This is a genomic window from Roseateles sp., from assembly GCF_036486225.1.
In the GTDB taxonomy this organism is placed as follows: Bacteria; Pseudomonadota; Gammaproteobacteria; order Burkholderiales; family Burkholderiaceae_C; genus Roseateles.
The window spans coordinates 1-57671 of the sequence record NZ_DASVNZ010000012.1; the positions used below are offsets into that span (position 1 = coordinate 1).

Below are 57671 nucleotides of genomic sequence, written 5' to 3' on the forward strand. Positions count from 1 at the left end.
GTGCGGCGGGCTGGGCCTGGACCGCGAGGGCGGCGAGCGCCAGGGCGAGGGTGGTGAGGGAGGTCTTCATGGCGGTCTCCAGGGAGGGAAATCGGTATCGGTATCGGTATCGGAAGCGGAGCGATCAGGGCATGACCCGCATCGCGAGCACGTCGCCCGAGGCGTGCACCAGCAGCTCGGCGCGCACCGGCGCGGCCGCGTCGGCGGGGTCGTAAGGCAGGCCCAGCAAGGCCAGGCGCTCGCGCGGGACTTCCGCGGGAACCAGCCAGGCGTTGCCGGTCCCGGCCTTCTCGAAGGCGGCCCAGCGGTCGGCGGACACGAGCACGATGAAGCCGCTGCCGGGATTGCCCATGACGGTGGCGCCCGATTCGCCCGGCGGCGCGGAGCCCAGCAGCCAGACGCAGGCGACCAGCACGGAGGCGCACAGCGCCGGGCCGGCGAGTGCCCATCTCCAGCGGCCGGCCTTGGCGGCCTTCTGGCGGGCGGCGAACTGCCGGCGCATCGCGACCAGCACGGCGTCGTCGCGTTCGAACGGCGGCGTGCGCTGGCGCAGGTCCTGGGCCACGGCCCACAACCAGTCGGCCAGGCGCGCGCTGCGGGGCGGGGAGGTGTCGGTGGTCTTCATCATGCGGACTTCGATGAGCGTTCGATGGCATCCGGCGCATCCGGCGCGGCGGACGACGGGGGCCGGGACTCGTCCTGCAACGCCGCCAGCAGGCGGGCCCGGCCCCGGTGAAGCCGGGTGCGCAGGGTGTTGAGCTCCACGCCGGCGATGCGGGCGGCCTCGGCGTAGGCCCGCTCCTGCAGATCGACGAGCACGATGGCCTCGCGGAAGGTCCAGGGCAGGGTCTGCAGGGCGGCCCACACGCGGGCCTGGTCTTGGGCGCGGACCAATTGCTGTTCAGGCGCGTCGGCCGGGTCGTGCCGGAGGTCTTCGGCGTCCTCGTCGTGGGCGACTGGGAGGTCCCGCCAGCGCGCCAGCAGGTGATGTCGCGCCATGCCGGCGAGGTAGGCGCCGAGCGGCCCTCTGCCCGCGTCCCAGCCTTCGGGCCGGCCGGCGAATTGCACGAAGGCTTCCTGCATCGCGTCCGCCGCCCAGTCGGACTGGCCGCACAGTGCCAGCGCGTAGCGGAAGACACCGGGCGATTCGCTGCGGTACAGCGGTTCCAGCGCGCTCGCGTCGCCCTGGCGCAACCGGCGCACCAGCGCTTCGCTGGCGGCGACTTGGGTGGTCGGCGGGTCACGCTCGCTCCCCGCCGAGGGGTCGGCGGCGGAGTCGGGGCGGGCGCGACCGGCCAGGCGGGTCCAGAAGCTCATTGGCGTTCGGCGTGCGTTGCGTGGTGAGGATGTTGAACGTATTGCGCCAGCGGCCCGGAAAGTTCCCGGCTCGCACACAAGAATTCCGCCGACCGACCCACGGCGAGGGCGCGGCTTCCGGCCGGCCCCCTTGTTTCAGGGGAATGACACCTCCACGCCACACGGGGCGACCCTCGCCCGGGGAGCGAGAACAGTGCACCGTGCGATGTTCGCAAATCGTTTTCGATGGGGCCATTTCACGCAAGTGAGCGCCGGCCAACCGTTCCATCTTGGTGCATTCGCCAAGTGAAAACCCCAAGTGCGTGCACAGGGGCCGGGTCCTAGCATCCACCCCACTCGACGCGACACCCGTCCCGCGCTGGCGACAAGCCGGCACCAAGGGGGTTGCCTACGGGGGCTGAGGAGACAAAACAGATCAGACCAATTCGAACGAACAACAGTGACACTGTCACAATTCGCGGGCACCTGGATCAGGTGCCCGTTTTGTTTTCGTGGCCTGGTTTTGCGCGCATCCTGCGATCGTTCTCGGCCCGTGTCCGCGGCCCTGAAGCCGCCCTTGCGAGTCGTTGCAGATGATCGAGTTGTTGACCGCGGCCGTGGCGTCGCTCCTGGCCGGATTCGTCGATGCCGTCGTGGGCGGCGGCGGGCTGATCCTGGTGCCCGCGCTGTTCAGTCTCTACCCGGGCGCCGCGCCCGCCACCCTCTTCGGCACCAACAAGGGCGCCGCCATCTGGGGGACGGCCTGGGCCACCCATCAATTCTCCAAGCGCGTGTCGCTGCCCTGGCTGGCGCTGATGCCGGCCGCCGCCGCCGCGCTGATCGGCAGCTTCGCCGGCGCCTGGGCCGTCACGCTGGTGGATCCGAGCGGCCTGCGCAAGGCGCTGCCGGCGATCCTGCTGGGCGTGCTGCTGTACACGCTGGCGAAGAAGGACCTCGGCCGGCACCATGCCCCGCGCCACGAAGCCGCGATGCAGACGCTGATCGCCAGCGTGATCGGGCTGACGATCGGCTTCTACGACGGCTTCTTCGGGCCGGGCACGGGCAGCTTCTTCGTGTTCCTGTTCGTGCGGCTGCTGGGGTTCGACTTCCTGCACGCCTCCGCCACGGCCAAGCTGATGAACACCGCCACCAACTTCGCGGCGCTGGTGCTGTTCGCCTACAAGGGCCATGTCTGGTGGCACGTCGCGGCCGTGATGGCCGTGGCCAACGTCGTCGGCAGCCTGATCGGCACGCGCATGGCGCTGGCCAAGGGCGCCGGCTTCGTGCGCGGCATGTTCGTCGTCGTGGTGTCGCTGCTCATCCTCAAGACCGGTTACGACGCCTTCCTGCGCTGACCCGCCGGGCGTCGCGGGTCGCCCCGCGGGCACGCCAGACGCCCTCCGAACAACACCACCATCGCTTTCCGCCAAAGGCGGGATGCCGGCGGCCCATCGCCCGGGCTACCATCTGTCCAAACAACCGCTGACCACCATGCCTGTCGATCCTCAACTCCGCGCGCTGGATATCGAGATCCCCACCCAGCCGGACGTGCTGGTCAAGCTCTCGCTGCTGATGGCGGACGAGGACATCGACCTGCAGGCCGTCTCCGGTCTGGTGGAGACCGACATGGCGCTCGCCGCCGCGGTGCTCAAGGCGGTGAACTCGTCGCTGTACGGGCTGCGCGGCCGGGTGCAGACGGTGCACCAGGCGCTGACCTACCTCGGCATGCGCGAGGTCGCCGCGATCACTTTCGAGATGGGCCTGCGCGCAGCCTTCCCGCCGGCTGTCGAGCTCGAACCCGTGTGGACCCGCGCCGCCAAGCGCGGCCTGCTGATGGGCCGCATGGGCCAGATGCTGGGCGTCGACCCGTGGGCGGCGCACTCGGCGGGCCTGTTCGAGGAATGCGGCAAGGCGGTGCTCTACCGCCATGCGCCGGGGCACTACCCGGCGATGCTGCGCGCGACCGCCAGCGACAAGGAACTGGTGCAACTGGAGCACACCGCCTTCGGCGTCAGCCATGACGCGCTGGGCGCGGCGCTGTGCGAGAGCTGGGGCCTGGCGCCGGCTGCCGTTGCCAGCGTGCGGTATCACGTGCAGCTTCAACACGAGCTGCTGATGCCCGAGGCGATGCAGCGCCGCGGTGTCGGCGCGATCTCGCTGGTCGCGTGGACGCTGATGAACAAGCCGGAAGCGCTCGACGAGACGGTGATGGAGATCGCGCCGCAGGCGCAGCTCGACGAGACGCTGATGCTGCGCGCCGCGCGCCGTGTCGAGGAGCAGCTGCAACAGGCCGAGTCCCGCGGCCGTTGAGGCCTGACGGCCCGGCGCGTCACCGACGCGCCCGGCGGCTCACGACGCGATGCAGAGCCGATCGCGCCCCATGCGTTTGGCGAGGTAGAGCGCCTCGTCCGCCGCCTGCAGCAAGGCCTGCGGACCCAGGTAGGGATGACCCGGCTGGGAGGCCGCGAGGCCGGCGCTGATCGTCACGATCCCGTCCTCCGACGCGCCGTCCGGCAGCGCGCCATGTGGCACCGCGAGGGCGCGCCATCCTTCGCGCAGCGCTTCCATCAGCCCTTGCGCGGACTCGATGTCGAAGCCGGGCAGCAGCACCGCGAACTCCTCGCCGCCCAGGCGGGCGACGAGGTCGGTGTCGCGCTGGAAGTGCTCGGCGAGCAGCCGCGCGAGCCGACGCAGCACTTCGTCGCCGGCATTGCGTCCGTGGCGCTCGTTGAACGGCTTCAGGTGGTCGACATCGAGGATCGCCAGCGCCAGCCGTCCCTGATCGCGCTGGGCGCGCTTGAACTCACGCCGCAGGGCGGCATCGAACTCCCTCCGATTGGCGATGCCCGTCAACGCGTCGTGGCGTTCCATCGAGGCCAGTTCACGCCGCTTCATCTCGAGGGAGCGCTCCGCCTGCTGCAGCGCCTGGTGCTGGCGCGCGATCTCCTCGCGCAGCTCGCGACCGCGGGACTGCTCGCGATGGAGCTCATCGCCCAGCGACGTCCGGACATGGTCGAGCGCCTGTTCGAGCTGCAGCAACTCGCGTGGACGCGGTTCGCCGGGTTCGAGCCAGGTCAGGGTCTGCGGCGGCAGCGTCGGATCGAAACGGCTCGCCTGCGCGGACAGGTGGCTCAACTGCCGCAGCAGCCAGCGGTCCAGCATGAGCGCGGCGACCAGGCCCAGCACCGTTGCCAAGGTGAGATGAATCAGCGCGGAGCGCAGCAAGGGGTCGCGCCTCAGCGTGTCGCCGACGGTCGAGGCCGAGGCCTGCAGGCGCAACTCACCGCTGCCGGCCAGCGAGAACTCGGCGCTTTGACCAGGTTCCCCATCGTCGTCGGAGAGGGCTCTGAACTGCTCGCCGTCGCGCGTGCGCAGCTCGACGCGGCGCAGGTTGTGACGCGTCAGGATGTGGTGCAGCAGACCGTGCAGCGCTTCCGGCCGCTCCAGCCGCTGCTGGAGGCTGTAGGCCAGCGGGCCCGCATAGAGCAGCGGGATGGCGCTCAGTTCCGCGTCGGTCTCGGCGGCGCGACGCTGCGTGGTCTCGCGCAACTGCCAGCCGCTGGACAACGCCACCAGCAGCAGTCCGAACACGAACAGCGCCAGCAGCGGGCGGGCGCCCACCGAGATGCGGATGGCCTTGTGGGTCATGCGTGGATGCCGAGGTTGCGACGGAAGTCGCGCTATACACCGTCAAGTCATCGTCGGGCCATTGTGCCGAGCCGTGTTCGCTGGTTTCCCCGGGGAAACTCCAAGCAGGGACGGGTCACAGAATGGCCCCCCACACCTCAGGGGGAGGCGATGAAACGAACTGGCGTGGCCGCGTGGCTGCTGCTCGGCGCGAGCGCTGCCTGGGCCGATCCGGGCTACTACCTCGTGCGGCCGTACAGCGAGGCCGGTCAGGCGACGCTGGACCTGCGCTACTGGCATGTCGATCCGCCGGACGAGCCCGCGACGCTGTGGCCCGAGATCGGCCTGCGCTACGGCGTGAACTCGCGATGGAGCACCGAGCTGCTGCTCAGCTGGATCGGACCGACGCTGCACGAGCAGACCTTGAGCTCGATCAACTGGGTCAACCAGATCCTGTTCACGCAGGGCGACACGCCCTATGACCTCGGCCTGCATCTGCAGCTCATCCGCAATCGGGGGCAGGGGAACGCCATGGAGGTCGGTCCGATCTTCCAGACCGAATGGGGAATGACGCAGCTCAATCTCAACGTGTTCTTCACCCATGACGCGGGGTCGCGGCGCCAGAACCAGACGAAGCTCCAATGGCAGGCGCTGCACCGCTGGCAGCCGGGCTGGCGCCTCGGCGTGCAGGGCTTCGCCGAGCCGAAGTCGTGGCGGGCCGGACCGGTCGCGAGGATCGAACTCGGCGGGCGTGCTGAACTGACGGCGGCCTACCTCTGGGGGAACACCTACCGCAGCCGTGGGGACATGCTGACCGCCTCCCTCCAGGTCGGGTTCTGAAACCTAGAATCCGACCGCCCTGTCCACCTTCCCTCTGAAGGCAGGCGGGGCAGCGTTCTCAGGGCGGGGTGGAAGTCCCCACCGGCGGTATCCGCGGCGCGGTCGACAGACCGACGACCGCGGGAGCCCGCGAGCGCCCGGCACCGCCCTTGTGGTGCCGGGGTCAGCAGACCTGGTGAGAGGCCGGGGCCGACGGTCACAGTCCGGATGAAAGAGATCGCGTCCATCGTCGGCCACGCGGGCCGGCGCAAGCGTTCGCGCCTGCGCCGCCGGGCGGCCGCGCTGTGCGTGCGCGCCCTGATTCATCGTCTCAACCGAAGGGTTCACATGAATCAGACCAACCTCCACTCTCCCTCCTCCGCCGCTCCCCGCGTGGCCATCGTGTCCGCGAGCTGGCATGCCGACCTGGTCGGCCGATGTCGCGAGGCCGCCATCCGGGAACTCGAAGCCGGCGGGCCCGTCCGCGTCGACACCTTCGAGGTCCCCGGTGCGTTCGAGATCCCGCTCCATGCGATGAAGCTCGCGCGCAGCGGGCAGTTCGATGCGGTGCTCGCCTGCGCGCTCGTCGTCGACGGCGGGATCTACCGCCACGACTTCGTGGCGCACGCAGTGATCGACGGCCTCATGCGGGTGCAGCTCGATACCGGCGTGCCGGTGTTCTCGGCGGTGCTCACGCCGCTGGCGTTCCACGAGCACGCGACGCATCACGGGTTCTTCCACGAGCACCTGGTGACCAAGGGCACCGAGCTCGCCAGCGCCTGCCGGGCGACGCTCGCGGCCTTGCGAAAACTGGATGCGCTGAGCGCTTGAGCGCGCGAGCGAGCGCCTGCGTGAGGGCGCTCTCATGCCATCGCCAGGCGCGGCCCTGCACAGGAGAGGAGGCCTCGCGTCCGCGAACCTCCCACCCTGTTCCGGGCCCAGTGACAGTTGTGGCGCGCGCTACAAGCGCGTGGCTGCAGCGGACAGCCGGAGCGAGGTCACGAACCTCCGCGGCTGGCCGGTCACCGGATCGATGAAGGCGATCTCGCGCGCGAGCAGCTGAAGCGGACACGTGAAGTCCACGACGTCCTCGACAGGCTGCAGCACCGGATAGATGCGGTCGCCCTCGATGGGCAGACCCAGCGCGCACAGCTGTGCCCGCAACTGATGCTTCACGCCGCTGTGCGGACGCAGTTCGTAGCGGGCGCGATCAGCACCCAGACGCTCGATCAGCGCGATGCGCGTGCGCGCATTCGGCACGGCCGTCTGGTCGGCGACGGTGCGCATCTGCATGAAGTCGACGGGGTGCTCTTCCAACCGGCTCTCATAGTCCAGCGGCAGTCGAGCGCCGACGTCGTCACGCCACGGCGCGATGGCCTCATAGACCTTCTCGACATCACGATCGCGGAAAAGGCGTTGGTACGCATCCCGCGTGGCCGGCTGCACCGAGAACAAGGTCAGTCCCGCCGTCTCGCGATCGAGGCGATGCACCGGACTCAGGTCCGCCAGGCCGGTCTCCCGGCGCAGGCGCGTGAGCAGCGTCTGCTGCACGTAACGACCCTTGGGCGTGACCGGCAGGAAATGCGGCTTGTCGGCGATGAGCAGGTGATCGTCGAGGTGCAGGATGCGGGCCTCGAAGGGCACCTGCGGCTCGTCGTCCAGCCAGCGCCAGTAGTAGACGCGGCGCTGCGCGCGATACGGCGCATCGGGCGCCAGCGGCTTGCCCACGTCGTCGAGCACGTCGCCGCGTGCCATCCGCGCGGCCCAGTCCTCGCGCGCGACCAGCGGCAGGCGCTCAGCCAGGAAATCCAGCACCAGCGCCCAAGGCCCCGGCGCACAGGCGAGCGCACTCGCGGCGACGCCGTCGCGCAACGTCAGAGCGAGTTTGGTCGGACGTGCCATGGGGGCGTGGACGCTTCAGCGAGCCGCGTCGCTCATTCGATCTGCGCCGGACCCCGCGCGCGCTCGTCGAGGAAGCGGTTCAAGCGCTGCAGGTCGTCGGCGTCTATCGGTGCGCCGTTGCGCCAGGTCTTGATCCAGGCCTCGCGCTGCGGATCGGCGGCGAGCTGCCGCACCGCCTGGTCCATCGCTTCGATGGCGCGGCGGCCCTCCGGCGTGCGGCTGCAGCCGGCCGTGGCGATGGAGGTGCTGCGGCCTTCGGCCAGCGGCAGCTTCGCGAGCTCAGGCGCGCCCGGATGCGCGGCGTTGTACTCGTCCACGGTGACCGGGTACTCGAGCGTGTAGTCCATGCGCCTGGCGCGAAGCATCGGCAGCAACTGGGCGCCGCGGCCGGCGACGATCGAACGCGGCGCGCGCTCCGGATTGGCGGCGAGCAGCTTGTCGATGCGCGGCCCGTAGCTGCGGTCGCGCGGCAGCAGGCCGGTGAGGTCGTTGCGACGCAGAAGATCGGCGAGCTGCAGGGGTTGCCCGTTGGCCTCGAAGCGCGCGAGATCATCGCGCCGCACGATCACGTGGATCTGTCTCGACATCATCGCGGGGTGCAGCGAGGTGAAGTAGAGCCACTGCAGCCGCTCGGGCGTGCGCACGTGCAGCACGGAGCACAGCGTCTCGCCCTGTCGCACCTGGGCTTCGAAGCGGGGCAGGCTGAGTTCGACGAACTCGTGCCGGAACTGCGGCATGCGCTCGATGAGCAGGCGCAGGAAGCCGTCGACCTCGCCCTGGCCGAGATCATCGACGCGCTGCGGAGGCTTGCCGTCGCGATAGACGAAATGGGGCGGCATGTCCTGCACCATCCAGCGCAGGAGCGGTGGGGACGGCGGTGGCGAGGGCTGCGCCGCGGCGGGCGCGATGAGCCCGAGCGTCCCGAGCACGACGAGGATCCCGGCCATGAACACCGTGACCGCCAAGGCCAGGCAGCCCGCGGCGGCGCGGACGCAGCGGCGGGCGGACGTCGGATGACGGTCGGAGGTCAGTCGCCCTCGACCCATTCCACCTTGGCGCCGAGGCGGGTGATGTTCTCGGCGAACTGCGGATGGGCGCGGCGGACCGGCGTCGCGTTGCGGATCACGGACTTGCCGGGGATGCTGGCCGCGACCATCAGCAGCGCGATCGCGACGCGGATGATGTACGGACTCTCGACCTCGGCGGGGCTGAGCGTCTTGCCGCCGAAGGTCACCATGCGGTGCGGATCGGACAGGAAGGCGTGCGCGCCGAACTTGGACAGCTCGGTGGTCCAGCCCATCGCACCGTCGTAGACCTTGTTCCAGAACATCACGCTGCCTTCGGCCTTGACGCCGAGCGCGACGAAGATGGGCAGCAGGTCGACGGGCAGGTAGGGCCACGGCGCCGCTTCGACCTTCTGCAGGATGTTGCGGGTGAAAGGTTCCTTGACCTTGAGCTTGCCGTCGACGACGGAGCGCGACCAGCCGTCCTCGTGGATGATCTGCACGCCGAACTTGGCGAAAGTGCGGTCGATCAGCGGGAACTGCTCGGGCTGGGAGTTCTTGACCCGGACGTCGCCGCCGGTGATGGCGCCGAGCGCGAGGAAGGTGACGATCTCGTGGAAGTCCTCGGCGAAGGTGAATTCACCGCCGCCCAGGGTCGCGACGCCGTGGATGGTCAGGCGCGAGGTGCCCAGGCCTTCGAGCTTCGCCCCGAGCATCTGCATGAACTGGCAGAACTCCTGCACGTGCGGCTCGCTGGCGGCGTTCATCAGCGTCGATGTGCCGTGGGCGAGCGCGGCGCAGAGGACGAAGTTCTCGGTCGTGGTGACGGAGGCGTAGTCGGTCCAGTGGTCGTTGGCGCGGAGCTGGCCCTCGACCTTGACCACCAGGCCGTCGGCGGCGCGGTCGACGCTCGCGCCGAAGCGCTGGAAGACCTCGACGTGCGGATCGATCTCGCGGGCGCCCAGGGTGCAGCCCTTGACGTCGTCCTCGATGCGGGCGGCGCCGAAGCGCGCCATCAGGCCGGGGACCAGCATGATGGAGGAGCGCATCTCCTCGGGCAGGTGATCCTTGGCCGGGTCGAAGTGGGTGTCCAGGTGGTGCAGGTCCAGCACGCCGCTCTTGAAGTCCACGGACACGCTGCTGCCGAGCTTGCGGAAGACCTCGAGGATCTTCTTGACGTCGGTGATCTCGGGCACGCCGTGCAGCCGGACCGGCTCGCGCGTCAGCAGGGTCGCGCAGAGGATGGGCAGGACGGCGTTCTTGTTGGCCGAGGGAACGATGCGGCCCTTCAGGGGCGAGCCGCCGTGGACGATGAGGTTGGACATGGCCTGGCGCGGGCGCGCGGGTGGAATTCGGTGGACGAGCGCGAATTATCGGGGGTCGCGGAATGCCCCGGCGCTCGAACGGGACACGGGATTGCATCTTGCAACCTGACCCCGGGGCGACGCCAGCGAAGGTGTGCTCCGGCGACGGAGGAAATCCTCCGGGCGCGCCGCGTCAGGTCGTCGCCCCGAGGCGACGGATGTAGGGAAGTCATGGGCGTCGGACGAGGAGCGCCCTCGCCACAATCCCGCCCCATGATCCCGCCCGTCGATCCGTCCCCCTCCGCGGCCGTGCCCACGGTGCCGGAGGCGTCCGTGCCTTTGCCTTCCCCGGCGTCCCCGGTGTCCGCGGCGTCTCCTGCATCCTCGCCGGTCCGTCGGCTGCTCGCGAAGCGCCGCGCCGCGTCGGAGGCCGCCGAGGACCCGCGCGACTGGATCACCCCCGAGGACCTCAACGTCGCCCCGGCGTTGCTCGGCCTGCCGCTGGCCTCGCCCTGGCAGCGCGCGAAGGCGATGGCCGTCGACGTGACGCTGGTGACGGTGCTCTCTAACTTCGGCAACACGCCGCTGCTCGGCGGCTGCTGCTGGGTCGCGTGGCGTTGGTACAAGCTGCAGCGCGCCTCTCGCGGCGAGGTGCAGAAGGAGTCCGGCTGGCTCGGCTGGGCGCCGGCGTTGTGCCTGGTCGCGTTCGGGCTCTACACGAGCACGATGGAGCACATCGACGAGCCGACGAAACAGTCCCGGCGTGAGGCCGTCGCCGCCGCATCGGTCGACAAGGCCGGCAAGGCAGGCAAGGGCGAACGCCAGGACGACGACGCCGACACGACCGACACCACTGACGTGAACGAGGACGTCAGGGATCTCGTGAAGCACGCGATCGCGACCGCCACGGCCGCGGCGTCGGCCGCCTCCGGATCGGCCTCCGGCCAACTGGAGCAGGCGGTGATCCAACAGGTCGAGAAGGACAGCGAGCTCCAGCGCAAGGCCGACCGCGTGCGCATCAAGGCCCTGCAGGAGGAAGTCCGCACGCTGAAGGACGAGGCCAAGCGCTCGCCGCTCGAGAAGCTTCGCCACTGGTGGGAGGTCGTGGGCCTGAACCTGGTCTGGGCCTTCGTCTATTTCGTGGCCTTCCCGCTGATCTGGCCGGGCCAGACGCCGGGCAAGAAGCTGATGGGCCTGCGCATCGTCGAGCTGACCGGCAAGCCGCTCAAGCCGATGCTCTGCGTGCGGCGCTACGGCGGCTACGCGGCCGGCGCGACGACCGGCGGCATGGGCTTCCTGCAGATCCTGTGGGACGCCAACCGCCAGGGCCTGCACGACAAGGCCGCGCACACCGCCGTCATCGATACGCGCAATCCTCGCCGCCTGCGGCTGAGCGAAGACCTGAGCGGTTGAGCGGCTGAGCTCAGCCCTTGGGATCGAGCCGCTTCGCCCGCGCGAGGCGCCAGGCCTCGGCGGGATCGTCGCCGTAGACCTCGTCGGCCGTCGTCGCCGTCTCGTGGCGATGCGTGTCGATCGCGATCCGCTTGTCGAAGACGAAGCATTCGCCGCGCCAATCCGCGTCGGCATCGGGCATCTGCTCGAAGTAGTTGAGGATGCCGCCGTCGAGCTGCCGCACCGTCAGCCCGCGGTCGATCATCCAGCCGGAGAGCTTCTCGCAGCGGATGCCGCCGGTGCAGTACATCGCGACCGTCTTGCCCTCGCGCTGCCAGGCTTCGGCGTGGGCGTCGATGTAGGCCGGGAAATCGCGGAAGTGCCGCACGCCCGGATCGATCGCGCCGTCGAAGTGGCCGAGCTCGAATTCGAAGTGGTTGCGGTTGTCGAGGAGGACGACGTCCTCGCGCCGGATCAACTCGCGCCACTCACGCGGCGAGACATGCGTGTCGCGCGTGTCGGCAAGACCTGTCACGCCCTCCAGCCCGAAGGCGACCAGCTCCGGCTTCTCATGCACCTTCAGCAGCGTGAACGGGCGGGTCGTGCAGAAGCTGCGCTTGAAATGCAGGTCGGCGAAGGGCGGCTCGGCGCGCAAGGCGGCTTCGTAGGCCTCGAGGGCCTGCGGCAGTCCGCCGATCGCGCCGGTGATGCCCTCGGGGGCGAGGAGCAGGTTGCCGCCGATGGCGCGCCCCAGCGATTCGTTGACCTCCCGCAGCCGCTGCGCGAGCGCCGCCGTCTCGTCCAGCCGGACGAACTTGTAGAACGAGCTGTGCTCGTGGGAGGACTCGTGCGGTGACGCGGGGGAGGACATCGGAGGGACCACTGAAGACGGACGCCGTCAGGCAACAGGCGGAGAACGCGATGGTACCGAGGTCCTTCGCTGGCCCGGGAGCAACCCGGGTGCGGGACTCGTACTTGCCCGCCTAGAATCCGCCACTCTTTTTTCGCCCCTCCGGGGGCCCACCGCCGTGTCCGATCGCCTTGCCGTCCTGCCCCAGTACCTGATGCCCAAAGGGGCCATGACGCGTCTGGCCGGTCGCCTGGCGGGCGCTGAACTGGGCGGCTTCACGACCTGGACGATCAAGCGCTTCATCGCCAAGTACGGCGTGAACATGGCCGAGGCGGCCGAATCCGATCCCACCGCCTACTCGACCTTCAACGACTTCTTCACCCGGGCGCTGAAGCCCGGTGCCCGTCCGCTGGCCGACGCGCCGCTGATCTGCCCGGTCGACGGCGCCATCAGCCAGTTCGGACCGATACGCGCGGACCAGATCTTCCAGGCCAAGGGCCACCAGTACTCGACCACCGCGCTGCTCGGCGGCGACCAGCAGCTGGGCGCGCAGTTCCGCGACGGCCACTTCGCGACGATCTACCTGAGCCCGCGCGACTACCACCGCATCCACATGCCTTGCGCCGGCCGCCTCGTCCGCATGGTGCATGTGCCGGGCGACCTGTTCTCGGTGAATCCGACGACCGCGCGCGGCGTGCCGGGCCTGTTCGCCCGCAACGAGCGCGTGGTCTGCCTCTTCGAAGGCGAGCACGGCCCGTGGGTGCTGGTGCTGGTGGGCGCGACCATCGTCGGGTCGATGGCCACGGTCTGGCACGGCGTCGTCAATCCGCCGCGTCCGGGACGTCTGCGCACCTGGCACTACGAGAACGAACACTTCGCCTACAAGCAGGGCGAAGAGATGGGCCGCTTCCTGCTCGGCTCCACCGTCGTGCTGCTGTTCCCGAAGGACCTGCCGATGCAGTTCAACGCGCAGTGGCAGCCCGGCGGCGCGGTGCGCCTCGGCCAATCGATGGCCAGCCTGGGCTGATCGCAACGGGCCCGGCCGCGCGCATCACCTGTCCCTCCGATGGGGGCCCGCCTTTGCGGGACAATCGCCGTTTTGCGAAACGACGGCGACGAGTTCCCATGACCCTGCGTGTCCTGACCGGCATCACGACCACCGGCACCCTGCACCTCGGCAACTATGTCGGCGCGGTGCGCCGCGCCATCGCGGCCAGCCGCGAGCCGGGCGCCGAGAGCTTCTTCTTCATGGCCGACTACCACGCGCTGATCAAGTGCGACGAGCCGGCCCGGATCGAGGCCTCGCGCCTGCAGATCGCCGCGACCTGGCTGGCCGCCGGCCTGGACACGAGCCGGGTCGTCTTCTACCGCCAGAGCGACATCCCCGAGATCCCCGAGCTGACCTGGCTGCTGACCTGCGTCACGTCCAAGGGCCAGATGAACCGCGCGCACGCCTACAAGGCCTCGGTCGACGCCAACGTCGCCGCGGGCGAGGACCCGGACGCCGGCATCACGATGGGCCTGTACAGCTATCCGATCCTGATGGCCGCGGACATCCTGATGTTCAACGCGCATCGCGTGCCGGTCGGCAAGGACCAGGTCCAGCACATCGAGATGGCGCGGGACGTCGCGCAGCGCTTCAACCACACCTTCAAGACGGAGCTCTTCACGCTGCCCGACGCCAGCGTGGACGAGGAGATGGAGCTGCTGCCAGGCCTGGACGGCCGCAAGATGTCCAAGAGCTACGACAACTCGATCCCGCTGTTCGAAGGCGGCGAGAAGGCGTTGCGCGAGGCGATCTCGAAGATCGTCACCGATTCGCGTCTGCCCGGCGAACCCAAGGAGACCGAGGGCTCGCACCTGGTCCAGATCTACGACGCGTTCGCGACGCCGGAGCAGCGCAAGGCGTTCCGCGCGGCACTTCAGGCCGGCCTGGCCTGGGGCGAGGCCAAGGACCAGCTGTTCGCCCTGATCAATGCGGAGATCGGCCCGATGCGCGCGAAGTACGAGGCGCTGATGGCCAATCCCGAGAAGATCGAGGAGATCCTGATGGAAGGCGCCGCCAAGGCGCGCGCGATCGCGGGTCCGCTGCTGGCGCAGGCGCGCGAGGCCGTCGGCCTGCGTCGCTTCAAGGCCCTGGCCGCGCCGGTCGCCCAGGCGGCCAAGGCGAAGTCGACGGTGCCGGCGTTCAAGCAGTACCGCGAAGCCGACGGACTCTTCTACTTCAAGCTGCTCGCGGCCGACGGCACCCTGCTGCTGCAGAGCACCGGCCTGTCGCAGGGCAAGGAAGCCGGTCAGTGGGTCGCCAAGCTCAAGCGCGAAGGCGCAGCGGCGTTGGGCGATGCGCCGGTGTCCAAGGAAACCGGCGACGACGTGCTGCTGCCGGCGCTGGAAGCACTCGTGGCCGCCGAGTTGGAAGCGGCGGCGGCCAAGGGCTGATCGAAGCACCGAGCGCGTCGGCGAGAGCCGGGGCACCCCCGGGCTCATACGCTCGCAGGCTCCGCTAAATCGCCCGGGGGTGCCCCGGCTCCCGCCGACCGGTGAGGTCGTGGTGGTCGTGTCGAAAGGAAACCCTGGTTTAGGGTGCCAAGTCGATCACGTTCATCGAAGAAACCCGCTCGTTGCGCGACGTGAGGCGTCGTAGTCTCCACTGTTGATTCCGTCACGATTCAACACCACAACAAGGAGACCACCGATGTCCACGACGACCCGCCTGCCTGCCGACTCCCTGGCGCTGCAACGCCTCTATGCCTGGGAGCTCGACACGCCGGACCGGGTCACGCTGCGCCAGCCCATGGGCGGCGGCGTGGTCAAGGACTTCACCTGGAAAGAGGTCGCCGATCAGGCCCGCCGCATGGCGGCCCACCTGAAGACGTTGGGCCTCGAACAGGGCTGGGAACCCGGCGCCCGCGTCGCCATCCTCTCGAAGAACTGCGCCTGGTGGCTGATGAGCGACCTCGCCATCTGGATGGCCGGCTACGTCAGCGTGCCGCTGTATCCGACGCTCGCGCCGGACACCATCCACCAGATCCTCAGCCACAGCGAGGCCAAGCTGCTGTTCGTCGGCAAGCTCGACGGCTGGGAAGGGATGCGTCCCGGCGTGCCGCTCGGCCTGACCTGCATCTCCTATCCCGTCTCGCCCGACGACGTCCAGGACACCTACGACCACTGGGACGCGATCTGCGCGGAGACCCAGCCGCTCAAGGGCAAGCCGGTCCGCGCGGCCGACGACCTCGCCACCATCATCTACACCTCCGGCACGACGGGCGCGCCCAAGGGCGTGATGCATTCGTTCGGCAACTTCGCCTGGGCCATCGCCACCGGCCTGAAGCGCATCCCGCTGAGCGAACGCGACCGCATGCTGTCCTACCTGCCGCTGGCGCACGTCGTCGAACGCGCGCTGGTCGAGCACGGCTGGCTCCATACCGGCATGACGGTGTACTTCGCCGAGAGCCTGGACACCTTCGCCGCCGACCTGCAACGCGCGCGGCCGACGGTGTTCTTCTCCGTGCCGCGGCTGTGGACCAAGTTCCAGCAGGGCGTGCAGGCCAAGCTGCCGCAGCCCAAGCTCGATCTGCTGTTCAAGCTGCCCCTCATCGGCAACCTGGTGCGCAAGAAGATCCTCAAGGCACTGGGCCTGAACGAGTGCACCTTCGCCGCCGGCGGCGCCGCGCCGATGCCGGTCGCGCTGCTGAAGTGGTACCGCGCGCTGGGCCTGCCGATCAACGAGGGCTACGGCATGACCGAGAACCTCGCGCTGTCGCACATCACCGTGCCGGGACGCGACCAGATCGGCAGCGTCGGACCCGCCTACGACGGCGTGCAGACGCGGCTGGATCCGATCACCGGGGAGCTGCAGATGAAGAGCCAGGCGCTGATGCTGGGCTACTACAAGCAGCCCGAGCTGACCGCCGAGACGCTCACCGCCGACGGCTGGCTGAAGACCGGTGACAAGGCGGAGATCTCCGACAAGGGCGCCCTCGCCGGCTGCGTGCGCATCACCGGCCGGGTGAAGGACCTGTTCAAGACGAGCAAGGGCAAGTACGTGTCGCCGGCGCCGATCGAGGACCGCCTGTCGACCAATCCCGCCATCGAGGCCTGCGCGGTCACCGGCGCGAATTTCGCGCAGCCGGTGGGCATCGCGATGCTGTCGCCCGAGGCCGCCGCGCGCGACCGCGCCGGGCTGGAGAAAGAGCTGACCGAGCACCTGGAGAAGGTCAACGCGCGGCTGGATCCGCATGAGCAGCTCGACTGCCTGATCGTCACGGCGACGCCCTGGACCGTCGACAACGGCCTGATCACGCCGACCTTCAAGGTGCGCCGCAACCGCGTCGACGAGGTCTACGGCCCGCGTCTGGAAAACTGGATCGTCCAGCGCCGGAAAGTCATCTGGGCGGACTGACACGGCCGCCCCGCGGCTGACGCATGATGGGAGGGATGAAACGCGGATCCCTCAAGCGCTGGGCCGCCCTGCTCAAGGGCGAGCTGCTCACCGTCTTCTACGCGGCACGCGACCCGGAGGCGCCCTGGCTGGCGCGCTTCGTGGCGATCGCGGTCGCCGCCTACGCGCTCAGCCCGATCGACCTGATCCCGGATTTCATCCCGGTGCTGGGCCTGCTCGACGACCTCATCCTCGTGCCGCTGGGCTTCTGGCTGGTGCTCAGGCTGATGCCGCCGCAGGTGATCGCGCGGGCCCGCCTGCGCGCCGCCGAGCAACGCGGCCGGCTGCCGCGCAACCTCAAGGTCGGCGCGGCCATCGTCGTGCTGTGGGTGCTGCTGATGGCGCTGCTCGTCGTGTGGCTGATGGGCCGCGGCGGCGCGCCCGCAGGCGCTGTCTGAACGGGCGACCCAGTCCGCGCCTCAGTCCGCGCATCAGCCAGCAGCTCAGTCCGGACCAAGGCCCTTCTTCGCCAGCGTCTCGGCCACCCATTCGATGAACACGCGCATGCGCGCCGACACGTAGCGGTTGGGCGAATAGACCAGGTGGACCGGCACGGCGTTGTGATGCCACTCGGGGAAGAGCGGGACCAGCTCCCCGTTGTCGAGGTGTTCCTGGACCGCGTACTTCGCCAGCTGCACGATGCCCAGGCCGGCGAGCCCTGCCGCCACATAGGCGTTGCTGTCGTTGACGTCGAGCCGGCGGCGGCCTTCGACCTCGATGCGCTCATCGCCGCGGTGGAAGACGAACGGGAACACGCGTCCGGTGCGCGAGGAGAAGTAGCCCACGGCCTGATGCGGCTCCAGGTCGAGCTCCTGCGGCGTGGTCGGCGTGCCGTGCTTCGCCAGGTAGGCCGGCGAGGCGCAGGTGCAGAACTGGATCTGCCCGACGCGGCGCGCGACGAGGCCGGCGTCCTGCACTGGGCCGACGCGCAGCACGAAGTCGACGTTGTCCACCAGCAGGTCGATCGCGCGGTCGCTGACGCCCAACGCGATCTGGATGTCGGGATAGCGCTCGTGGAAGTCGCCCAGCGCGGGGATGAGCACCCGCGAGCCGGTCAGCGTCGTCACGTCGACGCGCAGCCGGCCGCGCGGCTTGCTCTGGTCGTGGAGCATCCCCTGGTCGATGGCCTCGAGTTCGCTCAGGAGGGCCATGGTGCGCTCGTAATAGGCGGCGCCGTCCTGCGTGACGGTCACCTTGCGGGTGGTGCGCGTCAGCAGTTGGACCCGCAGCCGCGCTTCCAGCGCCTGCACCAGCCGCGTCAGGCTGGCCTTGGGAAGATCCATCGAGTCGGCTGCCTTGGTGAAGCTGCCGGTTTCCACCACCCGGGCGAACGCCCGCATTTGCACGATCCGGTCCATCCGATGCCCTTGATCAGGCGGCCCGGAAGGGGGACTGCTGGGGGCCGCGGGGCGATTCTCCGGGATTCCGCACGGTCGTGCGCGTTGCGCGCCGGATTCCCGGTTCAGGCGCCGGGACAGGGCGCCCCGGGCGAATGACGGATGCACGCCGGTTGAACGCCGTATGAATATGTCGCCGCCGTCATCTCGAATATCGGAGGGATATCGGACGGCGTTTGACGGTTCAATACTTAGTCCAGGCTTAAGCAAAAGAAAACCCCCTCGGCGAGCAGTGGCTCATCCGAGGGGGTATAGGCGGTCGGTGACAGACAGGAGGGAGGAGTGCGGAGAACCGCCACCGACCAGGGCCGGAGCCCTTGACCTAAAAAGTGCTCTCTACCAATCTATTGTTCGAGTTCTCTCTCAGGGGGTTTCTTGCAGGCGGGTATCAGGAAACAGGAAACAGGAAACAGGGGCTCAGCGGCCGGCGACGGAAGTGGCCGGGGCGCTGCCGCCGAACTTTTTCACCAGGGTGGCGTAGTACGGCGAGCTGCGCAGCTGGGCGTACTTGGCTTGGGCGGCATCGCGGCGGGCGTTGTCGTAGCCGTAGGTTTCCGACTGCTCGACGGCGGCCAAGCCGGACTCACGGTAGATCTCCAGGTCGGCCAGCACTTCGGCGCGGCTCACGGCGCTCGGGGTGTTGACCGGCTGGGTGTGCGGGTTGTCGTTGGCCATCGCGCTGCCGGCCACCAGGGCGGCGGAAGCGAAGAGGACGGAAGCCAGGATGTTCTTGGAGGTCATGATCTTTCCTTTCAGATTCGGTCCCAGGGCAACAGCGAAGGGGCACGGGGTGGATGATTCGGCCCGTCGATTGCGCCAGGGATTCAATTCGGTGTCGTTTGAAATCTGTCGGTTGCCCGGAGGTTTCAATCCGTCGCCTGGTGGAGATTCCTGGAAGCGGTTTCGATGTGTCGATGGGATGAACTATGAACGATAAGGGTTGACCCTTAAATCCATTCCTTCGCAACACTCCGTTGAAAAGATCGGAACAATCACTGCGCGCATATCGCGCGGCCCGCGCCGGGGGCGGGCATGATGGCGGCCTTTCGAGAGACTTTCGGGAGACGTCTTCGATGCTTGGCACTCACGACCTCGGCCTCTTCATCGCCTCCGGCCTGCTGCTCAACATGACGCCGGGACCGGATTCGCTGCTGATCATGGCGCGCAGCGCCACGCAAGGTTTCCGTGTCGGCTCGGCCGCGGCGCTGGGAATCGGCGCCGGCACCTGCGTCCACATCCTGGCCGCGGCGCTGGGGCTATCGGCGCTGCTGTCCGCCTCCACGGCGGCCTTCACCGTGGTGAAGCTGCTCGGCGCGGCCTACCTGATCTACCTGGGCGCGGGCATGCTGTTCAAGCGGCGCGCCGCCGCAGACCGGACTGACCACGCCGATGGCCGTGCCGATGATCCGGCGAAGGACGGACGCCGGGAGTCCGTCCCGAGCGCGCCTCCCGCGGCCCCGCTGCGCAAGATCTTCGCGCAGGGGTTCCTGACCAACGTGCTCAACCCCAAGGTCGGGCTGTTCTTCCTGGCCTTCGTCCCGCAGTTCATCTCGGCGGACGCGCCGAGCAAGGCGGCGGCCTTCCTGTTCCTCGGCGCCGTCTTCAACGTGAACGGGATGCTGTGGTGCCATCTGCTCGCCTGGTCGGGCGCCGTGGCGGGCGCGCGTACGCGTGGACAAGGGTGGGCTCGCGCGCTCGGGCGATGGTTCAACCGTGGCATCGGCGCGCTGTTTCTGGCTTTCGGCGTGCGATTGGCGATGGCGGAGATGGCCTGAGCGCTCATGCGGTGCGCGTGGCGTTCGGTTTGGCCGAACCGCGCCTGCGGGTTTTCCATCGCGGGAGTAGGCTTCCGCCATGACTGCCAAGACCCCCCCCATTGCCGGCGGCTCGACGCCGGCGTCCGGCGTCCCCGGGCACTACACCGCGCATGAGAAGCGTGACCGCATCTTTGCCATCGTCGGCGCGTCGTCCGGCAACCTGGTCGAATGGTTCGACTTCTACGTCTACGCGTTCACCTCGATCTACTTCGCGCACGCGTTCTTCCCGAAGGGCGATCCGACGGTCCAGCTGCTGAACACGGCGGGCGTGTTCGCGGCGGGCTTCCTGATGCGGCCGATCGGCGGCTGGCTGTTCGGCCGGATCGCCGACCGCAAAGGCCGCAAGACGGCCATGATGATCTCGGTGCTGATGATGTGCGGCGGCTCGCTGGCCATCGCCTGCATGCCGACCTACGACACCATCGGCGTCCTGGCGCCGGCGCTGCTGCTCGCGGCGCGGCTGTTCCAGGGCCTGTCGGTCGGCGGCGAATACGGTACCAGCGCCACCTACATGAGCGAGGTCGCGCTGCGCGGCCAGCGCGGGTTCTATGCCTCGTTCCAGTACGTGACCCTGATCGGCGGTCAGTTGCTGGCGGTGCTGGTCGTGGCGATCCTGGAGCAGACGCTGACCGACGCGCAGATGCACGACTGGGGCTGGCGCATCCCGTTCGCAGCCGGTGCTGCGACGGCGGTGATCGCTTTCTACCTGCGCCGCTCGCTGGCCGAGACCGCGAAGGCGGAGCAGCTCGACCGCAAGGAATCAGGCTCGATGCGCGAGCTGTTCAGCAAGCACACGCGGTCCTTCCTGATCGTGCTGGGCTTCACCGCGGGCGGGTCGCTGGCGTTCTACACCTACACGACCTACATGCAGAAGTACCTGGTGCTGAGCGTGGGCATGGACAAGAAGGTGGCGAGCACGGTGATGACGGCGGCGTTGTTCGTCTACATGTGCATGCAGCCGCTGTTCGGCGCCTTGTCGGACCGCATCGGACGGCGCACGTCGATGCTGTGGTTCGGCATCCTGGGCGCGCTGTGCACCTGGCCGATCCTGTCGGCGCTCAAGGGCGTGCAGAGCCCGTACGCGGCCTTCGGCCTGATCATCCTGGCGATGGCGATCGTGTCGCTGTACACCTCGATCGGCGGGCTGATCAAGGCGGAGATGTTCCCGCCGGAGATCCGCGCGCTGGGCGTGGGCCTGTCGTATGCGATCGGCAACGCGATCTTCGGCGGCTCGGCGGAGTTCGTCGCGCTGAGCCTCAAGGCCGCGAACATCGAGAGCGCGTTCTACGTCTACGTCTCGGTGATGTGCCTCTTCGCGTTCCTCGTCTGCTTCCTGATCCCCGACCTGCGCAAGCATGGGCATCTGAACGAGGTGCATTGACGCTCTTCCGATTTGACGGATCGCCCTTTCAAACCAGCAGGCATCGCGTTTACACTGATCACCGACGGTCAAGCGCAGCGCTTGTAGAGGTCTCCGCAAGGAGGCAGCCCTGAACGGGTGGGATCCTCGAAGCTGGGGGCTGTCACCAACTCTCGAATGCCGCACCCAGGTGCGGCATTCGGCTTTTCAGCGATCCGAAGTCGGAGAGGAACGTCATCCCAAATCCCAGCCAGTTCCGGTCGTGCCGATAGACATGGCGCCGCAACAGGTGGAGGTAGCTCGGATCGGTGATGCCGAACCGATTCGGATTGACGGCATAGAAGGTGCTGCTCGCAACAGCATCTGCGATCTGCAGCCCTGCCAATTGGCTGTGCTGCACGGCGCGTAGACGATCGATATCGATGGCAGGCCAGTGGACTTGCCCGTCTGTGTTCAGACCAATGCCGTGGCGCAGCAGGCGCATGTGCCCGCGTATATCTTCGTAAGACATGGCGGCGCGGTCCGAGAAGATCAGTTCCACGGTGCCGTCTCCCTCGTCCGGGCGCGCGTGATCCCGGCACAGCCAGGAGATCCGTTCAACCAACAGACGAGTCAAGTCGCGATAGAGCAGGAACTTGTTGGACTGGTAGGTCACGACGTCCCGGATATCCGGCTTGTAGCTGAGCACGCTCACGGTCCAAAAGCTCAACTGCGCGAGTTCGTGGAACAGGACCAGCCGTGGCAGATGGTCCATCTTGCAGAGATGGAAAGGTTGGGACCGATCCCGACCCAGTTGCTGGCGCACGCGCATCAACGCGTCCACGCCTGATCGCTCGTTGACCCGCCGAAACACGACGGCCGACAGCACGAACCAGCGGGAGCTTCCGCGTCCATCTTCCTTGAAGAGAAATCCCTCGTCGCCCGACTCGTCGATGTACGCAATGAAGCTCGAATGCATCCGAGGAATTCTGTTGCTCGTCGCGATAGGCTACCGAGCAGGGTCACCCCGATTCGGTCAACTTCAAGTGAAGTTCGAGCGCTCGACTCCTCTTCCACGGATCGGCGATGTTCTCAAGAAGAATCGCTCATCCCCAGATGGTGCGACAGGTACATCTTCCCGCGGAACCATGACTCCCACTTGCTGGCCTTGAGCCGGTCGAGCACCGGCCCCTTGACCTCGCTGAGGTCGAGGCGCCGGCCCTGGCGCTCGAGCGTCTCATGCAGCTCCTTCAACGCGCTGAGGCCGCTGAAGTCGATGCTGTTCACCGGCGACATCTGCAGCAGCACGCGCCGCGTGGTCGGGTGCGTGTCGAGGTGGGCCTGGACGACGTCGGCCAGGCTGCGCCCGTTGAGGAACAGCAGGCTCTCGTCGATGCGCAGGCCGAGGACCGCCGGGTCCAGCTCGACGTGGTGGCGCTCGACGTTGCGGTAGTGCTCGGTCCCGGGGATGCGGCCGATCAACGCGACATGCGGTCGGGCGCTGCGCTGCAGCAGCAGCGCGATTGCGCTCGCGACGCCCAGGCCCAGCGCCGCGGTGATGCCGACGAAGATCACCAGCAGCGTCACCGCCGTCATCAGCAGCGCTTCGGCGCGGTCGTAGCGCCAGGCATCGGCGTAGGGGCCGAACTTCAGGCCGGACAGCACCGCGACCATGATGCTGGCCGCCAGCACCGGCTTGGGCACCCAGGCCAGCAGCGGCGACATCGTCAGCAGCACCAGGCCCATCATCGCGGCGACGAAGACACCGGTCATGCGCGTACGGCTGCCCGCGTCGCTCATCAGCACGCTGCGCGAGAAGCTCGCGGCGGCGGGCATGCCGCCCGAGATCGCCGCCGCCAGATTGGCGACGGACAGGCCCATCAGTTCGCGCCGCGCGTCGACCCGTTGCCCGACGCGACGCGCGAGCGATTCGGCCACGGCCAGGCTGGACACGTAGCCGAGCAGCCCGATCAGCGCGGCGCCGGGCAGCATCGCGGTCCAGAGTTCGGCATCCAGCCGCGGCAGCGTGAAGACCAGCGCCAGCGGCGGCAGCTCGCCGACGCGCGGCAGGCCCTGCGGATCCCAGCCCCACGCAACGCCGATGCCGATGAGCAGCACGGCCAGCGGCGCGATCCGCGAGACGAAGCCCTTCGGCAGGCGCCGCACCGCGACCAGCGCGAGCAGCGACACCACGCCGAACAGCGCCGCCACGCCGCGCCAGTCGAAGCCGTGCTCCGACAGCGAGCGCCAGAGATCCGGCAACGTGCCGCCGGTCGCCGTCGAGCCGATCAGCACGGGCAGCTGACTCGCGGCGATGGCGATCGTCGCCCCCGATTCGAAGCCGTGCAGCACCGGCACCGACAGCAGCGCGGCCAGGGCGTGCAGCCGCAGCAGCGCCGCCGCGCCGAGGATCAGGCCGACCTCGGCGGACAGCACCAGCGCGGCTTCGCTCGGACTGACGCCGGTGGGTGCGAGCTGCAGGGTCTGCATGATCATCAGCGCCAGCACCGCGACCGGGCCGATGTTGAGGAAGGGGCTGGAGCCGAGCGCCGCGTAGAACAGCGGCGGCAGCAGGCTCGCATAGAGGCCCACCTGCGGTGGCAGGCCAGCGAGCATCGCGTAGGCCAGGCTCTGCGGGATCAGGAGGACGCTGACGACCACGGCAGCGACGAGGTCGTCGCGCAAGGCGTCGCGCAGATAGGGCCGGAAGGCGGCGAGGGAGGGCAGCGTCGGCATGGGGGGAGGCCGCAGGAGCAGCGCGCGGCAGTATAGGCGGCGCCTCCCCCCCGTCCCCTGGCCGCCCGCGCGCTCCGGGGCGCGTGCCGGCCTCGACTCGCCCATCGACGCTCGGGGCACTCAGAGGATCGGCGACCCTGCGGGGTTGTCCGGCGGCACGCGCGGCAGCGGCGGCGTCCGCGGCTCCAGCAGGTCGATCGACAGTCGCAGCGTCAACTCCTCGCCCCGCGCCAGCGGCAGCAGCCGCGGCATGTCCGGCGTTATCAGGCGGACCTGCACCGAGGTCCGCGTCGGGTGTCGCTCGAAGCTCAGCGTGTCCAGGGGCGCTTCTCCGCGCAGCAGCACGATGCGCCCGCCGGCGCCGCTCAGCGAGGCGATGCCGCACCAGGGATCGCGGCGCTCCACGTGATCGCGGCTGGATAGCTTCACCACGTCGATCGATTCATCCAGCCACGCGGCATCGGCGAAGTCGTCCGGGAAGTTCAGCAGCCATCCCAGGCGCGCCGGCATCGGCATGCGGCTCAGGTTGCGCACCGACAAGGTCCAGTCCAGGCGATGCTCGTCCAGGCGCAGCGTCTGGCTCGCCTGGAAGCCCCAGCTGCCCGGCGACGGACTGCGGGGATGCAGCATCAGTGTGATCGCGTCGGGCGCCTGATGCGTGATGCGCCAGGGCTCATCGAAGGTGGCGGGGTCCGGGACCAGCCGCGCCATGTCCTCGGGCACCTCGGTCGGGGAGATCAGTCTCACCGCACCGCCGCCGACCAGCCTGCCCCGTTCGATCAGCAGCGGACGCAGCCACGGTTCGCGACCGCCGGGGGCGATCTCCCCCAGCCAGCGCAGACGTCCGCCGCGATCCGTCGCCACCATGGCGCGCCACCGCCCCGATTTCAGTTCGACCCCTTGACCCACATGCATCCCCCATGTCCGAAAACGGCGGAGTCTGCGCGCTGGAGAAGCGGGCCGGGTTTACCGAAAGAGAGGTGGATCCTCGCCAGTCTGATGCATCGAGGTGAATCGGCTGCAAGGCTTTGCGGAGGCGCCTCGGGCCGCCTATCGGGGCGGGATCCAGGGCGGGATCCGGGGCGGGTCAGGCGCTGGCGATCAGCGCCGCGATGCGCTCGTCGGACAGGCGGATCGGCGAGCCGTGCGCGGGCAGCAGCGCGACCACGGCGTGGTCGTCGCGGCTGCTGTCGCGCAGCACCGGCGTGTGGCGCGGCTCGCCGTTGGCGTTGGTCAAGGCCGACACCATCGGACGATGCGCCTTGTCGCCGTTGCGCACGACCAGCCCGACCTCGCCGCTGGCCAGCCGCACCAGGCTGCCCGGCGGGAAGATGCCGAAGGACTTGATCAGCGCCGCCGCCAGCGGGCTTTGCGCGGCCATCTGATGGAGCTCGCGCCCGGCCTGCGCCGCGCTCATCGCCGGCCGGTTGGCCCGGCTGCTCAGACGGGCGGTGTAGACGTCGGCGTAGCGCAGCATCTCGGCCAGCTCGCCGACGTCGCTGAGGCCGTGCGGATAACCGCGACCGTCCGGCGTCTCGTGATGCTGCAGCACGGCTTCCAGCCAGTCCGGATCGTCGATGCCGGCGGCGCTCAGCATCTCGACGCTGCGGATCGGGTGTTCGTTGATGGCCTCGCGCTGCATCGCCGTCAGCGGCGAGACCTGGCTGGACAGCCGCGCCTGCAGGTCCAGCATGCCCAGGTTCATCGTCAGCGCGGCCTGGAAGGCCCGGCGCTGATCGTCCGGGCCCCAGCCCAGATACCGGGCCGCCGCGTGGCAGGCGGTGGCCGCATGCAAGGAATGCGTAACGCCGTAGTGGCCGCTGGTGGATTCAGGCTGTCTAACCACCTGTGAGAGTGCGACCTCCGGCGAGCTGTCGATCAAGGTCAGCATCAGCGCCGTGGCGCCGTCCAGCGCACTGGCCATGCGGTCCGGCGAGGCCGAGAGCGCGTTGCGCACGTCCTGCTGGCCGCGGTCCCATTCCTCGGGCAGCCGCTCGCGGAGATAGGCGGCGGAGCGCGTCGGCCCGGGCGCCGCCTGACGCGCCGATTCGGCGAGTTCGTTCGCGTCGACCAGCGCCCCGCGGCGCATCAGCGCGTTGAGCTGCGCCTCGTCGGCGATCACCTGCCCGCGCGCCAGCAGCAGCGTCCGGTCGGTGTCCCGCACGCTGAAGGCGAGCGGCTGACCGAGGACGATGCGGTTCTTGACCGATGACAGTGAACAGACACGCATGAGCGACGTGAAGAGCGGAGGGTGAGCCGCCCGCGTTCGACATGTCTCGAAGTTGTAACGCGGGCGGCCCGCACTCTACATCGTCCGTTCGGGTCCCGGACTGAACCGTCCGAACGCCCCTCGGCCCTCCTGGGAAGAGCGCACGCCCACTCCGTCACGGAAAGTCGGGCGCTCCCGGCGTGGGCGGTGCGCTCGCCGATTCGTCCCCGGGGCGTTCACTGGATCAGCGCACCGCCCTCGATGTCGATGACGCTGCCGGTGACGAAGGGGTTGTCGATGACGAAGAGATACCCCGCCGCGAGGTCCTGGGCCCGCCCCGCGCGACCGGCCGGCAGGGTCGAGGCGGCCTTGGCGAGCATCGCGTCGCGCGCCTCGGGCGCCATGCTGGCGTAAGCCTCGGTGTCGGTGAGACCCGGGCTGACGACGTTCACGCGCAGCGGGGCGAGCTCCCGCGCCAGCACCTTCGCGGAGGCCTCCAGCGCGGCGTTCATGGCCGTCTTCACGAAGGCGCCGGGGACGGCGCGGCGCGCCAGGAAGCCGGAGGTCAAGGTCAGCGAGCCGCCCGGGCGCAGCCGGCCGGCGGCCGCGCGGGCCACGGCGATCGCGCCCCAGAACTTGATGTCGAATGCTGCCTTGGCCGCGTCCAGGTCCAGCGACGCCACCGGGCCGCCCGGCGCCTGGGAGCCGGCGGTGAAGACGACGTGGTCCACGGGCCCGATCGATTCGAAGAAGGCGGCCACGGCCGACGGATCGGCGACGTCGAGGCCGGTCGTCAGACCCGCGGCGATGACCCGGCCGGGGCGTGCGCTCAAGGCGTCGACCACGGCGCGGCCGATGCCGGAGGTCCCGCCAATGACGACGCTGACGGTGTCCGGTGTGAATGTGGGGCTCGACGGCGCGATGACGGGAGTGGTCGTCGTCGCGGGCATGGCTGCGGTTGTGGTCGAGGAAGCAGGGTGTGCCATGGCGTGTTCCAGGTTGTTTGATGGTTGCCAGTCTGGAATCAACCAGAGCGCGATTGAAGCGGGTAGTCGGCTAAGCTTTTTCAAAGAAAATCGAACAATGACCCGGATCACCGACCTCGAACTGCTGGTGCGCATCGCCGATCTCGGCAACCTGACCGCGGCGGCGAAGGCGCTGGACTGGTCGCCGGCCGCCGCGAGCGCCGCGCTCAAGCGGATGGAGGAGCAGCTCGGCTTTCCGCTGTTCGTGCGCAGCACCCGCAGCCTGCGGCTGTCGGGCGAAGGCCAGCGTTATCTGCCGCATGCGCGCTCGGCGCTTCAGGCGCTGATCGATGGCCGCGACCAGGCGCTGGCCGGTCGCGAAGCGCTCTCCGGCGAGCTGCATCTGACGGTGCCGTCGGACCTGGGTCGTCACGTGCTGCTGCCGTGGCTGGAGCAGTTCCAGGAACGCCACCCCGAGCTGACGCTGCGTCTGCAGATCGGCGACCCGCTGACGGATCTGCTCCGGCGCCCGGTCGATGCCGCAGTCCGCTACGGCCAACCGACGGGCGGCACCCAGGTGGCCTTGCCGCTGCTGCCGGACTGCCGCCGGGCGCTGGTCGCCGCGCCGCACTACCTGGCACTGCACGGGATGCCGGCCTCGCCGGAGGACATGGCGCGACACGAGGCGCTGCGCTACCTCGTCGGCGGCGAGGTGCCGACCCACTGGCCGGTCGAGATCGCCGGCCAGCCAGCGGAACTGCCGCTCGCCGGGCGCCGGGTCGCCGACGACGGCGAGGTCGTCAAGCGCTGGGCGCTGGCGGGACTGGGACTCGCCTACAAGTCGTGGCCGGACGTGGCCCAGGAGCTCGCCAGCGGCCAACTGGTCCATGTCAACCCGCACTGGCGAGGCGACCTGGCCCCGCTGCACCTGATCGTGCCCGGCCGCGCGCAGCTGTCGCCGGCGCTGCGGCAGGTCCGGGACGAACTCCGACGACGTCTGGAAGAGTTCGCCCGCGCCATGCCGCGCTGACACACGGCGCGGGTGCGCTCCGCCCTCAACCGAAGACGGCCTTGATCTCCGCCGCGACCTGCGGCGCGAACTCGTCCAGCACGAAGTGACCCCCGTCCAGCCAGACCAGCTTGGCCTCGGGCAGGTCGTTCAGGTAGGCGCGGGCGCCGGGCGGGATGAAGATCGGATCGTTCTTCCCCCAGACGATCAGCGTCTTCGGGCGATAGCGGCGGAAGGCCGCCTGCCAGTCCGGATACAGCGCGACGTTGGTCTTGTAGTTCTCCAGCAGGTCGACGTTGGCGTCCTGCATGCCGGGCCGGTCCAGCAGGGCCTGGTCGACGATCCAGTGGTCGGGATCGATCCGCTCGGGGTCCCTCACGCCGACCAGCCAATGCCACTTCGTACCGGCCAGGGTGATGAGCTGGCGTGCGGGGGCTTCGCTCTCCGGCGTGCGCGCTTCCCACAGCGGCCCGAACACCGTCTTGGCCTCGTCGCCCACGCCGTCCAGGTAGGCATTGGCGTTCTGGATGATGAAGCCCTTCACCTGCTCGGGCCGTTGCTGGAACAGGCGGAAGCCGATCGGGCCACCGTAGTCCTGCATGTAGAGCGTGTACGCGCTCAGCTCGAGCACGTCGACGAGGCCGGCGACGTGTGCGGCCAGGTTGTCGAAGGTGTAGGCGAAGTCTTCGCGCTTTGGCGCTTCCGAGTGGCCGAAGCCGATGTAGTCGGGCGCGATCACGTGGAAGCGGTCGGCCAGCAGCGGGATCAGCGGATTGAACATCCGGCCGCTGGTCGGCAGGCCGTGCAGCAGCAGCAGGGTCGGGGCCGTCGGGTCGCCGGCCTCGCGGTAGGAGACCTGCCGGCCCAGGACGGTCGCGGTGCGGTGGCGGATGGCGGCGGTCTGGCCGCGGTCGACGTTGGTGGCGCTCATGACGGTTTCCTTGGCGCCCTCCCCGGGTCGGTGACCCGCCTTGGAAGGCATGGGATGCAGTCTCGGCATTCCCGGATTCCTGCGGAAGCCGCTAGGATCGAGAGCAACCCTCCCGAAAACTGGAAGGCTTGGCCGCATGCGCCGGGTCGTGAGCGCTCATGGATCGAATCGACGCAATGGCGATGCTCCTCGCCGCGGTGGACGCCGGCAGTCTGTCGAAGGCCAGCCAACGGCTCGGGCTGCCGCTCGCGACCGTCAGCCGCAAGGTCGCCGACCTGGAGAAGCACCTGCGTGCGTCGCTCCTGATCCGCTCCGCCAAGGGCCTGGACCTGACCGACGCCGGGCGTTCGTACGTGGAGGCGGCACGGACCATCCTCGACCAGCTCAACGAGGCGGAACGCGCCGCCGCCGGCGAGTACACCGAGCCGCGCGGCGAGCTGATCGTGACGGCGCCGACGATGTTCGGGCGATTGCATGTGCTGCCGACGGTCATGGCGTTCCTGGACGCTTTTCCCGAGATCGCCGTCGAGCTCAAGTTCACCGACCGGGTCGCGCATTTCCTAGACGACCAGATCGACGTCGCCTTGCGCATCGGCGAATTGCCGGACAGCAGCCTGGTTGCCACGCGGCTCGGCGAGTGCCGCCACGTGCTCTGCGCGTCGCCCGCCTACCTGGCGATCCACGGCGCGCCGGAGACGCCGGACGACCTGCGCCGCCATCGTGTGGTGTCCTTCGGTAGCGTCTCCAGCGACGGCGCGTGGCCGTTCCGGCAGGACGGCGCGACGCGTTCGGGGACGTTCCGCTCGCGCCTGAGCGTGACGACGATCGACGCGGCCATCGATGCCGCGCGCGCCGGCGCGGGTCTGGCGCGGGTGTTGTCGTATCAGGTCAACGACGACGTCCGGGCGGGGCGCTTGCGGCTGGTCCTCGAGGACTTCGAGGCCGCGCCCCGGCCGGTGCACCTCGTCTACGCGCCGCGCAGCCAGAGCCGGCTACCGCTGAAGCTGCGGGCGTTCATCGACTTCGCGGTCCCGCGGCTGCGCGATCGCCTCGTGCAGGCGGCGCTGCCGGCGACGGGCTGAGCGTCCGCCTCAGGCCACGCCGCCGCGCGGCGTCGGGGCGGCGCCCTCCGGATGGCAGGCGCAGGCCTCGCCGTGCGCCGCGGACACGAGTTCCTCGAGGATGCCGCAGGCGTGATGGTCATGGTCCGCGTCGCAGCGTTTCTGCAGGGCGACCAGCTGCGCCTCGAGCGCCCGCATGCTCTGCAGCCGGGCGCGGACCTTGCCGAGTTGCGAGGCCACCAGCACGTCGACCTTCACCAGCTCCTCGGGGTCGCGGGTCTCCAGGCTGTCCAGCAGCAACGTGACGTCCGCCAGCGACATGTCCAGCGCCCGGCAATGCCGGATGAAGGCCAGGCGCTCCAGGTGCGCGTGGGCGTAGTCCCGGTAGCCGTTGTCGCTGCGCGCGGGCGGGGGGAGGAGGCCGCTCTTCTCGTAGAAGCGGATGGTCTCGATGTCCACGCCGGTGGACTTGCTCAGTTCGCCGATTCGCATGTCGATCAGGATAGCCGCTTGACCTTGGAGCGGCTACAGACTATCCAATCCACCCTCATGGCACATCAGGAACACGATCACCGCCCCGCCGCGCCCGAGTCCACCGCGTCGTCCTGCGGCGGATGCTGCGGTCACACGGCCGTTGCACCGGCGCTGGCGCCCTCGCCCGCCGCGACCCCGACGGCGGCCCCGCACGGGCATCGTCACGATGCCGATCACGGCCATGGTCACGACCACGACCACGACCATGGTGCGTCGTGCGCCGCGCCAGCGTCGAAGTCGCCTGCACCGACCGTCGAAGAACTTGCCGGCACGACGCGCCAGCGCTACTTCATCGCCGGCATGGATTGCCCGACCGAGGAAGGCCTGCTGCGCAAGCAGCTGCAAGGGAAGGACGGCGTGGTCGCGCTCGAATTCGACCTGATCAACCGCCTGCTCGACGTCCACCACCGCCTGCCCGACGACGCGCCGCTGCGCGCCGCGATCAACGCGGCCGGCATGAGCGCCGAGCCCATCGCGGCCGAAGCGCCGCCACCCGTGCCGCCGCCGGCGATCTCGACCGGCCTGAAGTGGCGCATGGCGATCGCTGGCATCGCCGCGATCGCGGCAGAGACGCTGGCGTTCTCCGGCTTCGACGAATCCGGCCCCGTGGTGATCGCGCTGTCGGTGGCGACGATGCTGCTCGGCGGCCTGCCCACGCTGCGCAAGGGCTGGATCGCGCTGAAGAGCGTGACGCTGAACATCCACCTGCTGATGAGCCTGGCGGTGATCGGCGCGATCGTGCTCGGGCAGTGGCCCGAGGCGGCGATGGTGGTGTGGCTGTTCGGCCTGTCCGAGATGATGGAGAGCCTGAGCCTGGCGCGCGCCCGCGACGCCATCCGCGCGCTGACGCAGCTGGCGCCTGAGACCGCGCAGGTGCAGGGCGCGGACGGCCGCTGGACGTCGGTGCCCGCGGCGGACGTGGCGATCGGCGCACGGGTCCGCGTCCCTCCGGGCGAGCGCGTGCCGCTCGACGGCCGCCTGCTCACCGGACGTTCCAGCCTGAACGAGGCCGCGCTGACCGGCGAGGCGATGCCGGTCGACAAGGCGCCCGGTGACGCGTTGCTGGCCGGCAGCATCAACGGCGATGGTCTCCTGGAGATGGAGATCACCGCCGGCAAGGGCCACACGCTGCTCGACCGCATGGCCGCCGCCGTGCAGCAGGCCCAGTCGCAGCGCGCGCCGACGCAGGCGTTCATCGACCGCTTCGCCCGCGTGTACACGCCGGCGGTGGTGCTGGTGGCCGTCGCGCTGGCGGTCCTCCCGCCGTTGCTGGGCCTCGGCACCTGGAGCGACTGGATCTACAAGGGGCTGGTCTTGCTGGTGATCGCGTGCCCCTGCGCGCTGGTGATCTCGACGCCGGTGACCGTCGTCAGCGGCCTGGCATCCGCCGCGCGGCGCGGCATCCTGATCAAGGGCGGCCTGTACCTGGAGCGCGCGCAGCAGCTCAAGACGCTGGCCTTCGACAAGACCGGCACGCTGACCGAAGGCAAGCCGCAGCTGGCGGCGGTGCAGCCGCTGTTTCCCTCGGTGAACGCCGACCAGGCGCTGCACCTGGCCGCGCGCCTGGACGCCGGCAGCATGCATCCGCTGGCGCAGGCGATCGTCGCGGCGCACGCGGCGCGCATCGGCTCCGTGCTGGAGCCCGTCGATCATCTGCAGAACCTGCCGGGCCTGGGCCTGACGGCGCAATTGGACGGCGCTGAATTCGCGCTCGGCAATGAGCGCCTGGCCGAGCAGCGCGGCGCCGTCGACGACGCGGCCCGCAACGCCGCCCGCGCACTGCAGGCGCAGGGCCACACGCTGGTCTGGCTGATGCGTGGCGCGCAGACGCTGGCCTTGCTGGCGCTGTCGGACACGCCGAGACCCGAAGCCATCGAAGTGCTGAAGACGCTGCGTGCGCGCGGCCTGACGCTGACGATGCTCAGCGGCGACCAGCGCGCGAGCGCCGTCGCGATGGCGGGCCGGCTCGGCATGCCGGAGGACGCGGTGCGCGCGCCGTTGCTGCCGCAGGACAAGCTCGACGCGATCGCGAAGCTCGCCGACGAGCAAGGACCGGTCGCGATGATCGGCGACGGCGTCAACGACGCGCCGGCGCTCGCACGTGCCGACATCGCGATCGCGATGGGCGCCGCCGGCAGCGCCACCGCGCTGGAGACCGCCGACATCGCGCTGATGCAGGACGACCTGCGCAAGCTGCCGGAGCTGATCGACCTGTCCGAGCGCGTGGCGACGGTCCTGAAGCAGAACATCGTCGTGGCGCTGGGCCTGAAGGCGATCGTGGCGGCGCTGACGCTCGCGGGCATCGGCTCCCTGTGGCAGGCGGTGCTGGCCGACGCGGGCGCGAGCCTGCTGGTGGTGCTCAACGGCCTGCGCCTGCTGCGCGAAGAGCGCCCTTGACGGCCGTCCCGACCTAGGGAGAGCCCTAGTGCCGGGGAGCGGGTTCACGCTGACCTTTCGCTGACAATGGCGCCGCCTGCCGCTGGCGGGCCCCAAGGGATCGGATCGATCCGGGGCCTGGACCAGCGGCAAACGCGTTCTGATCCCTGGAACGCGGTTTCCCGTGACCCGGAGCGCCGGGTCATTGATTCCCCAGCGATCCCTCAGCGATCGATCACGGAGCGTCGTTTGAACACAATTCAAACTCCCGGAGCGCGGCAGACCATCCTCGGCCAGCCCAACAGCCTGTTCGTCCTGTTCTTCACCGAGATGTGGGAACGGTTCTCCTACTACGGCATGCGGGCGCTGCTCGTGCTGTACCTCATCTCCGAGGCCGCCAAAGGCGGCTGGGGCTGGACGCGCGAGGAGGCGACCAGCCTCTACGGCACCTACACGATGCTGGTGTACCTGACGCCCATCATCGGCGGCTACATCGCGGACCGTTTCCTGGGCACGCGGCGCTCGGTGGTGCTGGGCGGCTTCATCATCGCGGCCGGCCACATCGCGCTGTTCTTCGACACCAAGGCGACCTTCTACGTCGGCCTGGGTCTGGTGATCCTCGGCACGGGCCTGTTCAAGCCGAACATCTCGGCGATCGTGGGCCAGCTCTACAACAAGGACAACGAAGGCCAGCGGGACGGCGGCTACACGCTGTTCTACATGGGCGTGAACGCGGGGGCCTTCTTCGGCATCTCGCTGTGCGGCTACATCGGCGAGAAGATCGGCTGGCACTACGGCTTCGGCCTGGCGGCGGTCTTCATGATCCTGGGCGCGCTGCAGTTCTGGCTGGCGCAGGGCATCTTCGGCGACATCGGCGGCGTGCCGAGCAAGAACGCGCCGCTGGTGGATGCGAGCGAGCCGCTGGACGACACGCCGGCGCACATCGTGCGCGACCGCCTGATCGCGATCGGCGTGTTCTCCTTCTTCACGATCTTCTTCTGGTTCGCCTTCGAGCAGGCCGGCGGATCGATGACCATCTTCGCGGCGGACTACACCGACCGCGCGCTGGTGGGCACGAGCGGGCTGATCTTCAAGATCGTCAACTCGCTGATGACGCTGATCCCGGTGGCGATCCTGAGCTGGCTGCTGGTCAAGCTCGGCCGCAGCACCGAGGGCCTGTACAAGCTGTCCAACCTGCTGCTGGCGCTGGCGCTGGCGGTGATCTGGGGCCTGTCGCTGTGGATGCTGGGGCGTGAGTTCCAGATGGAGCAATCGGAGATTCCGGCCACCTGGTTCGGCGTGCTGAATTCCTTCTTCCTGGTGATCCTGGCGCCGATGTTCAGCAAGATGTGGGAGCGTCGCTGGAACCCGAGCGGTCCGGTGAAGTTCGGCGTCGGGCTGGTGCTGCTGGGTCTGGGCTTCGCGGCGCTGTCGTACGGCGCGTCGGGCATCCCGGCGGGCGCGAAGACGGCGCAGGTCAGCATGATCTTCCTGACGCTGGCCTACCTGCTGCACACGATGGGCGAGCTGTGCCTGTCGCCGGTCGGGCTGTCCTACATCTCCAAGCTGGCGCCGGCGCGCCTGCTGGGCCTGATGTTCGGCGTCTGGTTCGTCAACGCCGCGATCGCCAACAAGATCGCCGGCATGACGGGCTCGTACATCGACGCGATCTCGTCGACGTACTCCATGTCCACCTTCTTCCTGATCTTCACCATCGTCCCCGCGGGCGCCGGCGTGCTGCTGATGCTGCTCAGCCCGGTGATGAAGAAGCTGATGCACGGCGTGCATTGAGCACCGCGAAGGGTCCTCCGGGATCCTTCACGACGCCCCTCGACGAAGAACCCGGGCTTGCCCGGGTTTTTTGTTGCCTGCGTCGCGGCTCACGAGCCGGGCGAAGCGGCATGCGAAAGGACGGCCCGTGCTGCGAAGCACCAATCTGGGTCACTCCGCCCTCCTTGCCCAATCCTCCGAACCCCCATCCTCCTGACGTTTTCCGGCAGTGTCTCCGACGAGACTTGCTCACAACCTTGCCCAGGCAGTCAATCGTTTCCAAGAAGCCCTCCGGCAAAGGGACAGGTATTGCCTGGGGCACTGGAAGCGTTTTCATGTACCGCGTACATTCCGCCGCACGCTGCGGTGCAACAGATGCCGTGGGCGTTTTCGGGAGTGATGCATGGCTGGACCTTCTTTCAATCGCAACGCCGTCGCCGGTGCCCTGGTGGCGCTGCTGCTGACCGCCTGTGGACAACAGGATCAACAACAACAGCATGGCGGCCCCCCGCCCGTGACGGTCGCCCCGGCGATCTCGCGCGAAGTCCAGGACTTCGATGAATTCACCGGCCGCCTGGAAGCGCCCGACACCGTCGAGATCCGCGCCCGTGTCGCCGGAACACTCGACAAGGTCCACTTCCGCGAAGGCCAGGTCGTCAAGAAGGGCGATCCGCTCTTCACCATCGATCCGCGTCCGTTCCAGGCCGAGGTCGCCCGCGCCGAAGCGCAGGCCGCCGCCGCCCGCACCGCCGCCGAGCTGAGCAAGTCCGACCTGGGCCGCGCCGAGAAGCTCGTCGCCATCCAGGGCGTCAGCCAGCAGGAGATCGACCAGCTCAAGGCCGCCGTCCGCAACAACGAGGCCAACATCCGCGCCGCCGAAGCCGCCGTGACGCAGGCCAAGCTGAACGTGGAGTTCACGCAGGTCCGCGCCCCGGTCTCCGGCCGCAGCTCGCGCGCCAACGTGACGCCCGGCAACCTCGTCAACATCGGCGAGCCGGTGCTGACCACCGTCGTCTCCAGCGACAAGGTCTACGCCTACTTCGACGCCAGCGAGGCGACCTTCCTGAAGTACGCCGCCGCCGCCCGCGCCGGCGGCGCCAAGCGCGAGCAGGCCACCAAGGTCACGCTCGGCCTGGCCAACGAGCAGGGCTACCCGCATGAAGGCCGCATGGACTTCGTCGACAACCGGCTGAACCCGGCCACCGCCACCATCCGCGGCCGCGCCGTCTTCGACAACAAGGACGGCCTGTTCGTCCCCGGCCTGTTCGCCCGCGTCAGGCTGGAAGGCACCGGCTCCTACACCGCCACGCTGATCCCGGACCGCGCCATCGGCACGGACCAGGCCAACAAGGTCGTGATGGTCGTCGGCGCCAACAACATCGTGGCCCCCCGTCCGGTCCAGGCCGGCGCGCTGTTCGACGGCTACCGCGTGGTCCAGGGCGTCAAGCCCGGCGAGCTCGTGATCATCGACGGCCTCCAGCATGCGATGCCCGGCGCGCCGGTCACGCCGCAGCAGGCCAAGCTCGACGACAAGGGACGCCCCGTCGCCGCGCCGCAGGGCGCCGCCCCCGCCGCTCCCGCCGCGTCGTCGAAGTAACCCGACGCGAGGCCGTCCATGGATATCTCACGCTTCTTCATCGAGCGGCCGCGCTTTGCGTCGGTCCTCTCGATCTTCATCTTCCTGGTGGGCCTGCTGGCGATCTTCCGGCTGCCCATCTCCGAGTACCCGGAAGTCGCACCGCCGCAGGTCGTCGTGCGCGCCCAGTTCCCCGGCGCCAACCCGCGCGTGATCTCCGAGACGGTGGCCACACCGCTCGAGGAACAGATCAACGGGCTGGAAAACGTCCTGTACTTCGACAGCCAGGCCACCGCCGACGGCGGCATGACGCTGACGGTCACCTTCAAGATCGGCACCAACCCGGAAGCCGCGGAAACGGCGGTCCAGAACCGCATCAACCGTGCGCTGCCGCGCCTGCCCGACATCGTCCGGCAGATCGGCGTGACGACCGAGAAGTCCAGTCCCAACCTGACCATGGTCGTCCACATGGTCAGCCCGGACAACAGCCGCGACGCGCTGTACCTGCGCAACTACGCGCAGCTGCAGGTCCGCGACGAGCTGCTGCGCGTGCAGGGCATGGGCTCGGTGCAGGTGTTCGGCTCCGGCGACTATGCGATGCGCATCTGGCTGGATCCGGCCAAGCTGGCCGGTCGCGGCCTGACCGCCTCCGACGTCACCAACGCCATCCGTGAGCAGAACACGCAGGTCGCGGCCGGTGTCGTCGGCGCGCCGCCGGCGCCCAAGGGCACCGACTTCCAGCTGCAGATCAACACGCAGGGCCGCCTCGTCACCGAGGAAGAGTTCGCCGACGTCATCATCCGCACCGACACCGCCACCGGCGGCCTGGTCCGGGTGCGCGACGTGGGCCGTGTCGAGATGGGCCCCGGCACCTACGCGCTGCGCAGCCTGCTGAACAACAAGGAAGCGGTCGGTATCGGCATCTTCCAGGCGCCGCAGTCCAACGCGCTGAACATCTCCAAGGATGTGCGCGCGACGATGGAGCGCCTGAAGGCCAGCTTCCCGGCGGGCGTCAGCTACGACATCGTCTACGACCCGACGCGCTTCGTCGCCACGTCCATCGAGAAGGTGATCCACACCCTGATCGAGGCCGTGCTGCTGGTCGTGCTGGTCGTGATCATCTTCCTGCAGACCTGGCGCGCGTCGATCATCCCGCTGCTGGCCGTGCCGGTGTCCATCGTGGGCACGTTCGCGGTGCTGCTGCTGCTGGGCTACTCGATCAACACGCTGACGCTGTTCGGGCTGGTGCTCGCCATCGGTATCGTGGTCGACGACGCGATCGTGGTGGTCGAGAACGTCGAGCGCAACCTCGAGGACGGGCTCACGCCGCACGCCGCGACGATCAAGGCGATGCAGGAGGTCTCCGGGCCCATCATCGCGATCGCGCTGGTGCTGTGCGCGGTGTTCATCCCGCTGACCTTCGTCCCGGGCCTGTCGGGCCAGTTCTATCGCCAGTTCGCGGTCACGATCGCGATCTCGACGGTGATCTCGGCGTTCAACTCGCTGACCCTGTCGCCCGCCATGGCGGCCTTGCTGCTGCGTCCGCACGACGCGCCCAAGGACCCGATCATGAAGGTGATGGACAAGCTGTTCGGCCGGTTCTTCCACTGGTTCAACTGCTTCTTCCAGCGCCGCAGCGAAGGCTACAGCCGCGGTGTCACCGGCATCCTGCGCCGCAAGGGCGGCGCGCTGATCGTCTATGCGATCCTGCTGGGCCTGACCGCCCTGCTGTTCACGCGCATCCCGTCGGGCTTCGTGCCGGCGCCGGACAAGCAGTACCTGATCGGCATCGCGCAGCTGCCGGCCGGCGCCACGCTGGACCGCACCGAGGAAGTCATCCGGCGCATGAGCGACATCGCGCTCAAGGTGCCCGGCATCCGCGACTCGATCGCCTTCCCCGGCCTGTCGATCGCCGGCTTCTCGGCCGCGCCCAACGAAGGCATCGTGTTCTTCGGCCTGGACGAATTCGAGAACCGGACCACCGCCGACAAGTCCAAGGACGCAATCCTGGGCAAGGTCAACGGCGCGATCCAGCAGATCCAGGGCGCGCGCATGTTCGTCGTGCCGCCGCCGGCGGTGGACGGCCTGGGCAACGCGGGCGGCTTCAAGGTGCAGGTGCAGGACCGCTCCGGCCTCGGCGAGCAGGCGCTGTACGGCGCCGTCTGGGGCACGCTGGGTCCGATCTACGGCGATCCGAAGAGCGGCATCGGCACGCCGTACTCGACCTACGACATCAACGTTCCTCAGCTCTTCGCCCACGTCGACCGGGTCAAGGCCAAGCAGATGGGCGTGAAGTTGCAGGACATCTACGACACGCTGCAGATCAACCTCGGCTCGCTGTACGTCAACGACTTCAGCCGCTTCGGCAAGACCTACCAGGTGATCGTGCAGGCGGACGCGCCCTTCCGCGCCAACGCCGGCAGCATCACCGACCTGAAGACGCGCAACGAGCGCAACGAGATGGTGCCGCTGGGTGCGCTGATGAACGTCGATCCGACCTTCGGACCGACGCGCGTGACGCGCTACAACGGCTTCCCGAGCGCGGACATCAACGGCGCGGCCAAGCCCGGTTTCTCCAGCGGCCAGGCCGAGGCGGAGATCGAGCAGCGACTGAAGAACCTGCCGCGCGGCATGACCTACGAGTGGACGGAGCTGACCTACCAGGACCGGCTGACCCGCGACATCAAGGTCGGCGGCTTCGCGATCCCGACGCTGGGCGCGGTGCTGGCAATCTCGGTGCTGCTGGTGGTGCTGGTGCTCGCGGCGCAGTATGAAAGCTGGTCGCTGCCGCTGGCCATCATCCTGATCGTGCCGATGTGCATCCTGTCCGCGCTCTTCGGCGTGTGGCTGTCGCACTTCCCACCGTTCGCTCAGGCCGGGGATCTCAACATCTTCTCGCAGGTGGCGCTGGTGGTGCTGGTCGGTCTGGCGTGCAAGAACGCGATCCTGATCGTCGAGTTCGCCAAGGAACTCGAGGAACGCGGCGAAGCGCTGCACGACGCGATCATCCACGCCTGCCGCATGCGGCTGCGTCCGATCCTGATGACCTCGATCGCGTTCTGCGCGGGCGTCATCCCGCTGATCCTGGGCTCCGGCGCCGGCAGCGAGATGCGTCGCGCGATGGGCATCGCGGTGTTCTCGGGCATGGTCGGGGTGACGCTGTTCGGCATCTTCCTGACGCCGGTGTTCTACGCGCTGCTGCGCAAGAGCACCGAGAAGAAGCGGGCTCACGCGGTCGAGCTGCGTCATCAGATCGATGCCGCCGCCCATCCGTTCCATCCGGGCGTCGACGACGCCGACCCGCCCAAGGGCGGCACGCCTTCGCCGAAGGGGGGCGCATGATGTTCTTCCGAGTCTCTCTGATGGCCGCCGCGGCGGCCGCGACGATGGCCCTGACGGGCTGTTCGACGGCGCCCGCGCCGAAGAAGTCCGAGGTGCCGCTGGCCAACGGCTTCGCCAACGCGCCGCAAGGCGACGGCGCCGCGCTGGCGCAGGCGCCGGTGGGCCGCTTCTGGCAGGGCTTCAACGACACCGGGCTGGATTCGCTGGTGAACCGCGCGCTGCAGGCCAACACGGACCTGCGCATCGCCTCGGCCAACCTGCGCGAAGCGCGGGCGCTGTCGCGCTTCGCCGATGCGCAGCTGTTCCCGACCGTCGACCTGACGGCCGGTGCCGGCCGCGCCCGCGCGCCGGACTATCAAGGCAACCCGCAGAGCAGCAACGCGTTCTCGGTCGGTTTCGACGTGCGGTGGGAGGCGGACCTGTTCGGTCGCCTGTCCGACGAGCGCCGGGCCACCGCGGCCGAGCTGCTGGCCGGCGAGGCGGGCCTGCGTTCGGCGCAGGTCAGCGTCGCGGCGGAAGTGGCGCGCAACTACTTCGAGCTGCGCGGCCTGCAGGAGCAACTGCGTGTCGCCCAGCAATCGCTGGAGACGCAGCAGGGCGCGTTGAAGCTGGTGGCTGGTCGCCAGGAAGCGGGCCGCGGCAACGGCTTCGACACCGAGCGCGCCCGCGCGCTGGTGCAGAGCACGGCGGCCACGATTCCTTCGCTGGAGATGGCGCTGGCGCGCACGCGCTACCGCTTGGCTGTGCTGACGGGTCAGCCGCCGACGGCGCTCGACGTGGAACTGTCCGACGTCAAGCCGCTGCCGGGTCTGAAGACGATCGCGCTGGACCGCATCGGCACGCCCGAGGACCTGCTGCGTCGTCGTCCGGACGTCCGTGCGGCCGAAGCGCAGGCGGCCGCGGCTGCGGCGCGTGTCGGCGTGGCGCGCTCATCGATGTTCCCGCGCATCACGCTGGGCGGCACGATCGGTCAGAACGCCTCGCGCATCGGCGACCTGGGCGACGGTCCGGCGTATGCCTACAACCTCGGCGCGCAGCTGGTGTGGAACCTGATCGACTTCGGTCGCATCCGCGCGCAGATCGCGGCGGCGGATGCCCGCAACGAAGCGGCCTTCATCAGCTACGAGCGCACCGTGCTCGCCGCGCTGGAGGAGACCGAAGGCGCGCTGGTGACTTACAACCGCAGCCAGCAGCAGGCGCAGGCCTTGTTCGATGCGGCCGTGTCGGCGGAGCGTGCGGCCAACATCGCGCGTGAGCGCTTCAAGGTCGGCATCAGCGACTTCCTCGCCGTCCTGGATGCTGAGCGCGAGCTGCTGACGGCGCGCAACCAGCTGGCGCAGTCGCAGACGGCGGCGGCGACCTCGCTGGTCGGCGTCTACAAGGCGCTGGCGGGCGGCATCGATGCCGAGGCGCCCGCGCCGACGGCGATGCGCTGAGGCGTCACCGCCACAACGACGAAAGGGGCCTCGGCCCCTTTTCTTTTTCCGCCAGCGACCCCGACGTCAGCGCAGCACGTCGCTGGCCGCCGCCTCCTTCAGCAGTCGATCACGATCCGCCGGCAGGAGGAAACCTTGCGCCGCCGCGCGGCCCGCAGCGTCTTTGACCGCCGCGATGTAGCCGGCGTGATCGCGGTAGCGCTCTTCGAGTGACAAGCGCGGATCGCCCTTCGCCTCGCGCTCTGCTCGCGTCCGCGCGAACGGCACGTAGCCGCCGGCGTAGTTGCAGACCTGCCCGGCGTGGATGCCGTCGGCGGTGATGTTCCAGCCGAGGTAGGTACCCAACGGCGCCATCGACAGCACCGTCGGCACGCCGCCGATCTCGTTGCCGTCGGCGTCCACGCGCGGCACCTTCGCCGGCAGCACGCGCCTGATCCTCGGCGGGATCTGATCCGGCACGCCCGACGCTTCGACGCGGTCAAAGCCTGGCCCCCAGTCGTAATCGAAGACCGGGAAGACGAAGTTCTCCGGAAGGAAGACGCGCTCCGGGATGCTCGGCACGCCGCGCGGGAAGCCCATCGCCTCGCGCGTCGGATCGACGAGCTCGCGACGTGCCAGCGTTGGATAGCGACTCGGAGGCGGGGATGTGCCCTTCAGCACCCAATCGCGCATCGCCGCGCTGAGCACGTTGCGCAGTTCGCGGTGGGGCAGCGGATTCGGCGCGAGCGTCGCCTGCCCGAAGTTGTTGCCGGGGCAACTGAATGAGGTGGGCTCCGCCTCGTGCCGGAACCCGCCCGCGCCGCCGCCGTGCGGGCTGCCGGCGACGTAGTAGCGGCGCACGTTGGGCGCGAGCGGGATGTCGACGTCCGCCGACGATCCCACCCATTCCAGCGAGAGCTTCAACGCGTAGACCTCGGCGGCGCCGAAGTGCTCGAACACCTTGGGACAGGTCTTGCTCGCGGTGCAGCGGGTCAGCAATCCCCTTGCGGGAAGGTCTCGCGCCTTGTCGGGCCAGTCGACCCACCATTGCGGGCCTTCGCTGCCCATCTGGAAGAGCTCCAGCACGCCGTCCGGCTGCGCCCAGCGGGCGTTCGCCGCGACGCGGCGGCCCGCGATGATCGCCCACGCGCCGTCGTGGACCTGGCGACCGGCCTCGTCCTGGTTCAGGCCCATGAACAGGAACTGGCGCACCATGTTCCCCGATTGGGAGACGCCCCGGATCGCGCTGCCGCGCACCTGGCCGGCGATCGGATTGGGCGTGCCGGCGTCGTCCGCCTTCGCGAACCGGAAGAACGCGCCGACGTCGCGGAACGCGGCCATGCCGACGCCCAGCACGTAGGCGTTGCCGGCCGTGTAGACGAGCTGGTAGACCTTGTCCGGTTCGAAGCCGCCGCGCAGGCAGACGTGGATCGGCAGGTTGGACGGCGCGTGCGACGGATCGATGTCGATGGGCGTGCCGGGGAACGGCTGCCCGCGATCGCAGCGGGCGAAGGACCAGTCCTTTGGATCGACGGTGCCCGCCGTCGTGATGCGACCGTCGACGGTCTCTTTCGTGTGGACCGTCAGCGTCGTGCCGGTCGTGTCGAGCGAGACCGGCAGGTAAGGCATCGGGTTGCCCTGCACCATCAGCGGCTGCGAGTCCGGCCCGCTGCGATTGATGATGCGCGCCATCACCGTGCCGGTCACCGGCTTGCCGTCGACGCGCGCCAGGGGCGCACGGACGAAGTGGTGGCGCGCAGCCTCGGGCCGCGTGCGCGGCACCCCGGTGCTGCCCGCGTTGTCGGCTTGCCAGCCGCTGCGCAGACCGATGTCGCCGGCAGCAAGCTCGCCGGACTGCAGCCGGACTTCACCGCCGCGATTGGGCACGTCGTGCCACAGGAAGCCGCTCGAACGCCGGCGGCCGACGGGCCGGGTGAGCACCCAGTTCGTCTCATAGCGGACCAGGCCGTCCGGATCGGCGCCCAGCTTCAGATCGGTGATCACCGCGTTGTGCGGGTCGGCCGGATCGAGCTCGCCGAAGGCACGCCCGCGGATCTGCTCGTAGCCGCGCTGCTCGCCGATCAGCGGCGTCACCTCGTCGACGACGATGCGGGTCACGCGTGCGTCCGCCGCGCCGGCGGCGCACACGGCGACCGCCAGCAGCGTCGCGGCTTGAAAGCGTCGTCGCGCGCGGCGATCCCGCATCACTGACCCTTGAACAAGCCCTGGAACTGGCGCGACACCGGCAGCTTCTCCGCGCAACCCTTGAGCGAAAGCTGCATCGTGTTCTCGTCGACACGCGTGGCGCTGGTGATGAAGCGGCTGTTGACCAGCACCGAGCGGTGCACCTGCCAGAACACGCTGGGATCGAGGTCGCCCAGCAGTTCCTTGAGCGCCGTGCGTATCCACGCTTCGCCGTCACGATGCACGACGCGGGTGTAGCGGCTGTCGCTCTGGAAGAACAGGATGTCGTCGGGCGCGATCAGCTGGATCTCGCGACCCTGGCTGGCCTGGATAGGCCGCATCGAGGGCCGTTGCGAGGGCAGCAGCTGGCGCAGCAGCTCCAGCGTGGCCGCGGGCATCGCCGCCGTGGCCGGGCGGACGGTGTCGCCGCCGTCGGCCCCTTCCTCGTCCGCCATGGTGCCGTTCAAGGCCTGGCGCTGTCTCAGGCGCTGGAGGCATTGCTCCAGCCGCGCATCCTCGACCGGCTTCATCACGTAGTCGACGGCGCCGGCCTCGAAGGCCGACAACGCGTGGTCGCCATAGGCGGTGACGAACACGACCTGCGGCGGCTCCGCCAGCTGCGACAGGCGCTGTCCGACCTCCAGGCCGGACAGGCCCGGCATGCGGATGTCCAGGAAGCACAGCTGGGGCTCATGTTCGAGGCAATCGTCCCAGGCGTCGCAGCCGTTGACGCTGGCCGCGACGATCTCGATCTCCGGCGCCAGCCGGGCCAGCGCGGCGCGCAGCTGCTCGCGCGGACCTTCCTCGTCGTCCGCGATCAGGGTGCGGATCTTTGTCGTCATGTGTGCGGTCTCCCCCGGATGGTTCTTTGAAGTGTCCTCAGGCGGCTGGCACCTGGACCCACGCGAGGCAGCCCGGGGCGTCCGGCGAACCCGGCTCCAGGCCCAGGGTGGCGCGGGTGCCGAACTGGGCCTTGAGACGTTCCCGCGTGTTGGCCAGGCCCAGGCCCTCGCAGGCGCCGGGCGGAAGCCCCTGGCCGCCGTCCTGCACCTCCAGGCGCAGGCCGCCGTCCAACACCTTCACCCGCACGGCGATGTGCCCGCCGCGCAGGCTGGGCTCGATGCCGTGGGTGATCGCGTTCTCCGCCAGCGTCAGCAAGGTGCCGGGCGGCAGGCTCGCGCCGTCGATCGCGGCCTGGGCCGTCTCGTCCGTGTCCAGCGACCAGCTCAGCCGCTGCCCCAGCCGCGCTTGCATGATGTCCAGGTAGCTGCGCACGATCTGGAGCTCCTGCACCAGCGGCAGCCGGTCCTGCTCGAACATCGGCAGCGTCGCCCGCAGGTAGCGCGTCAGTGAGCGCAGCATCGGCCCGGCGCGGTCGTCGCGCGTGTCGACCCAGTGCTGCAGCGATGCCAGCGTGTTGAAGAGGAAATGCGGCTGGATCTGCGCCGTCGCCAGCCGCTGCGCCATCGCGATGCGCTCGTCCTGCGCGTCGAGTTCCGCCAGCCGCGCCCCCAGCTGCTGCGTCCGGTACAGCGTCAGGAACCACCACGACGACACCGTCAGCGTCATGCCGCCCGCGACGAAAGGCAGCAGGTCGCGGGCCTCTTCGCGGAAGCCCGCCTTCGTCATGCCCAGCGTGAACAGCACCATCAGCACGCTCAACGCGAGGGTCGCGCCGTTGAAGCGGGTCCGCGTCGGCTGGCGCCACAGCCAGCGCGAGACGCCCAGCGCGACGGACGCCATCGCCAGTCCGCCGATCAGGATCACATGCGCCAGGTGGCGCGGCAGCATCGTGTAGAAGACCAGCACCAGGACCAGCACGTTGCTCATCACGTAGCAGTCGATGGCGGAGGACCAAGTCTTGAGGCCGGAGCGCTCGATCTCCGCTTCGCTGAAGCTGCGCCGCGGACCCGGGAACAGCCATTGCGTCCAGTCGACCGGGATGGCGCCGGGATCGGCCACGGGAGGCGTCGACGCGGCTGTCGATGTCGCGGTGCCGGCCGCGGCGGGCTTGGCTTTGGGGACCGCGTCGGCGGGAGCGCTGGGCGAAGTCATGCGGCAAGTCTAGGCGAGGGGTCCGCCCGCCACCCCCGGATGCGGCGAATGGCGGTTGGCAGGGACGATCGGCCGACTGCGACGACCGAGCGGACGCCATGGCGGCCGGTGCCCCGTTCCGCTCCATCGCCTCCTCACGCTCGGCATTCGCTTCACGGGGCACCGGCCGCCACGGCTAGCACAGGGGCTCGCCGCCGACGAAGACCTTCAGGGTGCCGGGCTCGATCGAGATCCAGGACTCGTCGCGCGTCAGCGGCTCGGTGGCGACGATCGCGATGCGGTCGTCCTCGGTGGTCTTGGCGGCCAGGTCGACGCTCATGTCCTCGTCCTGCAGCGTGACGTGGCCGAACGGCGGCCGCCGCAGCAGGTAATGCAGCTTCGTCGAGCCGTGCGCCCACAGCGCCTGGCCGTTGGAGAGCAGCATGTTGAAGGTGCCGTGACCGTTCAGCCGCGGCAGCAGTTCGCGCAGCGTGTGGTTCAACTCCTCGATCGCCGGCATGTCGGCGTGCGCCTTCGCCAGTTCCTGCATCAGCCAGCAGAAGGCCTGTTCGCTGTCGGTCTGCCCGACCGGCTTGAAGGCCGCATGCAGCCGCGGCGCGAAACCCTTCAGGTCGCCGTTGTGCGCGAACACCCAGTAGCGGCCCCACAGCTCGCGCACGAAGGGGTGCGTGTTCTCGAGCGACACGACGCCCTGCGTCGCCTTGCGGATGTGGGCGATGACCACGTCGCTGCGGATCGGGTAGGTCTTGACCAGCTCCGCCAGCGGCGAGACCCGCGCGCTGTGGTGGTCGACGAAGTGCCGCAGCCCGCGACCCTCGAAGAACGCGATGCCGAAACCGTCCTTGTGCTCGTGCGCCCGCGTCGCCAGTCCGGCGAAGCTGAACATCACATCGGTCGGTCGGCGGGCATTCATGCCCATCAGCTGGCACATCGCGGTCTCTCCAGGCTCAGGTCGCGGGAGTCATCCTAGGCGACTTGCCGCCGCTCATTCCAGGAACAGCCGCGTGATCCCCTTCAGGCTCACCAGGTTGCCGGGGTTGCTGGTCTCGTTGAGCACGCCGCTCATCCGCTTCAGCAGGCGCGGACTCTTCTGCGCGCGCCAGATCAGCAGGTCGGCCAGCCAGGGGAAACGGTTCACGCGGTTGCCGCGTTCGTACAGGTCGTACTTCGGCTGCAGCGCGCGCAAGCCCTGTTCGTACTGCTCGCGGACCTGGGGGTCCGCGGCGGCGGCGGACGACGCCGCGCCGGCCGTGCCAGCGCGGTGCGCCAGGATGGCCTCCGCGGCCAGCAGGCCGGTCTCCATCGCCTTGCCGATGCCCTCGCCGGTGAACGAGTAGGTCGAGCCCGCCGCCTCGCCGGTGACCAGCAGCCCGGGCCGCGTCCAGCGCGCGCCGTTGAGCGTGCAGCGCAGCGGCGCGCCCTTGAGTTCGCCGACCAGTTCGCCCTCGGCCATCAGGCGCTTCGCGGGCGGGTAGTGCTCGACGAAGGCGTCGAAGATGGCGCGCAGGTTGACGTCCTTCTTCTGGCCTTTGCCGGCCAGGTCCTTGTGGCTGTCGGTCACGCCGACGCCGATGTTGAAGCTGCCGTCCGGCGCCGGGAAGATCCAGCCGTAACCCGGCTGCACCGCCTTGCACCAGACCACTTCCAGCGCCTTGATCTCACCGACCATCGCCGGCGCCCGCACGTAACCGCGCAACGCGACGCCGCTGGGGGTGTGGCGCTCGCACATGCCGGCCGCCGTCAGCGCCTTGGGCACCGCGCCGGTGGCCAGGATCACCCAGTCGGCGGCGATCTCGTGCGGCTGCCCGTCCATGGTGAGCCGCGCGCCGCGCACGCGGCCCTGCGCGTCTTCCAGCGCCGCCTCGAAGCGCGCCGGTGCGAGGAAACGCGCGCCGGCTTCCTGCGCGCCGAGGTTCAGGATCTCGTCGAGCTGCTTGCGCGGCAGCACCGCGAGGTGGCCCGGCACGTCGATGCGGCCGCCGCGCGGTCCGACGCAGCCCACGTGCGTCGAGCGCTGCGCCTTGGCCATCACCCGGTCCAGCAGGCCCAGGCGTTCGAGCGCCTGGTGGGCGTCCGGGATCAGCCCGTCGCCGCAGACCTTGTCGCGCCCCAGCGGCTGCTGGTCGACCATGACCACCTCCAGGCCCGCGCGGGCGAGCCAGCGCGCGGCCGCACTGCCGGCGGGGCCGGCGCCGATGATCAGGACCTGGCAGGCGGCGGGCAGAACCGCGGGCAACTCGACGGACATGGGGGCGTTTCGGACCGCAACGAAGAACCGCACATTCTAGGGAGCCTGTCGAACCGGCGGGCCCGGCGATTCCCACCCCTGCCGGGACGGCGGGGCGCGGCGTCGCAGGGACGAAAAAAAGGCGGGAGGGTCGCCCCTCCCGCCTTCATGTGGCCGTCCCGCTCAGAACGAGTAGGTGGCCCGGACGTAGTACGCGCGACCGGTCGGGTCGGCGTAACGCGAGTCCCAGCCGCCGCCCTGGAAGAGGTCTTCCTGGTTGGAGAACGGCGGTTCGCGGTCGAACAGGTTGCGCACGCCCAGGACCAGCGACAGGTCCTTGCGCGGCGCCCAGCTGCCGAACAGGTCGAAGGTGGTATACGACGGCACGCGCGCGTGGGTGCTCGGATCGAAGTCCGCGTAGCCCGACTTGTAGCGCATCGTCACGCCGGCGCCGAAGTCCTGGTAACGCCAGTTGGTCGTCAGGTTGTGCTGCCAACGGAAGATCGGACCGGACTCGCCGTAGTTGCCCACGTTGCGCACCCAGTAGCCGTCCTTGAAGTCCTGGAACTCGTACTTGGCGACGTAGGTGCTGTTCAGCGCGAAGTCGAACTGGCCGATCGCGCTGTTCAGGCGGTACTGGGCGCTCAGGTCCAGGCCGTTGGTGCGCACCTTGCCCAGGTTCAGCAGGGTCTGGTCGACGTAGCCGCACTCTTCGCCCGGGCAGTTGCTGGCGATGGACAGCGTGTTGCCAGGACCGAAGTGGAAGTACTGCTGCAGCGCCGGGTAGGTGCCGTAGTTGTTGAACAGCGCGAACTGCGGGATCGAGCCGATCGTGTCCTTCAGGTGCACCCACCAGAAGTCCACGCCCACGCTCAGGTTGGCCGCCGGTTCGACGACGAAGCCCAGGGTGGCGGTCTTCGACTTCTCGGGACGCAGGTTCTTGTTGCCGGCGTTCAGCACCTGGAACTGCGCCTCGCACTGGTTGCCGGACTGGCCGTCCGGGCACAGCAGCGGGTTGGCGTAGTTGCCGGCGGTGTTGGTGTAGGCCGGGCTGCCGTACAGCTCATACAGCGTCGGCGCGCGGAAGCCGGTCGACGCCGAGCCGCGCACCAGCAGCTCCTTCATCGGCTGGAAGCGGAAGCTGGCCTTCGGGTTGGTGGAGCTGCCGAAGTCGCTGTACTTGTCGTAACGGACCGAGGCGGTCACGTCCAGGGACTTGAGCACCGGCACGTTCAGCTCGCCGTACAGCGCGCTGACGTTGCGCGAGCCTTCGGCCAGCGAGTTCGGATCGACGCCGGTCGAGGCCGAGACCTTGGCGGCGAAGTCGGTGTTGGCGGCCGACTTGAACTTCTCGTGGCGGAACTCCACGCCCAGCGCGAGCTGCGACGGGCGGCCGGCGCCGAACCAGTCCACCAGATCGCGGCTGGCGTGTGCGTTCAGGTTGGTGACGGTGCCCTTGGCCGATTCCAGCAGGCCGTTCAGCGCGGCCTGCTGCAGCAGCGCGGTGCCGGTGGCGTCCTGGTCGCCGAACGGGTTGATGCGGCCGTCCGCCAGGCCGGCGCCGATCAGGTCGCCGTCGGCATAACCGCTGACCAGGTACTGGTCGACCTTGTTGCGGTTGTAGGACAGGTTGACCGCGTAGTCCCAGCCCAGGCCGTTGCCGTCGGCCGTGAACATCAGGCGCTGCTGGTTGTTCTTGTTGGTCTGGCCGCGCGAGCCGTTGGGGAAGTCGCGCCAGTACACCATCACCGGCTGGGTGGTGTCGATGAGCGAGCCCGCGGGCGGCGTCGGGTAGTACTTGGTGCCCGGGTTGACGTCATAACCGCCGTAAGGGACCGGGGCGACGAAGGTCGTGACCTCGTTGCGGGTCGCGAACAGCTCGGCGCCCAGCGTCAGGCTGTCGTTGACCAGCAGGCTGCCCTTGATCAGGCCGGAGGTGGTCTCGACCTTGGGGATGAAGTCGACGAACGAGGCGGTGACCAGCTTGCAGGCGCCGCCGGAATAGATCATCTGCGTCCCGGTGCAGGCGGTGCCCGTCGGGTTGTAGAAGGTCGCGTTGTCCTGCGTGTAGTTGGCCGGCGCGGTGCTGTAGGACAGGCCGCCGGGCATGCGCTGGTTGAAGCTGCGCTGCGTGCCGTCGATCGCGTCCTGCTTGCGGTAGGAGATCGAGCCGAACAGGTTGAAGCCCTGCTTCTGCAGGTCGCCGTAGCCGTAGCCGGCGTTGAAGTTGCGCGACTTGCCGCCGGTCTTCTCGGGGGAGTCGGCGCCCAGGGTGATGGTGCCCCCCTGGAAGTTGGACTTGGTGATGAAGTTGATCACGCCGCCGATGGCGTCCGTGCCGTACAGGGCCGAGGCGCCGTCGCGCAGCACTTCGATGCGGTCGATCGCCGCGAACGGGATCATGTTCAGGTCGGGCGCCGAGCCGTCGACCGCGTTGTTGGCGATGCGCTGGCCGTTCAGCAGCACCAGGGTCTTGTCGGCGCCGATGCCGCGCATGTCGGCGAAGGACGCGCCGCCGCTGTTGGAACCGATCGACTGGGCCGTGTTGCCGGTGGACTGCACCGACGACAGGTTGGCCATCACCTGCTCGACGGAGGTGATGCCCGATTTCTTCAGGTCGTCCATCTTCACCACCGTCACCGGGACCGCGGTCTCGGCGTCGATGCGCTTGATGGCCGAGCCGGTGACGACGACCCGCTCGAGCTGGGTCTGGTCCTGCTGCTGGGCGAGCGCCGGAAGGGACGCGGCCGCGAAGGTGGCGGCGACTGCCAGGCTCACCGCGTTCAATTTGTACATCTCTGCAACTCCGGTTGGTCACGCCGATCGTTGTCAGAACGGCGTAACAAAAAAAGGCCACGAGGTATCCGCGGCTGAGGGCAGTGTGCAGAAGGTCCCGTGTACTTTTGTTGCTCGGGTGCGCTTAGTAATAGGTGGGGGCGTTTGGCATTTCTGAGCCGGCACATACCAAGGAAAACCCTAGCTTCGATTTACGAATTTGTTGCTCGGTCACGACAGGTTTTGGAAAGTGCTCTCACCAGTTGGGGTTGGCCCTGTTCGGGTTACCGCTTGTTAATGTCTGCATATCCGAGCCGGTTGGTGACATTCCGTTGCCGCATGCCAACGCTCATGTCCCACACAAGACAGAAATCAAACTTTACGAATGACTTCAAGTTGTAGTTACGGCAGTCAATAGATGTTGTTGATCAATGACTTATGGCATGCCTGATGCCCAGGGCGCAACGCCTGGATCACAAGTGCACGATTTGTGACCTAGAGAGTTCCCCGACAGGGTCTCAAGGTGGCTGTCAAAAAATCAATCACTCGGATCAGCCGTCCGCCAGCGCACCCAACCCGGGCCGCGCGTCGCCGTGCTGTCTGCCGTGGTTCGAACGTTCCACAGCTCAATTGGGAAGCGACTCATGCATCAACGTACTACTCTCTCCGCGGCAGCGCTGCTGCTCCTGGGCGGCCTCACAGGCCTGGCCCGGGCCCAGCAGGCCGATCCCCCCCAGCCGAACGCGCAACTGGAGCGCGTCGAGGTCGTCGGCTCCGCCATCAAGCGCACCAACGCCGAAGGCGTGTCGCCGGTGGAAGTCCTGAGCCGCAAGCAGATCGAACGTACCGGCGCCACGTCGGTCAACGAACTGCTGCGTTCCATCCCGTCGATCGACATCTTCGACCAGGGTGAACTGGCGTCGAACTCGCCGTCCGGTTCCGGTACCGCCGCGATCGGCATGCGCGGACTGAGCAGCAGCCAGGTCCTGATCCTGCTGAACGGCCGCCGCCTGCCGGTGAACGCGCTGTACGACTCGTCGGGCGCGGGCGCCGCATTCGACATCAATTCGCTGCCCATCGGCGCGATCGAACAGATCCAGATCCTGAAGGACGGCGGCTCCGCCCTGTACGGCGCCGACGCCGTGGCCGGTGTCATCAACTTCATCACGAAGACCGATTACCAGGGTATCGAAGTCGGCGGTAGCTGGGGCCGCTCCAGCCGCGGCGACGGCACCGAGAAGCGCGCCGGCCTGTCCGCGGGCTTCGGCGATCTGAGCAGCGATCGCTTCAACGTCCTGTTGGGCCTCGACATCCTGAAGCGCGACCCGATCCTGCGCTCGGACCGCTCGCTGTCGAGCTCGGTGGACTTCCGCCGCTTCGGCTCGTCCGACGCACGCAGCTCCTTCTCGCCGACCGGCAACGTGATCAACCCGGACACCGGCGCCCTGGTCGGCGTGCCCTATGCCGCCTGCCCGGCGGACTCGCTCGGCGCGAACAACATCTGCCGCTACGACTTCAACAAGTCGCTGCTGACTGCCTACAACGGTGCGGATCGCGTCAGCGCGATGGCGATCGCGAACTTCCAGGTGTCCAACGATATCCGCGCGTTCGTGGAAGGCACGTTCTCCACCTCGAAGGACCACTTCGAGGCGCATCCGGTGCCGGACTACTTCATCGTCCCGATCACCAACCCCAACCAGCTGCCCTACGAGATCAAGAACGCCGACGGCACGGGCACCGGCCAGGTGTACATCGCCGGCCGCTTCATGCAGGGCGGCCCTCGGATCACGGACCGCAAGTCCGACTTCTACAACGTCGCGACCGGCCTGGAAGGTTCCTGGAACAAGTACGACTGGAAGGTGTCGCTGTCGCGCGGCGAGAGCAAGGTCACCAATCAGGACTACAACTACTACGACGCCGACAAGTGGGCCAACGCCACGGGTTCCGGTCTGCTGAACCCCACCATCGACACCAATGACGCCGCCTTCGTGGAAGGGCTGAAGGTCTCGCCCAAGCGCGTCGGCAAGTCGACCCTGGACACGTTCAACGCGCAGATCGCCGGCGAGCTGTACCAGCTGCCGGCCGGTCCGCTGCAGTTCGCGGTGGGTGTGAACCTGAACCGCGAGAAGCTGTCCGACGAACCCGACCTGCTGCAGCAGGAAGGCAAGGTCGTGGGCGGTATCGCCCAGGCGGCCGTCGAAGCCAAGCGCACCTACAAGGCCGTGTACACGGAACTGAGCATCCCGATCCTGAAGTCGCTGGAAGGCCAGGCTGCCGTCCGTTACGACAAGTACCCCAACGCCGACGCCACCAGCCCGCGCCTGGGCCTGAAGTGGACCGTGTCGCCGCAACTGGCCTTCCGCGGCTCGTTCACCCGCAGCTTCCGCGCGCCCGTGCTGAAGCAGCTGTACGGCGCCCAGGAAGAGGGTGCGACCACGATCACCTCGCCGGACTCGTGCCGCAAGTTGGGCGTGCCGGTCACGGTCGATCCGGTCACCGGTGAGGAAAGCTGCCTGCTGAACGCGTTCCAGGTGAACGGTGCCAACCCCGACCTGCGTCCGGAAAAGGGCAAGACCTTCAACATCGGCGCAGTGTTCGAACTCTCCAAGGACTTCAACGCCAGCATCGACTGGTGGAAGATCAAGAAGACCAACGACATCAGCTCCCCGACGATCGCCTCCGCGATCGATCAGGGCCTGTTCGAGAAGGTCGGTCCGCGCTTCAACATCTTCACCAACCTGCAGAACATCGCCGAGCGCGAGACCTCGGGCCTGGACGTGGATGCGCGCTGGCGCCTGGGTGCCACGCCGGTCGGCAACGTCACGCTGCGCAACCTGCTGACCTACAACTTCACCAACAAGACCCGCCAGGGTGACGGTGATGACTGGGCCGAGTACTCGGGCACGTACGCCACCCCGCGTTTCCGCAACAACTTCATCGTGCAGAGCGAACTCGGTCCCTGGGCGGTGAACCTGCAGTGGCGCACGGTGGGCGGGTTCTGGGACACGGATCGTCCGTTCCCGATCGCGGCCAACACCCGCAAGGTCGGCAACCATGAGGAAGGCGACGCGCAGGTCGTGTACTCCGGCGTGAAGAACCTGGAGCTGAGCTTCACGGTCAAGAACGTGTTCGACAAGATGCCTCCGCTGAGCCTGACCAACGCGTTGAGCAACACGTACACGCAGATGGGCTTCGCGGAGCTGTACACCAATCGCGGCCGCTTCTTCCAGCTGGGCGCGAAGTACACCTTCCGCTGAACTGCAGCGGCAGACGCCACACTGCAAGGGCGCCGGCAACGGCGCCCTTTTTCGTTCACAACCGATCGAGCCATGAACCAAAAGCTACCCGACACCCGTCGCCGCGCGCTCGTCGCGGCGGCCTCGCTGACGCCGGTAATCGGCCTGCCGAGCTTCGCCGCCGCCGAGCCCCCCGCGTCCACCCTGAAGGTCGAGGACTTCTTCCGCAATCCGGTGCTGTCGGGGGCGCGACTGTCGCCCGACGGCAAGCTCGTCGCCGGGACGCGCATCACCGCCAACGGCCGCGCCAACATCGTGGTCGTCGAGGTCGCCACGCGCAAGGTGAAGATCATCACCAACTTCACCGACGGCGACGTCGGCGGCCTGGGGTGGGTCAACAACACGCGTCTGTTTTTCGGCATCTCCGACCGCCAGCGCGGCGCGGACCAGCTCGGCGCGGCCGGACTGTTCGCCATCAACGCCGACGCCAGCAACTACGTCACCCTGGCTGAACGCGCCTTCATGACCGAAGGCGCCAAGCTGCTGCCCGCCGGATCGGAAGTGCATTCGAGGATCGTGGAAAACGGCGAGCCGACCGACGACATCCGTGTCGTGGCGCATTCGTACCAGGCCAAGGGCAAGGCCTCCTCGACCCTTTACCGTGTCAACACGCTGACGGGCCGCTTCTCGCCGCTGACGATCGGCGGACCGCCCAACGCGCAGCAATGGCTGGTAGATGGCAAAGGCGTGCCGCGCTGCTGCGTCACCTACCTCGACGAGGTCTTCGAGATCCATTTCCGCGAGTCGGCAGACGCGCCCTGGATGAAGGTCCTCAGCTATCGCGACGAGGACTCCGCCGATCACGTGCAGCCGGAGGCCTTCGCGCCGGACGGCCGTCTGTACGTTACGGCCCATGCGGGCAACGACACGACGGGCTTGTACCTTTTCGATCCGAAGACGGGCAAGGTCGACCCCAACCCGGTGTTCGCCGCCAAGGGCTTTGATATCGACGCCGCGCTGCGCTTCAACCGCACGGGCGATGCCGTGCAGGGCATCGACTACGAGGCCATCCAGTCCGGCACCTACTGGATCAACGAAGGCCTGGCCGCGCTGCAGTCCACCGTGGACAAGGCGTTGCCCGACACGATCAATGCCATGCAGGTCGGCGGCAAGGACGACGACCGCGTGGTGCTGGTGTTCTCCAGTTCGGATCGGGACCCCGGTCGTTATTACCTCTACCAGGTCAAGGAGGACAAGTTCCAGGGCCTTGGCGCGCAGCGCCCCTGGGTCAAGGTCGCGGAGATGCGGCCCACCACCTTCTTCCGCTACGCGGCCCGCGACGGCATGCAGATTCCCGCGCAGTTGACTTTGCCTGCAGGCGAGGGCAAGCCGCCGCTGGTGGTGCTGCATTACGGCGGTCCCTGGGTGCGGCCCATCCATTCGCGCTGGGACCCGGTGGTGCAGTTCCTCGTGTCGCGCGGCTACGCGGTGTTCATGCCGGCGCCACGCGCGTCGACTGGCTTCGGCGACAAGCTGTTCCGCGCCGGCTGGAAACAATGGGGCCTGGCCATGCAAGATGACGTCACCGACGGCGTCAAGCTGCTGATCGCGCAGGGCAAGGTCGATCCCAAGCGCGTCTGCCTGGCGGGCGCGAGCTACGGCGGCTACCTGACCATGATGGGTCTGGCCAAGGAGCCGGAGCTGTTCAAGTGCGGCATCAACTGGGTCGGCGTGACGGATCCCAGCTTCATGTTCACCGTGACCTGGACCGACTTCAACCGCTTCGGCGGGCCTGACGCTGGCCGCCGCCGCCTGATCGGGGATCCGGAGAAGGACGCCGAGCAGTTCAAGCAGACCTCGCCGTTGCTGCGCGCCGCGGAGATCCGTCAGCCGGTGCTGATGGCATATGGCGCGCTGGATGTCCGTGTGCCGCTGATCAACGGCGAGAAGATGCGCGACGCGCTGCGCGGCCACAACAAGAACGTCGAATGGGTGGTCTACCCCGACGAGGCTCACGGCTGGCGCAAGGAAGCCAACAATTACGACTTCTGGGCACGCGTCGAGCGTTTCCTGGCCAAGAACCTGGCCTGAACCTGGGCGCACATCGCACCGCGCCGGAGGCGCCCCCGTGGGGCGGCTTTTTCATGCGCCCCCACCGACGCCGGGCATCTGCGCATACAAGAAAAAACGCCGATCCGGTGACCCGGTTCGGCGTTTCTGCGTTTTTGCGTGATGCCGACATGACCCCGCCCTCAAGCGGCGTCATGACCCCCTGGCATCAGAAGCCGTAAGCGGCGCGCAGGAAGAAGGCGCGGCCGGTCGGGTCCGAGTAACGCGGGTCATAGCCGCGTTGCGAACGGGTCGACTGGTTCGAGAACGACGGGTCGGTATCGAACAGGTTCTTCACGCCCAGCGTCACCGACGTCGACTTGTTGAACTTGTAGGTGCCCGACAGGTCGACCAGGGTGTAAGTCGCCACGTTGCCGTAGAACGACGGGCCACCGACCACGGTCGTCGGATCGTTCTGGTCGGTGTAGCCGCTCTGGTGACGGATCGCCAGACGCGAACTCCAGGCGTTCATCGCCCAGGCCGCCGAGAACGTGTGCTTCCAGCGCAGGATCGGGCTGCCGTCCTTGTAGACGCCGACGTTCTGCGTGTAGTCCTTCTGCGACGGATTCGTCTGGTACTCGTAGCTGTGAACGTAGGTGCTCTCGTAAGACAGCCCCAGATTGCCCCAGCCTCCCAGCGCCATGGAGTAGGCCGCCGCAAAGTCGATGCCGTCGGTCTTGACGCGACCGATGTTGTCGTTCGTCTGAATGACGTAGCCGATGGCGTTGCTGTTCAGGTCCAGGCCGCCGCAGCGCTGCAGGTTGGCCTGAACGGCGGTCGGCAGCGTGTTGCAGCGGACGATGTTGGCGGCGTAGCGCGTCGGGTCCGCGAAGATCACGTCGATGGGCAGGACGTTGATCTGGTCGCGCAGCTTGATGTTCCAGTAATCCACCGAGAGCGTCAGCGCCTTGACCGGCTCGACCACGAAGCCCAGCGTGAAGGTCTTGGACTTCTCCGGCTTCAGGTTGGGGTTGCCGCCGTTCTGCACCTGCGGTTGCGACTGGCAGTCACGGCTCTTCACGCCGCCGTTGACCGGGTTGCCCAGGCTGTCGCACAGCAGCGGATCGTTCTTCGCGCCGGACGAGAAGGTCACGGTCTGCGGGGCGTACAGGTCATCCAGGCCCGGGGCGCGGAAGCCGGTGTTGTACGAGCCGCGCAGCGCCAGTTCCTTCATGGGCTGGAAGCGGATGCCGACCTTGGGGTTGGTCGTCGCGCCGGCGTCGGAGTAGTCGTCGCGGCGCACGGCCAGTTGAACTTCCACCATCTTGTGCAGCGGCAGCAGCAGTTCGACGCCGATGGCCTTCACGTTGCGGTCGCCGCCGACGTGGTTGGGCGAGCGGCCGGCCGACGGGATCGCCAGCACGACGTCGTCATTGGTGTCGCTCTTGTACTCTTCCTTGCGGTATTCGGCGGCGACGGCGAGCGCGGCGCGGCCGCCGGGCAGGTCGAAGATCTCCTTGGACGCGCGGAAGTCCACACCCTTGGTTTCGCCGGTCGCGTTGGCGAACACGCCGCGACGCTTGGCCTGCTCGATGATGGCCAGTTGGGCGGGCGTCGCGTTGGCGAACGGGTTGAGGTTGCCCGCGGCGACCTGGGCGCGTACGAACGGCGCGTTGACGTAGCCGTCGACGGCGGCGTCATTGGCGGTGCTCTTCGAGTACAGCGCGCCGGCACGGTAATCCCAGTCGGCGATCACGCCCGACAGGTCGGCCACGGCGCGCTCGGCGGTCGAGTGCGAACCGTTGGTCCGCGGGCCGGCCGGCACCATCCGCCAACCCACGCTGATCGGCTTGGTCGGATCGATGCCAGGGTAGGTGCTCGGGAAGAACGGATTGCTCGGCTGGATCGTGATGGCGGACACCGGGTCCGGCGCCACGCGCGCGGTGTTGTCGTTCTTGGTCGAGATCACGTCCAGCGACAGCACATGGTTGTCGCCGACCTTGACCGTGCCTCGGCCGGACAGCGTGGTCTGG

Annotated in this window: 43 protein-coding genes and 1 riboswitch (1 of these 44 running past the window's edge); of the genes, 20 read left to right on the plus strand and 23 right to left on the minus strand. The window is 68.6% G+C overall.

Going from position 1 to position 57671, the window contains the following annotated elements; translation table 11 throughout:
• Window positions 1-124: 124 nt before the first annotated feature.
• Both VF536_RS01130 and VF536_RS01135 read right to left on the minus strand, forming a co-directional pair.
• On the minus strand, window positions 125-628 hold the full coding sequence (locus tag VF536_RS01130) for a hypothetical protein (RefSeq protein WP_331612935.1): 504 nt from the start codon (window positions 626-628) through the stop codon (window positions 125-127).
• Window positions 625-1317: an RNA polymerase sigma factor gene (locus VF536_RS01135; RefSeq protein WP_331612936.1), complete on the minus strand. Its 693-nt coding sequence runs from the start codon at window positions 1315-1317 to the stop codon at window positions 625-627. The genes VF536_RS01130 and VF536_RS01135 overlap by 4 nt, the downstream gene beginning before the upstream one ends.
• Window positions 1318-1889: 572 nt before the next feature.
• Here VF536_RS01135 and VF536_RS01140 point away from each other — a divergent pair.
• Both VF536_RS01140 and VF536_RS01145 read left to right on the plus strand, forming a co-directional pair.
• The gene (locus tag VF536_RS01140) at window positions 1890-2651 is read left to right on the plus strand and encodes a TSUP family transporter (RefSeq protein WP_414710247.1); all 762 of its coding nucleotides are present in this window, start codon (window positions 1890-1892) and stop codon (window positions 2649-2651) included.
• A gap of 136 nt (window positions 2652-2787) precedes the next feature.
• On the plus strand, window positions 2788-3606 hold the full coding sequence (locus VF536_RS01145) for an HDOD domain-containing protein (protein ID WP_331612937.1): 819 nt from the start codon (window positions 2788-2790) through the stop codon (window positions 3604-3606).
• A 39-nt stretch (window positions 3607-3645) separates the two neighbouring features.
• Here VF536_RS01145 and VF536_RS01150 read toward each other — a convergent pair whose 3' ends face one another.
• The gene (locus VF536_RS01150; protein WP_331612938.1) at window positions 3646-4944 is read right to left on the minus strand and encodes a GGDEF domain-containing protein; all 1299 of its coding nucleotides are present in this window, start codon (window positions 4942-4944) and stop codon (window positions 3646-3648) included.
• 150 nt (window positions 4945-5094) lie between these two features.
• Between VF536_RS01150 and VF536_RS01155 the strand changes: the two genes are divergently transcribed.
• Window positions 5095-5763, plus strand: coding sequence for a hypothetical protein (locus tag VF536_RS01155; protein WP_331612939.1), 669 nt, complete (start codon window positions 5095-5097; stop codon window positions 5761-5763).
• Window positions 5764-5813: 50 nt separating this feature from the next.
• A riboswitch (FMN riboswitch) is annotated at window positions 5814-5986 on the plus strand.
• 104 nt (window positions 5987-6090) lie between these two features.
• Window positions 6091-6573, plus strand: coding sequence for a 6,7-dimethyl-8-ribityllumazine synthase (locus VF536_RS01160; RefSeq protein ID WP_331612940.1), 483 nt, complete (start codon window positions 6091-6093; stop codon window positions 6571-6573).
• A gap of 129 nt (window positions 6574-6702) precedes the next feature.
• On the opposite strand, the gene VF536_RS01165 is transcribed toward VF536_RS01160, so the two are convergent.
• Genes VF536_RS01165 through VF536_RS01175 form a run of 3 tightly spaced genes read right to left on the minus strand, consistent with a single transcriptional unit; the run spans window position 6703 to window position 9973 of the window.
• Window positions 6703-7644: a pseudouridine synthase gene (locus VF536_RS01165; protein ID WP_331612941.1), complete on the minus strand. Its 942-nt coding sequence runs from the start codon at window positions 7642-7644 to the stop codon at window positions 6703-6705.
• Between the two features lie 32 nt (window positions 7645-7676).
• Window positions 7677-8690 carry a TIGR02285 family protein gene (locus VF536_RS01170; protein WP_331612942.1) on the minus strand — a complete coding sequence of 338 codons (1014 nt, stop codon included), beginning with the start codon at window positions 8688-8690 and terminating at the stop codon, window positions 7677-7679.
• Window positions 8672-9973 (minus strand): UDP-N-acetylglucosamine 1-carboxyvinyltransferase, encoded by a 1302-nt coding sequence (locus tag VF536_RS01175; RefSeq protein ID WP_331612943.1) that lies wholly within the window; start codon window positions 9971-9973, stop codon window positions 8672-8674. Before VF536_RS01175 ends, VF536_RS01170 begins: the two co-directional genes overlap by 19 nt.
• A gap of 252 nt (window positions 9974-10225) precedes the next feature.
• Here VF536_RS01175 and VF536_RS01180 point away from each other — a divergent pair, with 252 nt between their 5' ends.
• Window positions 10226-11365 carry an RDD family protein gene (locus tag VF536_RS01180; protein WP_331612944.1) on the plus strand — a complete coding sequence of 380 codons (1140 nt, stop codon included), beginning with the start codon at window positions 10226-10228 and terminating at the stop codon, window positions 11363-11365.
• Between the two features lie 10 nt (window positions 11366-11375).
• On the opposite strand, the gene VF536_RS01185 is transcribed toward VF536_RS01180, so the two are convergent.
• Window positions 11376-12215 (minus strand): rhodanese-related sulfurtransferase, encoded by an 840-nt coding sequence (locus tag VF536_RS01185; protein WP_331612945.1) that lies wholly within the window; start codon window positions 12213-12215, stop codon window positions 11376-11378.
• 157 nt (window positions 12216-12372) lie between these two features.
• Here VF536_RS01185 and asd point away from each other — a divergent pair, with 157 nt between their 5' ends.
• From asd to VF536_RS01205, 4 genes are all read left to right on the plus strand, one after another.
• Window positions 12373-13221 (plus strand): archaetidylserine decarboxylase, encoded by an 849-nt coding sequence (asd, locus tag VF536_RS01190; protein ID WP_331612946.1) that lies wholly within the window; start codon window positions 12373-12375, stop codon window positions 13219-13221.
• Window positions 13222-13319: 98 nt separating this feature from the next.
• On the plus strand, window positions 13320-14633 hold the full coding sequence (locus tag VF536_RS01195; RefSeq protein WP_331612947.1) for a tryptophan--tRNA ligase: 1314 nt from the start codon (window positions 13320-13322) through the stop codon (window positions 14631-14633).
• Window positions 14634-14889: 256 nt separating this feature from the next.
• The gene (locus tag VF536_RS01200) at window positions 14890-16596 is read left to right on the plus strand and encodes an AMP-binding protein (protein ID WP_331612948.1); all 1707 of its coding nucleotides are present in this window, start codon (window positions 14890-14892) and stop codon (window positions 16594-16596) included.
• Window positions 16597-16631: 35 nt separating this feature from the next.
• Window positions 16632-17033, plus strand: a complete 402-nt coding sequence (locus VF536_RS01205; RefSeq protein ID WP_331612949.1) for a YkvA family protein — start codon at window positions 16632-16634, stop codon at window positions 17031-17033.
• A 45-nt stretch (window positions 17034-17078) separates the two neighbouring features.
• On the opposite strand, the gene VF536_RS01210 is transcribed toward VF536_RS01205, so the two are convergent.
• Both VF536_RS01210 and VF536_RS01215 read right to left on the minus strand, forming a co-directional pair.
• Entirely contained in the window at window positions 17079-17975 is an 897-nt protein-coding gene (locus tag VF536_RS01210) for a LysR family transcriptional regulator (RefSeq protein ID WP_331612950.1), read from the minus strand.
• A 474-nt stretch (window positions 17976-18449) separates the two neighbouring features.
• A complete protein-coding gene (locus tag VF536_RS01215; protein ID WP_331612951.1) occupies window positions 18450-18773 on the minus strand; it encodes a DUF4148 domain-containing protein in 324 nt (107 codons plus the stop codon).
• Window positions 18774-19105: 332 nt separating this feature from the next.
• Between VF536_RS01215 and VF536_RS01220 the strand changes: the two genes are divergently transcribed.
• On the plus strand, window positions 19106-19807 hold the full coding sequence (locus VF536_RS01220; RefSeq protein WP_331612952.1) for a LysE family translocator: 702 nt from the start codon (window positions 19106-19108) through the stop codon (window positions 19805-19807).
• Window positions 19808-19886: 79 nt separating this feature from the next.
• The gene (locus VF536_RS01225) at window positions 19887-21230 is read left to right on the plus strand and encodes an MFS family transporter (RefSeq protein ID WP_331612953.1); all 1344 of its coding nucleotides are present in this window, start codon (window positions 19887-19889) and stop codon (window positions 21228-21230) included.
• Window positions 21231-21372: 142 nt separating this feature from the next.
• Here VF536_RS01225 and VF536_RS01230 read toward each other — a convergent pair whose 3' ends face one another.
• The 5 genes from VF536_RS01230 to VF536_RS01250 form a co-directional block, all read right to left on the minus strand.
• Window positions 21373-22167, minus strand: coding sequence for a DUF3800 domain-containing protein (locus VF536_RS01230; RefSeq protein WP_331612955.1), 795 nt, complete (start codon window positions 22165-22167; stop codon window positions 21373-21375).
• A gap of 113 nt (window positions 22168-22280) precedes the next feature.
• Entirely contained in the window at window positions 22281-23924 is a 1644-nt protein-coding gene (locus VF536_RS01235; protein ID WP_331612956.1) for a SulP family inorganic anion transporter, read from the minus strand.
• Window positions 23925-24044: 120 nt separating this feature from the next.
• Window positions 24045-24791 (minus strand): hypothetical protein, encoded by a 747-nt coding sequence (locus VF536_RS01240; protein WP_331612957.1) that lies wholly within the window; start codon window positions 24789-24791, stop codon window positions 24045-24047.
• A 220-nt stretch (window positions 24792-25011) separates the two neighbouring features.
• Window positions 25012-26154, minus strand: coding sequence for an HD-GYP domain-containing protein (locus VF536_RS01245; RefSeq protein ID WP_331612958.1), 1143 nt, complete (start codon window positions 26152-26154; stop codon window positions 25012-25014).
• A gap of 215 nt (window positions 26155-26369) precedes the next feature.
• A complete protein-coding gene (locus tag VF536_RS01250) occupies window positions 26370-27083 on the minus strand; it encodes an SDR family oxidoreductase (RefSeq protein WP_331612960.1) in 714 nt (237 codons plus the stop codon).
• A gap of 133 nt (window positions 27084-27216) precedes the next feature.
• Here VF536_RS01250 and VF536_RS01255 point away from each other — a divergent pair, with 133 nt between their 5' ends.
• The gene (locus VF536_RS01255; RefSeq protein WP_331612962.1) at window positions 27217-28128 is read left to right on the plus strand and encodes a LysR family transcriptional regulator; all 912 of its coding nucleotides are present in this window, start codon (window positions 27217-27219) and stop codon (window positions 28126-28128) included.
• 25 nt (window positions 28129-28153) lie between these two features.
• Here the strand turns inward: VF536_RS01255 and VF536_RS01260 are convergent, their stop codons facing one another.
• Window positions 28154-29038, minus strand: coding sequence for an alpha/beta hydrolase (locus VF536_RS01260; RefSeq protein ID WP_331612963.1), 885 nt, complete (start codon window positions 29036-29038; stop codon window positions 28154-28156).
• Between the two features lie 176 nt (window positions 29039-29214).
• Here VF536_RS01260 and VF536_RS01265 point away from each other — a divergent pair, with 176 nt between their 5' ends.
• Window positions 29215-30120, plus strand: a complete 906-nt coding sequence (locus VF536_RS01265; protein WP_414710248.1) for a LysR substrate-binding domain-containing protein — start codon at window positions 29215-29217, stop codon at window positions 30118-30120.
• A gap of 9 nt (window positions 30121-30129) precedes the next feature.
• Here VF536_RS01265 and VF536_RS01270 read toward each other — a convergent pair whose 3' ends face one another.
• Complete coding sequence (locus VF536_RS01270; protein WP_331612965.1) at window positions 30130-30591, minus strand: Cd(II)/Pb(II)-responsive transcriptional regulator; 462 nt, start codon at window positions 30589-30591, stop codon at window positions 30130-30132.
• Between the two features lie 57 nt (window positions 30592-30648).
• Here VF536_RS01270 and VF536_RS01275 point away from each other — a divergent pair, with 57 nt between their 5' ends.
• The 5 genes from VF536_RS01275 to VF536_RS01295 all read left to right on the plus strand — a co-directional run bounded on the left by VF536_RS01275 (window position 30649) and on the right by VF536_RS01295 (window position 41133).
• Window positions 30649-33030, plus strand: coding sequence for a cation-translocating P-type ATPase (locus VF536_RS01275; RefSeq protein WP_331612966.1), 2382 nt, complete (start codon window positions 30649-30651; stop codon window positions 33028-33030).
• 228 nt (window positions 33031-33258) lie between these two features.
• Window positions 33259-34800, plus strand: a complete 1542-nt coding sequence (locus VF536_RS01280; protein ID WP_331612968.1) for a peptide MFS transporter — start codon at window positions 33259-33261, stop codon at window positions 34798-34800.
• Window positions 34801-35182: 382 nt separating this feature from the next.
• Window positions 35183-36376: an efflux RND transporter periplasmic adaptor subunit gene (locus tag VF536_RS01285; RefSeq protein ID WP_331612969.1), complete on the plus strand. Its 1194-nt coding sequence runs from the start codon at window positions 35183-35185 to the stop codon at window positions 36374-36376.
• Between the two features lie 18 nt (window positions 36377-36394).
• Window positions 36395-39697, plus strand: coding sequence for a multidrug efflux RND transporter permease subunit (locus VF536_RS01290; protein WP_331612971.1), 3303 nt, complete (start codon window positions 36395-36397; stop codon window positions 39695-39697).
• Window positions 39694-41133, plus strand: a complete 1440-nt coding sequence (locus tag VF536_RS01295) for a TolC family protein (protein WP_331612973.1) — start codon at window positions 39694-39696, stop codon at window positions 41131-41133. Before VF536_RS01290 ends, VF536_RS01295 begins: the two co-directional genes overlap by 4 nt.
• Window positions 41134-41199: 66 nt before the next feature.
• Here the strand turns inward: VF536_RS01295 and VF536_RS01300 are convergent, their stop codons facing one another.
• From VF536_RS01300 to VF536_RS01325, 6 genes are all read right to left on the minus strand, one after another.
• Complete coding sequence (locus VF536_RS01300; RefSeq protein WP_331612974.1) at window positions 41200-43317, minus strand: alpha/beta hydrolase domain-containing protein; 2118 nt, start codon at window positions 43315-43317, stop codon at window positions 41200-41202.
• A complete protein-coding gene (locus tag VF536_RS01305) occupies window positions 43317-44138 on the minus strand; it encodes a LytTR family DNA-binding domain-containing protein (RefSeq protein ID WP_331612975.1) in 822 nt (273 codons plus the stop codon). Before VF536_RS01305 ends, VF536_RS01300 begins: the two co-directional genes overlap by 1 nt.
• Window positions 44139-44175: 37 nt before the next feature.
• Window positions 44176-45351 carry a sensor histidine kinase gene (locus tag VF536_RS01310; protein ID WP_331612976.1) on the minus strand — a complete coding sequence of 392 codons (1176 nt, stop codon included), beginning with the start codon at window positions 45349-45351 and terminating at the stop codon, window positions 44176-44178.
• Between the two features lie 175 nt (window positions 45352-45526).
• The gene (locus tag VF536_RS01315) at window positions 45527-46282 is read right to left on the minus strand and encodes a class II glutamine amidotransferase (RefSeq protein WP_331612977.1); all 756 of its coding nucleotides are present in this window, start codon (window positions 46280-46282) and stop codon (window positions 45527-45529) included.
• A gap of 54 nt (window positions 46283-46336) precedes the next feature.
• A complete protein-coding gene (locus VF536_RS01320; protein ID WP_331612978.1) occupies window positions 46337-47599 on the minus strand; it encodes a geranylgeranyl reductase family protein in 1263 nt (420 codons plus the stop codon).
• Window positions 47600-47761: 162 nt separating this feature from the next.
• Window positions 47762-50374, minus strand: coding sequence for a TonB-dependent receptor (locus VF536_RS01325; RefSeq protein WP_331612979.1), 2613 nt, complete (start codon window positions 50372-50374; stop codon window positions 47762-47764).
• Window positions 50375-50997: 623 nt separating this feature from the next.
• Here VF536_RS01325 and VF536_RS01330 point away from each other — a divergent pair.
• Entirely contained in the window at window positions 50998-53610 is a 2613-nt protein-coding gene (locus tag VF536_RS01330; RefSeq protein ID WP_331612980.1) for a TonB-dependent receptor, read from the plus strand.
• A gap of 72 nt (window positions 53611-53682) precedes the next feature.
• Window positions 53683-55680, plus strand: coding sequence for an alpha/beta hydrolase family protein (locus VF536_RS01335; RefSeq protein WP_331612981.1), 1998 nt, complete (start codon window positions 53683-53685; stop codon window positions 55678-55680).
• 187 nt (window positions 55681-55867) lie between these two features.
• Here the strand turns inward: VF536_RS01335 and VF536_RS01340 are convergent, their stop codons facing one another.
• Window positions 55868-57671, minus strand: partial view of a TonB-dependent receptor gene (locus tag VF536_RS01340; RefSeq protein ID WP_331612982.1) — the 3' portion only. It continues 881 nt past the right edge of the window; the window shows 1804 of its 2685 coding nt (coding positions 882-2685); its start codon lies beyond the right edge, outside the window — the gene reads right to left on this strand; it ends in the stop codon at window positions 55868-55870.

Coding starts and splice junctions, on each gene's coding strand:
- VF536_RS01220 (WP_331612952.1), top strand. CDS start 19,106: ATGCTTGGCACTCACGACCTCGGCCTCTTCATCGCCTCCGGCCTGCTG.
- VF536_RS01145 (WP_331612937.1), top strand. CDS start 2,788: ATGCCTGTCGATCCTCAACTCCGCGCGCTGGATATCGAGATCCCCACC.
- VF536_RS01180 (WP_331612944.1), top strand. CDS start 10,226: ATGATCCCGCCCGTCGATCCGTCCCCCTCCGCGGCCGTGCCCACGGTG.
- VF536_RS01160 (WP_331612940.1), top strand. CDS start 6,091: ATGAATCAGACCAACCTCCACTCTCCCTCCTCCGCCGCTCCCCGCGTG.
- VF536_RS01315 (WP_331612977.1), bottom strand. CDS start 46,282: ATGTGCCAGCTGATGGGCATGAATGCCCGCCGACCGACCGATGTGATG.
- VF536_RS01335 (WP_331612981.1), top strand. CDS start 53,683: ATGAACCAAAAGCTACCCGACACCCGTCGCCGCGCGCTCGTCGCGGCG.
- VF536_RS01150 (WP_331612938.1), bottom strand. CDS start 4,944: ATGACCCACAAGGCCATCCGCATCTCGGTGGGCGCCCGCCCGCTGCTG.
- VF536_RS01215 (WP_331612951.1), bottom strand. CDS start 18,773: ATGACCTCCAAGAACATCCTGGCTTCCGTCCTCTTCGCTTCCGCCGCC.
- VF536_RS01295 (WP_331612973.1), top strand. CDS start 39,694: ATGATGTTCTTCCGAGTCTCTCTGATGGCCGCCGCGGCGGCCGCGACG.
- VF536_RS01130 (WP_331612935.1), bottom strand. CDS start 628: ATGATGAAGACCACCGACACCTCCCCGCCCCGCAGCGCGCGCCTGGCC.
- VF536_RS01310 (WP_331612976.1), bottom strand. CDS start 45,351: ATGACTTCGCCCAGCGCTCCCGCCGACGCGGTCCCCAAAGCCAAGCCC.
- VF536_RS01225 (WP_331612953.1), top strand. CDS start 19,887: ATGACTGCCAAGACCCCCCCCATTGCCGGCGGCTCGACGCCGGCGTCC.
- VF536_RS01165 (WP_331612941.1), bottom strand. CDS start 7,644: ATGGCACGTCCGACCAAACTCGCTCTGACGTTGCGCGACGGCGTCGCC.
- VF536_RS01135 (WP_331612936.1), bottom strand. CDS start 1,317: ATGAGCTTCTGGACCCGCCTGGCCGGTCGCGCCCGCCCCGACTCCGCC.
- VF536_RS01240 (WP_331612957.1), bottom strand. CDS start 24,791: ATGGTGGCGACGGATCGCGGCGGACGTCTGCGCTGGCTGGGGGAGATC.
- VF536_RS01235 (WP_331612956.1), bottom strand. CDS start 23,924: ATGCCGACGCTGCCCTCCCTCGCCGCCTTCCGGCCCTATCTGCGCGAC.
- VF536_RS01265 (WP_414710248.1), top strand. CDS start 29,215: ATGGCGATGCTCCTCGCCGCGGTGGACGCCGGCAGTCTGTCGAAGGCC.
- VF536_RS01300 (WP_331612974.1), bottom strand. CDS start 43,317: ATGCGGGATCGCCGCGCGCGACGACGCTTTCAAGCCGCGACGCTGCTG.
- VF536_RS01170 (WP_331612942.1), bottom strand. CDS start 8,690: ATGGGTCGAGGGCGACTGACCTCCGACCGTCATCCGACGTCCGCCCGC.
- VF536_RS01200 (WP_331612948.1), top strand. CDS start 14,890: ATGTCCACGACGACCCGCCTGCCTGCCGACTCCCTGGCGCTGCAACGC.
- VF536_RS01185 (WP_331612945.1), bottom strand. CDS start 12,215: ATGTCCTCCCCCGCGTCACCGCACGAGTCCTCCCACGAGCACAGCTCG.
- VF536_RS01325 (WP_331612979.1), bottom strand. CDS start 50,374: ATGTACAAATTGAACGCGGTGAGCCTGGCAGTCGCCGCCACCTTCGCG.
- VF536_RS01195 (WP_331612947.1), top strand. CDS start 13,320: ATGACCCTGCGTGTCCTGACCGGCATCACGACCACCGGCACCCTGCAC.
- VF536_RS01290 (WP_331612971.1), top strand. CDS start 36,395: ATGGATATCTCACGCTTCTTCATCGAGCGGCCGCGCTTTGCGTCGGTC.
- VF536_RS01270 (WP_331612965.1), bottom strand. CDS start 30,591: ATGCGAATCGGCGAACTGAGCAAGTCCACCGGCGTGGACATCGAGACC.
- VF536_RS01140 (WP_414710247.1), top strand. CDS start 1,890: ATGATCGAGTTGTTGACCGCGGCCGTGGCGTCGCTCCTGGCCGGATTC.
- VF536_RS01250 (WP_331612960.1), bottom strand. CDS start 27,083: ATGCCCGCGACGACGACCACTCCCGTCATCGCGCCGTCGAGCCCCACA.
- VF536_RS01260 (WP_331612963.1), bottom strand. CDS start 29,038: ATGAGCGCCACCAACGTCGACCGCGGCCAGACCGCCGCCATCCGCCAC.
- VF536_RS01320 (WP_331612978.1), bottom strand. CDS start 47,599: ATGTCCGTCGAGTTGCCCGCGGTTCTGCCCGCCGCCTGCCAGGTCCTG.
- VF536_RS01245 (WP_331612958.1), bottom strand. CDS start 26,154: ATGCGTGTCTGTTCACTGTCATCGGTCAAGAACCGCATCGTCCTCGGT.
- VF536_RS01155 (WP_331612939.1), top strand. CDS start 5,095: ATGAAACGAACTGGCGTGGCCGCGTGGCTGCTGCTCGGCGCGAGCGCT.
- VF536_RS01205 (WP_331612949.1), top strand. CDS start 16,632: ATGAAACGCGGATCCCTCAAGCGCTGGGCCGCCCTGCTCAAGGGCGAG.
- VF536_RS01255 (WP_331612962.1), top strand. CDS start 27,217: ATGACCCGGATCACCGACCTCGAACTGCTGGTGCGCATCGCCGATCTC.
- VF536_RS01305 (WP_331612975.1), bottom strand. CDS start 44,138: ATGACGACAAAGATCCGCACCCTGATCGCGGACGACGAGGAAGGTCCG.
- VF536_RS01175 (WP_331612943.1), bottom strand. CDS start 9,973: ATGTCCAACCTCATCGTCCACGGCGGCTCGCCCCTGAAGGGCCGCATC.
- VF536_RS01230 (WP_331612955.1), bottom strand. CDS start 22,167: ATGCATTCGAGCTTCATTGCGTACATCGACGAGTCGGGCGACGAGGGA.
- VF536_RS01210 (WP_331612950.1), bottom strand. CDS start 17,975: ATGCGGGCGTTCGCCCGGGTGGTGGAAACCGGCAGCTTCACCAAGGCA.
- VF536_RS01275 (WP_331612966.1), top strand. CDS start 30,649: ATGGCACATCAGGAACACGATCACCGCCCCGCCGCGCCCGAGTCCACC.
- VF536_RS01330 (WP_331612980.1), top strand. CDS start 50,998: ATGCATCAACGTACTACTCTCTCCGCGGCAGCGCTGCTGCTCCTGGGC.
- VF536_RS01285 (WP_331612969.1), top strand. CDS start 35,183: ATGGCTGGACCTTCTTTCAATCGCAACGCCGTCGCCGGTGCCCTGGTG.